This window comes from Microbacterium sp. SS28, assembly GCF_022761035.1.
Classification (GTDB): Bacteria; Actinomycetota; Actinomycetes; order Actinomycetales; family Microbacteriaceae; genus Microbacterium.
The window spans coordinates 172,488-228,377 of the sequence record NZ_JAKWJP010000005.1 but is presented as its reverse complement, the minus strand read 5'-3'; the positions used below and the strand labels follow the sequence as shown (position 1 = coordinate 228,377).

The following is a 55,890-nucleotide window of genomic DNA, read 5'->3' as shown; positions in this document are numbered from 1 at the left end:
ACGGTTGCGCGGCATCCCTCCGCGTGGCACACTGTTGGAAAGCGCTTACCCAACCTCCTCCCGGATGCGACGGAATCAGCGCAGCAAGCCTCACAGAAAGCAGGGTCCCGTGACCGACACGACCATCGCCCCGGCGGAGACCGCGGCCCCCTCGCGCCCGCAGGTGCGCGAGATCGGCATCATCATGAACGGCGTCTCGGGCCGCATGGGATACCGCCAGCACCTCGTGCGCTCGATCCTCGCGATCCGCGACCAGGGCGGCATCGAGCTCTCCGACGGCTCGAAGGTGACCGTCAAGCCGCTGCTCGTCGGCCGCAGCGAGGCCAAGCTCGCCGAGCTCGCCGCGAAGCACGGCATCGAGGACTACACGACCGACCTCGACGCCGCCCTCGCCGACCCGCGCTGGGAGATCTACGCCGACTTCCTCGTGACGAAGGCGCGCGCCTCGGCGCTGCGCAAGGCGATCGCCGCGGGCAAGACGATCTACACCGAGAAGCCCACGGCCGAGACGGTCGAAGAGGCCCTCGAGCTCGCACGGCTCGCGCAGGCCGCCGGCGTCAAGACCGGCGTCGTGCACGACAAGCTCTACCTCCCGGGCCTGCAGAAGCTCAAGCGCCTCATCGACTCGGGCTTCTTCGGACGCATCCTCTCGGTCCGCGGCGAGTTCGGCTACTGGGTGTTCGAGGGAGACTGGCAGCCCGCGCAGCGTCCCTCGTGGAACTACCGCGCCGAGGACGGCGGCGGCATCATCGTCGACATGTTCCCGCACTGGAACTACGTGCTCGAGAACCTCTTCGGCAAGGTCGACACGGTCTACGCGCAGGCCTCGACCCACATCCCGACCCGCTGGGACGAGAACGACGAGCCCTACACCGCGACCGCCGAAGACGCCGCGTACGGCATCTTCGAGCTCGAGGGCGGCATCGTCGCGCAGATCAACTCGTCCTGGACCGTCCGCGTCAACCGCGACGAGCTCGTCGAGTTCCACGTCGACGGCACGCACGGCTCGGCCGTCGTCGGCCTGTTCGGTGCCAAGATCCAGCACCGCAACGCGACGCCCAAGCCCGTCTGGAACCCCGACCTCGCCGACAGCCACGACTACGACGCCGACTGGGCCGAAGTGCCCGTCAACGACGTCTTCCAGAACGGCTTCAAGCAGCAGTGGGAGGAGTTCCTCGAGTCCTACGTGCTCGGCACCGAGTACGAGTTCGACCTCCTCGCGGGTGCCCGCGGCGTGCTGCTGGCCGAGGCCGGTCTGCAGTCGAGCCGCCAAGGCCGCAAGGTCGAGCTGCCCGCTCTGACGCTGGAGTGACCTCGATGCCGACGACGACCGCCACCACCACCTTCACGCTCCTCGGCGCGGACGGCACCCTCACGAGCGCTCCGCTCGCGGAGGCGCCCGCCTACACGAGGCCGACGACGCCGCTGCGCAGCCGCGTCGCGTACGCGGCCGCGCACGTCGTGCCCGTGACCTCCGCCGACAACACGCCGGGGCAGCCCGCGCAGGTCGACTGGGACGCGACGCTCGACTTCCGCCGCCACGTGTACTCGTGGGGACTCGGCGTCGCGGACGCGATGGACACGGCCCAGCGAAACATGGGACTGGATGCCGCGGCCACCCGCGAGCTCATCTCCCGGTCGGCGCAGGTCGCGCGTGAAGAGGGCGGCTCGGTCGTCGTCGGCGTCAACACCGATCACGTCGAGGCGGAGTTGATCTCGCTCGGCGAGATCATCGACGCCTACAAGGAGCAGCTGCACTTCACCGAGGAGCAGGGCGCAGGCCCCGTGCTGATGGCCTCGCGCCACCTCGCGCGCGCCGCCTCGACGCGCGCAGACTACCTGCGCGTGTACGGCGCCGTGCTCCAGTCCGCGACGACACCCGTCGTGCTGCACTGGCTCGGCACGGCGTTCGACCCCGCCCTCGCCGGATACTTCGGCTCCGAAGACCAGACCGAGGCGGCGGACGTGCTCCTCCGCGTCATCGCCGAGAACCCTGGCAAGGTCGCGGGCGTCAAGATGAGCCTCCTGGATGCCGCGGCCGAGGTCTCGGTGCGCGAGCGCCTTCCCGAGGGCGTGCGCATGTTCACGGGCGACGACTTCAACTACGTCGGCCTGATCGGCGGGGCTGACGTGCCGGACGCCGCCCAGCCGGCGCGGGACGCGGCATCCGATCGCCGGCACTCCGACGCCCTGCTCGGCGCGTTCGCCGCGATCACCCCGGTCGCGTCCGCTGCGATCCAGGCTCTCGACGCCGGCGACCCCGCCGCATACCTGTCGATCCTCGGACCCACCGAGGAGCTCAGCCGGCAGGTCTTCGCCGCGCCGACGTTCTACTACAAGACCGGCGTCGCCTTCCTGTCATGGCTCAACGGTCACCAGACGGCGTTCCAGATGGTGGGAGGCCTGCACTCCGCGCGCAGCCTTCCGCACCTGTCGCGCATCGTCGAGCTCGCGAACGCCTCGGGCGCGCTCGAGCGCCCCGAGCTCGCCGCCGACCGCTGGCACGGCCTGCTGCGCCTGAACGGCCTCGACGCATGACCGCCGTCGACCCTCGCCTCTCCATCAACCAGGCGACGCTCAAGCGCGCGAACCTCGCCGAGGCCCTGCGCGCGACCGCCGACGGCGGCGTGCAGGCGATCGGCCTGTGGCGCGAGCCGGTCAACGAGGTGGGCCTCTCGACCGCCGCCAAGATGCTCGAAGGCTCGGGCCTGCGCTTCACGACGCACTGCCGCGGCGGCTTCTTCACGATCCCCGAGGGCCCCGGCCGCCGCGCCGCGATCGACGACAACCGGCGCGCGATCGAAGAGACCGCGACGCTCGCCGCGGCGGGCGCCGACGGGTCGACCGCGATCCTCGTGCTCGTCGCGGGCGGTCTGCCCGAGGGCTCCCGCGACCTGATCGGCGCGCGCTCGCGCGTCCGCGACGCCCTGGAAGAGCTGGCTCCGGATGCCGCTGCCGCCGGTGTGACGCTCGCGATCGAGCCGCTGCATCCCATGTACGCGTCCGACCGGGCCGTCGTCTCGACGCTCGGGCAGGCGCTGGATCTCGCGGCGGACTTCGACCCTTCGGTCGTCGGGGTGACCGTCGACACCTTCCACATCTGGTGGGATCCGCAGGTTCTCGAGCAGATCGCGCGCGCGGGCCGCGATGGTCGCATCGCGACCTACCAGGTGTGCGACTGGAAGACTCCGCTCGCGGCCGACGTGCTGCTCTCGCGCCACTATCCGGGCGACGGCGTCATCGACTTCGCGTCACTCACGAGCGCCGTCGTCGAGGCCGGCTACGCGGGCGACATCGAGGTCGAGATCTTCAACGAGGACATCTGGGCGACCGCGCCCGACGAGGTCGTGCGTCGCACGGCGGAGGGCTTCGGCGCGGCCGTGTCGCCGTCGCTGGGTGCGACCGTAGACTCTGCCTGATGACCGACACCACCGTCGAGCCGACGAGCGCGAGGGTCCGCACCTCCGCGCCGACGCTGCACGACGTCGCGGCAGCGGCGGGAGTCTCGCTCGCGACGGCGTCGCGCGTGCTCAACGGCTCGGCGCGCAAGGTCGCCGAGTCGTACCGCGAGCGCGTCGAGGCGGCGGCCGCCGAGCTCGGCTACAGCGCCAACCTCTCGGCGCAGGCGACCGCGAAGGGCACCTCCGCGATCATCGCGCTGCTCGTCGCCGACATCGCCGACCCCTACTTCGGCCAGCTGGCCTCGGGTGTCGCGCGCGGTGCCGACGAGGCGGGGCTGGTCGTCACGATCGCGATCACCGAGCGGGACGCTGCGCGCGAGACGCGTCTCGTGCGGGCGCTGCGCGGTCAGCGTCCGCGTGGCCTCATCCTCGCGGCATCCCGCAGCACCGAGACGTCCGCCCCCGAGCTGCAGCAGGAGCTCGACGCCCTCACCGCGGCCGGCGGGCGCGTCGTCGCGCTCGGACCGGGCGCGGGCGAGGTCCGCACGGTGCTCATCGACAACCACGGCGGCGCTCGCGAGCTCGGTGCGGCGCTCGCGGCGCGCGGCTACCGGAACGCCGTCATCCTCGGGGCGCAGGAGGGCGTGCGCACCTCGGACGACCGCATCGCGGGCTTCACCGAGGGCTTCGCCGCAGGTGAAGGCACAGTCGACCGCATCCATCGCGGAGCGTTCACGCGCGACGCGGGGGAGCGCATCATGCGCGAGGCGCTCGCCGAGGGCATCGAGCCCGGCACCGTCGTCTTCGCGATCAGCGACGTCGTCGCGATCGGCGCGCTGTCCGCCGTCCGCGAAGCGGGCCGCGAGATCGGCGCCGACATCGCGCTCGCGGGCTTCGACGACATCCCCACGGGACGCGACGTGACCCCCGCGCTCACGACCGTCCGCGTCCCGCTCGAGGACGTCGGCTACGAGACGCTGCGGGCCGCCGTCGACGACGCATGGCAGCAGGAGCCCGGCAGCATCCGCCTCGAGGTGCTCCTGCGCGCCAGCACCCCCGGGCGCTGACACGTGGCAGGCTCTCGCCCGCCCGTGGTGTTCGCCCCCGACAGCTTCAAGGGCTCGATCGGCGCCGCAGCCGCGGCATCCGCCCTCGCCGAAGGCTGGTCGTCGGTGCGCGGCGACGACCGCGTCGTGCTGCGCCCCGTCGCCGATGGCGGTGAAGGCACGCTCGACGCTTTCGAGGCAGCCGTCCCCGGAGCGCGGCGCATGCCGGTCACGGTCACGGGACCCGATGGACAGGCGACGGATGCCGCGTGGCTGCTGCTGCCCGCGACGCCCGACGCCCCCGCGGGGACGGGCGTCGTCGAGCTCGCCTCGACCTCCGGCATCGAGCTGCTCGGCGATCGCCGGCTGCCGTGGGACGCCGACACGACGGGCTTCGGGCAGGCCATCGCGGCTGCGCTCGACCACGGCGTCTCGCGGCTCGTGCTCGGCATCGGATCGAGCGCCTCGACCGACGGCGGAACGGGACTGCTCACGGCGCTCGGCGCGGAGTTCACGGACTGCCTCGCGCAGCCGATCCCGCGCGGTGCGCACGGCCTCGGATCCGTCGTCCACGCGAACCTCGGGGGCCTCCGGCCACTCCCTCCCGGCGGCGTCATCGTCCTGACCGACGTCACGAACCCCCTGCTCGGCCCCACGGGCGCGGCAGCCGTCTTCGGGCCGCAGAAGGGCTTCGGCGCACGCGGCGTCATCGCCGCCGACACGGGCCTCGGTCGTCTCGCGGGCCTCCTGCCGGCCGAATCGCGGACGCCCGGCGCAGGCGCCGCGGGAGGATCCGGGTTCGCTCTGCTCGCGTGGGGAGCGTCGCTCGTACCCGGCGCCGTCGAGGTGTCGTCGCTCGTGGGGCTTCCCGCAGCGCTGGCCGAAGCATCCGTCGTCATCACGGGCGAAGGCGCGTTCGACGGCCAGTCGGCCGCCGGCAAGGCGCCCGCGCACGTCGCGGCGCTCGCCGCGTCGGCGCACGTGCCGGTCGCGCTCGCCGCGGGACGCATCGCTCCGGATGCCGACACCTCGGCCTTCGCCGCGTCCGCATCGCTCACCGAGCTGGCAGGGTCCTCGGCGGCGGCTCTCGCCGACCCCGGCCGGTGGCTGCGCGCCGCCGGCGCGGCGCTCGCCCGCGCTCTCTGATCACACAAGACTGCAGCGTCGGACGGATGCTGCTCCCCGTACTGCCCATCACCTCAATGTCGCAGATAGCCGCATTGTCGGACGGATGCTGCTCCTCGCGTGCGACGGTGTGCAGATCTGCGACGTTGCGGTGCGCCCCGGGCTGGTGTGGCGTGTCGGGCTCGGCGTTCGTCTCATCGCCGCAATGTCGCAGATAACCGCATTGTCGGACGGATGCTGCTGCCCGCGTGTGACGGTGTGCAGATCTGCGACGTTGCGGTGCGCTCGGCCGCGCGTCAGGCCCCGCCGAGCGCCTCCGTCACGACGGCGCGAGCCTCCTCCTGCACCTCGGCGAGGTGCTCGGGGCCGCGCAGCGACTCGGCGTAGAGCTTGTAGACGTCCTCGGTGCCGGAAGGGCGGGCGGCGAACCAGGCGTGCTCGGTCTGCACCTTGAGGCCGCCGATCGCGGCGCCGTTGCCCGGCGCGTGCGAGAGCTTCGCCGTGATCGGCTCGCCCGCGAGCTCGGTCGCCGTGACCGCCTCGGGAGCGAGCTTCGACAGCGCCGCCTTCTGCGCCGGCGACGCCGGGGCGTCGACGCGCTGGTAGGCGGAGGCCCCGAACTCGGCTTCGAGCTCCGCGTAGCGCTGCGACGGCGTCTTGCCCGTCACGGCGAGGATCTCGGACGCGAGCAGGCACAGCAGGATGCCGTCCTTGTCGGTCGTCCAGACGGTGCCGTCCTTGCGGAGGAACGAGGCTCCCGCCGACTCCTCGCCGCCGAAGGCGACCGAGCCGTCGAGCAGACCGGGGACGAACCACTTGAACCCGACGGGCACCTCGAGCAGCTCCCGCCCGAGCGATGCGGCGACGCGATCGATGATCATCGACGAGACGAGCGTCTTGCCGATCGCGGCATCCGCGGGCCAGTTCGGGCGGTGCGCGTAGAGGTAGTCGATTGCGACGGCGAGGAAGTGGTTCGGGTTCATGAGCCCCGCGTCGGGGGTCACGATGCCGTGCCGGTCGGCGTCGGCGTCGTTGCCCGTCAGCAGGTCGTACTCGTGGCGGCGCGCGACGAGCGCGGCCATGGCCGACGGCGACGACGGATCCATGCGGATCTTCTCGTCCCAGTCGAGCGTCATGAACTTCCAGGTCGGGTCGACGTCGGGGTTGACGACCGTGAGGTCGAGCCCGTACACCTCGGCGATGAGCGCCCAGTACTCGACCGATGCGCCGCCCAGCGGGTCGGCGCCGATGCGCACGCCCGCCTTGCGGATCGCGTCGACGTCGATGATGTCGGCGAGGTCGCGCACGTAGGCGTCGCGGAAGTCGTACTGTCCGAGCGTCTCGGCGTCGAGGTCGGCGTAGCGCGTGCGCTGCACCTCGCCCAGGCCCGCCGCGATGATCGCGTTGGCGCGGTCGGCGATCCAGCCGGTCGCGTCGGTGTCGGCGGGTCCGCCGTTCGGCGGGTTGTACTTGAAGCCGCCGTCGCGCGGCGGGTTGTGCGAGGGCGTCACGACGATGCCGTCGGCCCGGCCGGGGTCGGAGGCGGCGCGGCCACGGTTGTACGCGAGGATCGCGTGGCTCAGCGCGGGCGTCGGCACCCACGAGTCGCGGGCGTCGACGCGCACGTCCACGCCGTTCGCGACGAGCACCTCGATCGCGCTGCGCTCGGCGGGCAGCGAGAGCCCGTGCGTGTCGCGGCCCAGGAACAGGGGTCCTGCGATGCCCTGCGCGTTGCGGTAGTCCACGATCGCCTGCGTCGTGGCGAGGATGTGATCCTCGTTGAAGCTCGTGGAGAGCGACGATCCGCGATGGCCGCTCGTGCCGAACGCGACGCGCTGCTCGGGGATGGAGGCATCCGGTCTGCGGTCGTAATAGGCGGCGATCAGTTCGTCGATGTCGATGAGGTCGGATGCTTCGGCGGGCTGTCCTGCTCGGCTCATCGTCCCAGTCTGCCCGCTCCGAGGGTCGATGTCGCGACCGAGTCGAAACGCGGGGCCATGCGCGAGGGCCCGCGGCTAGGCTGAAACGCGTGACTTCCGAGCCCGAGGACGCCCCCCGCCGCACCTACAGCTACCTCGGACCCGCCGGAACATTCACGGAAGCCGCCCTCGCGCAGGTGCCCGAAGCGCGTGGTCAGGTGTGGCATTCCGTCCGCAACGTGGGCGAAGCGCTCGCGGATGTCGTCGCGGGCCGCTCGGATGCCGCGATGATCGCGATCGAGAACTCCGTCGACGGCGGCGTCTCGACGGCGCAGGATGCGCTCGCGACGATGCCGGGCCTGCGGATTGTGGGGGAGTACCTCGTCCCCGTCGACTTCGTGCTCGTGGCCCGCCCCGGGACGCGCCTCGAGGACGTCTCGCTCGTGGCGGGGCATCCCGTCGCCTACGCGCAATGCCTTCAGTGGCTCACGCGTGAGCTGCCGGCGCACGCGCACATCCCGGCGGCGAGCAATGTTGCGAGCGCGATGGGGCTCATCGACGGAACGAGCGATGCGGATGCCGCGATCGCGCCGCCCGGAATCCTCGAGCACCACGACCTCGAGCTGCTTGCCTCGAAGATCGGCGACAATGCGAACGCCGTGACGCGGTTCGTGCTCGTGAGCCGGCCCGTCACGCCGCCGCCCCCGACGGGCGCCGACAAGACGTCGCTCATCGCGGAGCTGCCCGACGACCATCCCGGCGCCCTGCTCGAGATGCTCGAGCAGTTCGCGACGCGCGGCATCAACCTCTCGCTCCTGGCTTCGCGCCCGATCGGCGACGAGCTCGGCCGCTACCGCTTCGTCATCGACGCCGACGGGCACATCGAGGACGAGCGCATGGCCGACGCTCTCCTGGGCCTGCGCCGCTTCAGCCCCAAGGTGATCTTCCTCGGGTCGTACCCGCGCGCCGACCGCGCGATCGTGCACTACCCCGAGCGCTACTCCGACGATGTGTTCATCGAGGCCCGCGACTGGCTGCGCGGGCTCATCAGCGGCGAACCCGGGGCCTGACGCACGGCGAAAGGGCGGAATCGGCATGCCGATTCCGCCCCGCCTTCGGATTCTCGAGCTCCCGGCTCTCGGCGTCCGACGACTGCCATCGCGTCTCCTGTCGAGCGCGGTCCCTGCCCCAAGTCAGGTACCGATCCCTGTATGCAGGGGTTGCCCGCGGGCTTCCACGTCCCGCCCGGACGCTGCAGCCCCGACGCGATGGTGCCGCCGCGCGGTTCCCGATCTTCAGACGGGGCGGGGAAGCGCCCTGCGTGCGAAGACCCGTGCGGCGGGATGTCTCCATGGTAGGGCTGGTCTGACCACAGCGACGGGAGTCCCAGCCAACGGCTCGAGAACGCTCAGCCCGCTCGCAGAAACGGGCGCGTGTGGCAGGGGCGGGAGCCCGCTAGGCGGCCGCGAGCAGCTCGAGGGTCTGCGCCCGGCCCGGCGCGGCATCCATCGGCTCGTGATCGTAGGCCCCCGAGACGGGCGAGACCATGACCTCGTCGACGCCGTAGCGGGCGGCGAAGGCGGCGATCTCGGCCTGGACCGAGGCGCCCGTGCCGACGAACCACTTGGCGCGCGATCCGGCCATGATCTGCTCGCCGAGGGAGTCGAAGTCGGATGCCGCGGCCCGCGCCTGCTCGACGGTCTCGAGCGCGATCAGCGGCCGGTTCTGCCGCAGCCGCGCCATCATGCGCAGCTGCGGGACCGCGCGATCCTCGGCCTCCGCTGCGGTCGGCGCCGCGATGGCGTTCACCGTGAGGAAGGTGCGCGGAGCGCGCAGCGCCTCACTCGGCACGAACTGCCCGCGGTAGAGGTCGAGCGCCCGCTCGAGGCCCTCGCCCGAGAAGTGGTTCGCGAAGACGTAGGGAAGGCCGAGGGATGCCGCGAGCTGCGCCGAGTAGTCGCTCGACCCGAGCAGCCACACCTCGGGCGCGCTCGTCGCGGCGGGCGTCGCATGCACGTCGTAGGTCCCGCCCGACGAGAACTCGACGGTGGCGCCCTCCGCGCCGACGAGCCGCGTGATGTCGCGCACGTGCTGCGGGAAGCGCTCGACGTCGCTCGTCGTGCCCGACATCCGCAGCAACTGCGTGATGACGGGGTCGCTGCCGGGCGCGCGGCCGAGGCCGAGGTCGATGCGGCCGGGGGCGATCGCCTCGAGCGCCGCGAACTGCTCCGCGACGACGAGCGGGGAATGGTTCGGCAGCATGACCCCGCCCGAGCCGACGCGGATGCGCGCCGTGCGCGTCGCGGCCGCGGCGATGAGCACGGGCGGCGTCGTCGACGCGACGGCCGGCATGTTGTGGTGCTCGGCGAACCAGTAGCGGCGATAGCCCAGCTCGTCGGCGCGCTGCGCGAGGGCGAGGGATGCCGCGACAGCCTCCGCGCTCGTCTGCCCCGCCCGCACGGGCACGAGGTCGAGGACGGAGAGGGCAGGGACGGAGGCGGAGGTGGCGGAACTCATCCCTGAGCGCAACCCCGGCCCCGGCCGTCGCATTCCGGGATCGGGCCGCAGGCTCTCAGCGGGACCGCGCCGCCGCCTTGACCTTCTCGTACGCATCGAGTGCCGCCTTGCGCGTCGCGCCGAGATCGACGATCGGCTCGGGCGGCTCGGGCGAGGCGTGCTCGGGCGCCCACTCCTTCACGTAGCGGCCGTCCGGGTCGAACTTCTTCGCCTGGAGCTCCGGGTTGAAGATGCGGAAGTAGGGAGCGGCATCCGCCCCCGATCCCGCGACCCACTGCCAGTTGAACGGATTGCTCGCGCCGTCGGCGTCGACCAGGGTGTCCCAGAACCACTGCTCGCCGAGTCGCCAGTCGACAGCCAGGTTCTTGATGAGGAAGGATGCCGCGACCATCCGCACCCGGTTGTGCATGAAGCCGGTGCGCCAGAGTTCGCGCATGCCGGCGTCGACGAGGGCGATTCCCGTCCTGCCCTGATGCCAGGCCTCGAGGCGGTCCTGATCCAGCGGCGGCCACGGAAAGGCGTCGAACTCGGGGCGCAGATTCCTCGTCGCGAGGTCGGGGAAGTGGAAGAGCGTGTGGGCTGCGAACTCCCGCCAGCCGATCTCCGACAGGAACCGATCGCCGCCCCCCGCCGCGACCCCTTCGTGCCACACGGTGTGCGGACTCAGCTCACCCCACCGGAGCCGCGGCGAGAGCAGCGACGTCGCGCCCGCGGCCGGTTCGTCGCGCGCACGCCCGTAGGCCGCGAGATCGACATCGAGGAACTCGCGCAGCCTCGCCCGTGCGGCGGGCTCGCCCGGCTCCCACGTCTCGCGCAGGCCCCCGGCCCAGTCCGGATGCCGCGGCAGCAGGTCCCAGTCGGCGAGCTCGTCGCTGGAGATCGAGGCTCGGGGGCCCGCGATCTCGCGCGGCTCGGGCAGGGGCGCGCGGGGCGGAAGACCGTTCAGGCACGCGCGCCAGAACGGCGTGAACACCGAGAAGTGCGTGCCCGCCCCGGTCTTGACCGTCCACGGCTCGAAGAGCAGCGAGCCGGCGAACGACCCGACCTCGATGCCGTCCGCGCGCAGCCCCGTCTTCAGCTCGGTGTCGATCTCTCGCTCGGCGCCGCCGTAGCGCCGGTTCCAGAAGACGGCGCGGGCACCGGCATCCGTCGCCGCCTCGCGGACGACGCGACCCGCCGGTCCTCGCCGCAGCACGAGCCGCGCACCCTTCGCCTCGAGCCGATCGGCGAGCGAGGCGAGCGAGTGGTGCAGCCACCAGCGTGCCGCGCCGCCGAGGGGACGGATGCCGGGCGACTCGTCGTCGAGCACATAGAGCACCACGACGGGGCCCCCCGCGTCGACCGCGGCCCTCAGGGCCGGGTTGTCGGCCAGGCGGAGGTCGTCGCGCAGCCAGACGATGCTCGGGCTCACCATCCGGTCATCCTGTCACCCCACCCCGGCATGCCCGCGAGAGGTTGACAACCGCTCCATCAGCAGGACCGCCGCGTGCTGCAGCCCACTCCGCTCCCCGAGCCAGTCGAGGGGTCGAACCCGGGCCTCGCGACAGACCTCCAGGGTCGACCGCTCAGAGTCCGCCGACGTCGTGCCCCTTCGGCACCGCGAGCTCGAGGGCGCCCGGCGCGACGTGCGCGCGCACCCGCACCGCCTCTCCGAACTCGTCGCCGTCGAGCTGCACGGGCTGGGCCTCGTGCGTGCCGACGTCCAGCTGAGCGCCCCTCGCGTAGCGGACGGCGTTGTCCTTCGTGCGCAGCGCGAGCATCCGGCGGCCCGCACGGAACTTGCGCAGAAAGCTGTTGTCCCAGGCGACCCGTCGCCAGACGAGGATCCACCCGAGGGGGCCCTTCGGCTGGAAGATGACGATATCCATCGCACCGTCGACGATGGATGCCTCAGGGATGAGCTCGAGGCCGGCGGGGAGCGAGCCGCAATTGGCGAAGAGCACGCTCTGCACCCGGGCCGAGTGCAGCCGGCGGCCGGTGATCTCGTACATGACGCGGAAGGGCTTGGCGTTCGGGAGCGACCGCGCGGCGCCGTCGACGTAAGCCACCCACCCGACCGTCTTCTTCAGCTGCGGGTTGGTGTTGGCGATCATGGCGGCGTCCAGGCCCATGCCGCCCATCACCACGAAGGCATGCTCCTGGGTCGTGCCGTCTGCGCGGGTGAGCGCGGCGAACCCGACATCCATCGCCAGCCGGTCGCCCTCGAATGTGGCGCGGATCATCGCCTCGGCATTGTCGAGAGGCAGCCGCAGATTGCGGGCGAGCAGGTTGCCGGTGCCGCTCGGCACGATCGTCAGCGGAACCCCGCTGCCGCTCATCGCCTCAGAGACGGCGCGCACGGTGCCGTCGCCGCCCGCGACGAGCACGGCATCCGCTCCCGCCTCGAGAGCCTGCCGGGCGACGTCGTCGCCCAGGTCGTCGACGGTCGTCTCATAGAAGAGGGGCTCGGCCCATCCCGAATCGGCGGCGAGGCGCACGACCGAAGCGCGCAGGGTCTCGGCATCCACCTTGATGGGGTTGTAGACCAGAGCCGCTTTCGGGCTGGGGCGCTCGCTGCCCGACTCCATCGGCACGGTTCGGCCGTCAGGATCCACCTGTCGCGCGCGACCGCTCTCACCTGCAGAGGAGTCGGCCGCGATGTCTTCGGGCTGGCGGATGACGTCACCGGGGCTCGCGGCACCGGCCGGGTCAGGCTCCGCCGCACCGCCGTCGGCGAGGGCTGCCAGCCGTTCCGCCTCGGCGCGCGCCTGCGTCGCGGCGGCCTGCAGCGCCCGCTCGTCGGGGCCGTCGGCATAGATCGCGTCGGAGGGATGCGGCGGCACGTCGTGCGGAACCGGCTCATCGCCGTCCGGTCGGGTGCCCACTGCCATGCGTACCACCATAGGACTCGGCATCCCGCGCGGGCCGTGTCTTCTCCGCGACACGTCGCGGTCATACGGGCCGCGCGATCGGCCGTGCGGCGTTCTGTGGCCGCCTCAACGCGGCTTGGCGGCATCCACCCGCCCCGACTCTAGACTTGACGGATGATCGATCCCGTACTCCTCCGCGAGAATCCCGAGCTGGTCAAGCGCTCGCAGGAGGCGCGCGGGGAGTCGCCCGAGTCCGTCGACGACGCGCTCGAAGCCGATCGCGCGCGCCGCGCCGCCATCACGGCGTTCGAAGAGCTCCGCGCCGCGCAGAACGCGCACGGCAAGAAGGTTGCGCAGGCGCCGAAGGACGAGAAGGCCGCGCTCGTCGCCGAGGCCAAGCAGCTCAGCGAGCAGGTCAAGCAGGCCCAGCACGCCGTGACCGCCGCGGAAGAGGCATCCGTCGCCGCCTTCGCCCGGCTCGAGAACATCATCATCGACGGTGTCCCGGCGGGCGGCGAGGCCGACTTCGTCACGCTCCGCACGCACGGCGAGCCCGTGGCGTTCGACTTCGAGCCGCGCGATCACCTGGAGCTCGGTGAGCTGCTCGGGGCGATCGACATGGAGCGTGGCACGAAGGTGTCGGGCAGCCGGTTCTACTTCCTCACGGGCATCGGCGCGCGCCTCGAGCTCGCCATCATGAACCTCGCGCTCGACCGCGCGCTGCAGCACGGCTTCACGCCGATCATCCCGCCGACGCTCGTGCGTCCCGAGGTCATGCGTGGGACGGGCTTCCTCGGTCAGCACTCCGACGAGGTGTACCACCTCGAAGACGACGACCTCTACCTCGTCGGCACGAGCGAAGTGCCGCTCGCGGGGTATCACATGGACGAGATCCTCGACTTCGCTCGCGGGCCCAAGCGCTACGCGGGATGGTCGACGTGCTACCGCCGCGAAGCGGGGTCGTACGGCAAGGACACCCGCGGGATCATCCGCGTGCACCAGTTCAACAAGCTCGAGATGTTCATCTACACGACACCGGATGTCGCCGAGGCCGAGCACGATCGCCTCGTGGCGTTGCAGGAGAGCATGCTCCAGGACCTCGGGCTCGCGTACCGCGTGATCGACGTCGCGGCGGGCGACCTCGGCTCGAGCGCCGCGCGCAAGTTCGACGTCGAGGCGTGGGTGCCGACGCAGGGCGCGTACCGCGAGCTCACCTCGACGAGCAACTGCACCACCTACCAGGCCCGGCGTCTCGACATCCGCTATCGCACGCCGTCGGCCGACGGAAAGGGCGTCGGCAAGACCGCCAACGTCGCGACGCTCAACGGCACGCTCGCGACGACCCGCTGGATCGTCGCGCTGCTCGAGACCCACCAGCGCGCCGACGGCTCGGTCGCGGTGCCCGAGGTGCTGCGGCCCTACCTCGGCGGCCTCGAGGTGCTGGAGCCCGTGTCGTGACCGAAGCGCATCTCCCGCCGACCGGCAGCGTCAAGGTCGTCAAGCCACAGAAGGCCGCCAAGCTCGTCGAGGAGATCGCGCGCGATACCGAGGATCCGGATGTCGTCACCGAGCGCCTGCTCATCGTGCTCGACATCGACGGCACGATCCTGCTCGAGGACGAGTCGCTCTCGCCGGGGGTCGTCGAGGCCGTCGAGCACGCGCATCGCACGGGTCACGAGGTCATGCTCGCGACCGGCCGCTCATGGGAGGGCACGCGCGGCATCCTGCACGTGCTGCAGATCGCTCCTGAGTTCGTCGTCTGCTCGAACGGCGCCGTCATCCTGCGCCGCGTCGACGGCGTCGAGGCGCACTACGAGCGGTTCCACATCGAGACCTTCGACGCGCACGAGGTGCTGACGCTCCTGCGCGAGCACCTGCCCGACGCCCGCTACATGGTGGAGCTCGCCGACGGCAGCCGGCTCTACACCGAGCAGCTCGACGACTGGAACCTCGTGAATGCCCGGCGCGTCCCCTTCGAGGAGCTCACGGCGCACCCGGTCTGCCGTGTCGTCGTCGTCTCGCCGGGTCAGAGCGAGCAGGACTTCGTCGAGCTCGTCGAGCGCATCGGACTCAACCAGGTCTCGTACGCCGTCGGCTGGACCGCGTGGCTCGACATCGCACCCAAGGGCGTCGACAAGAGCTCGGCGCTCGAGCTCGTGCGCGAGTGGACGGGCTTCGATCCCGCGCACGTCCTCGTCATCGGAGACGGCCGCAACGACGTCGGCATGTTCCAGTGGGCGCGCGAGAACGGCGGACGCGCGGTCGCGATGGCGCAGGGTCCGCAAGAGGTTCGGGATGCCGCAGGCGAGGTCACGGCGTCGGTCGAGGCCGGCGGCGTCGCCGACGTGCTCCGCAACCTCTAGGCGCGTGCCGTCGGATCCGGCCCGAGCACCTTCCGGTGAGTCGCCGGGATCGGCGCCTGCGTGCGACGCCGGCCGCATCGACCCACCGACTACACTCGAACGCGGTCGACGGATGCTGCGGCATCCGCCCGGGAGGGTTGTCCGAGCGGCCGATGGACCTGGTCTTGAAAACCAGTGGGCAGCAATGTCCCGTGGGTTCGAATCCCACACCCTCCGCATGGTGCGCCGGAGGCCCCGGAGGGGTCGCCGGCGCACCATTTTGACGCTGCGGGTTCGAACCTTCAGGCGGGCCCCTGCCGCCGGAGGCTCCGCGGAGCGCGCAGCGATCCGTGGAGTGGCGGTAGGGCCGAATCCCACACCCTCCGCATGGTGCGCCGGAGGCCCCGAAGGGGTCGCCGCCGCACCATTCTGCGCGGGGGTTCGAGCTCCTAGGCCTCCGCGGCGATCCGCTTCAGCAGCGCCTCGAGCGCCTCGACCGCGAGGGCGTGGTCGTCCTCCTCGGGCAGGCCCGAGACGGTGAACGTGCCGATCATGCCGACGTCGGTCACGGTGATGGGCACACAGCCGCCCGCCGCGACGTATTCGCCGAACGGCAGCTGCGTGGCCTCGTTGAAGCCGCCGAGGTGCGTGCCGTAGAGCTGCCCGAGACGGTAGCTCGCCATCGCGAAGCGGCGGACCGTGCGCGCCTTGCGCTCGATCCACGCGTCGTTGTCGGCGTTGGTGCCGTCCATCGCCGCGTGGAAGAGCTGCTGCTCGCCGCGGCGGATGTCGATCACGACCGGCAGCCCGCGCTCGCGGGAGGTCTCGACGGCCCACGAGCCGAGGGCCCACGCGTCGGCGTTGGTGAATCGGGGGAGCGTCAGGCGGGCCTGCTCCTCCTTCGCTGCGGCGATCTCGGCCCCGAGGGCGGCGCGGTCGACCATCAGCGCACCGCCTCGCGGGCCGCCGCGAAGATCTGCTGCTGCGCGCGGTCGAGGGCGTCGACGATCGCGACGACCTCGTCGTGCCTGTGGATGGGCGATTCGACGAGACCCTGCTCGACGAAGCCGGCGAAGGCCTCGGCCTGGCAGGCCAGACCCTCCTGCCCGGGGCCGGCGAAGGCGGCATCCGTCCACTCCGCGACTTCCGGTTCCCAGCCCTGATCGAACCGCGAGAGGCGCACGGTGGTCGGCCCGAGGAATCCGGGGCCGACCTCGAGCCGTCCGGCCGTGCCGGCGACCACGGCCGTGACCGGCAGCCACGCCTTGAGCGATGTCGTCGCGGTCGCGACAGCGCCCGGGTAGGAGAAGCTGACGATCGCCTGGTCGTCGACTCCCGATGCCGCAAGCGATCCGATCGCGCTGAGCTCGCCCGGCGCACCGAGCACGGACGAGATGAACGACACGGGGTAGACGCCCGCGTCGAGCAGCGCGCCGCCCGCCTGCGAGGGGTCGAACAGCCGGTGCTCGGGCAGGTACGGGATCGAGAAGCCGAAGTCGGCGGCGACCGACGTGACCTCGCCCAGCGCGCCGTCGGCGAGCACCTGGCGGACGATGTCGGACTGCGCGAGGTAGCGCGTCCACATCGCCTCCATCGCGAAGACACCCGCGGCGCGTGCGGCATCCAGAATCCGGCGCGCATCGTCGCCCGTCGTCGCGAGCGGCTTCTCGACGAGCACGTGCTTGCCGGCCGAGATCGCGAGCAGGGCGAGCTCGACGTGCGCGCTGTGCGGAGAGGCGACGTATACGGCGTCGACCTCGGGATCCTCGACGAGCGCGCGATAGTCGCCGTACGACCGCGGGATGCCGTGGGCCTGCGCGAACGCTTCGGCGCGGTCGGCCGACCGCGAGCCGACGGCGACCACCCGCTGCGACGTGCGGCGCTGCAGCGCCTGCGCGAAGCGCTCGGCGATGCCGCCGGGCGCGAGGATGCCCCAGCGCAGCGGACGGGCCTCGGGCCAGGGGCGTGGGCTCGGGAGAGTGAGATCGGGCATGGCGTGCGTCGTCCTTCCGAAGGCTGCGGGGATGCCGGGATGCGGCATCCCCTCGAGAATCTAGGGGACTTCGGGTCCCGGGTACTCGACGTACGCGAATCGCGTGCCGTCGGGTGACCAGCTGTTGACGTTGATCGTGCCCTGTCCGCCGTGCAGTCGTGCGACGATGCGCGGCGAGCGCCACGCGCCGTCCTCGACGAGGTGCAGTTCGACGGGCAGGTCGGCGGGATGCCCCGTCGTCCCGGCGGGAAAGCTGAGGTAGACGGCGAGGCCGCCTGTGGGCGCGAGGTGCGGGAACCAGTCGACGCGGTCGCTCACCGTGAGACGCTCGAACTCGCTTCCGTCGGGGCGCATCCGCGCGATCTGCGCGTGCCCCGGGACGCGGGCGAACCGCTCGGTGTTGAGGTGGATCCACTTGCCGTCGGGGGAGTACTCGGGGCCGTCGTCGGGCCCCGGGCCGGCCGTCAGCTGCCGGTCGCCGGTGCCGTCGACGCCGATCGTGTGCACGTGGGCGGCGGCCCACCAGTCGCCGTCCGCGGGCGTCAGCCCGACGTAGGCGAGCGTCGTGCCGTCCGGGCTCACGCCGTGCAGGAAGTGCATCCGCCCGTCGTTAGGCGTGACCTTCCTCGCCTGCCCACCGGCGAGCGGGGCCTCATAGACGTGTCCGTCGTTCGCCGAGAGGAAGATCGTCTCGCCGCCGGGTGCGAGGACGTGGTCGTTGTTCAGCTCGGGGATGCCGTCGATCACGATCGGGACGGGTGCCGAGCCGCCTGAAGCGGGCAGGCGCCACAGCGTCCCGTCGCCGTTGAGGATCAGGTCGCCCGAGGCTGTCCAGTTGGGCGCCTCGAGCAGGATGGCATCCGTCTCGTGCACGACCGTCGCGGTGTTCGTCGCGACGTCGAAGACGATGACGCGGCAGAGCTGGCCGGGTGCGAGCGTGCGCGCGTAGCGGGTCATCGCGCGCCCAGCTGCCGGCGCGCCTCGTCGATCGTCGCGAGGATCGCGATCGTCTCGTCGTGCGTGTGCAGCGGAGATTCGACCCGCCCCTCGCCGACGGAGGTCGCGAGCGCCGTCGCCTCCCACGCGAGCCCGTCCATGAGTCCGACTCCCGTCGGATCGCTCCAGCGCAGCGGCTCCTCGATGAGGTCGGGACTGCGCACGACGAAGGACGTCGGGATGTGGAAGGGTCCCTCGATCTCGACCCGCGCCTCGGTCCCGCTGATCGCGGCGACCGTCGGCGTGCGCGTGAGGAGAGTCGTCGTGAGCGTCGACTGCTCGTCGCCGTGTTTCAGCACGAGCGTCGAGGTCGCGTCGACGCCGCTCGCGGCGAGCGATCCGACCGCCGTGATCGCGTCGGGGGATCCGAGCACCATCGAGTCGAGCTGCACGGGGTAGATGCCGAGGTCGAGGAGCGCGCCGCCGCCCGTCCCCGGCAGGAACAGCCGGTGCGCGGGGTCCATCGCCTGTCCGTGGTCGGCGGCGACCGACCGCGGCTCGCCGATCACCCCCTCCGCGATGAGTGCGCGGATGGCGAGGGCCTGCGGCTGGTACCGGCTCCACATCGCCTCCATGAGGAAGACGCCCGCGGCGCGCGCCGCGTCGACGAGCACGCGCGCGTCGGCGGCGTTCGTCGCGAGGGGCTTCTCGATGAGCACGTGCTTGCCCGCTGCGATGGCGAGCAGCCCGAGAGCTAGGTGCTCACTCTGCGGGGCGGCGATGTAGACGACGTCGATCGCGGGATCCGCGACGAGTTCTTCGGCGCTCGCCGCAGCCCGGTCGATGCCGTGCTCGCGTGCGAACGCCGAGGCTCCTTCGAGGGAGCGGGATGCCACCGACTCGGCGCGCTGGATCGTCCAGCGGTGCAGCGCCCCGACGAAGAACCCCGCGATCCAGCCCGTGCCGATGATGCCCCAGCGCAGGGCGGGCTCACCGCGATCCGGGAGGAAGAACGAGGTCTCGGGCAGGGAGCGTGGAAGCATCAGTGGTCCTCAGGGCGGCGTCGGCGACGGGTCTGCAGGAGCTTATCACTGGTAAAAATACTTCGGAAGACTGAATTTGCACCAGTGATAAAGAGTTATCGCGAAAACCTAGTAATCACTCGGAATTGCTGTTAGCGTCGCGGAGCAGGCGAGCCGGACGGGCGTCGCCACCCCTACGAAAGGGACCGACGATGTTCCGATGGAAGACGGCGGCCGCCGCCCTTGTGGCTGCCACAGCACTCACCCTCGCGGGGTGCGCAGCGGGATCGGGTGAGGACTCGGGCAGCGCGAGCGGCGAGACGCTCACGCTCGGCGCGCTCTTCGGCCCCACCTCGCTAGACCCGGGTCAGGCCGAGTGGGGCAACCGCACGTGGTACTACCAGGCGGCGTACGACACGCTGCTGCTCGCGACGCCCGAGGGTGAGATCGCCCCGTTCCTCGCGACCGAGTGGTCGTACAACGAGGACAGCACGGTGCTCACTCTCACGATCCGCGACGACGTCACCTTCACGGACGGCTCGGCGCTCACGGCCGGCGTCGTCGCCGAGAACCTCGAGCGGTTCAAGACGGGCACGTCCCCGGATGCCGGCTACCTCGCGAGCATGGCCACGGTCGAGGCGCCCGACGACACGACGGTCGTCATAACGCTCTCGGCACCCGACCCCGCGTTCCTCAACTACCTCACGCGCACGGCGGGACTCGTCGCGAGCACCGAGGCCATCGAGGCCGGCACCCTCGCGGACGAGACGGCCGGCTCCGGCCCGTACATCCTCGACACCGACGCGACAGTCACCGGCTCGAGCTACGTGTACACGAAGAACGATGACTACTGGGCCCCCGAGCTGCAGCACTACGACGAGATCAAGATCAACGTGCTCTCGGACCCCACCGCCGCCCTCAACGCCATCAAGGCGGGCGAGATCGACGCGATGCGACTCGCGAGCAACGACGCCGTGCCCGAGGTCGAAGGATCGGGCTGGACGATCAATGCGAGCGAGCAGGAGTTCCAGGGCCTGCTCCTGATGGACCGTGCGGGCACGACAGCGCCCGAGCTGGCCGACCCGAAGGTGCGCCAGGCGATCAACTTCGCGTTCGACCGTCCGGCGATGCTCACGGCTCTGCAGACCGACCTCGGCACCGTCACGACGCAGGTCTTCCCGACGAACTCCGACGCCTACGACGAGGCGCTCGACGAGGTGTACGACTACGACCCCGAGAAGGCGAAGGAGCTCCTCACCGAGGCCGGCTACCCCGACGGCTTCACGCTCTCGATGCCCAGCACGAGCCTCATCAGCGCCGCGACGTTCACGCTGCTGCAGCAGCAGCTCGCCGACGTGGGCATCACGGTCGAGTACACCGACACGGCTCCGTCCAACTTCATCGCGGACCTGCTCGCGCCGAAGTACCCGGCCTCGTTCATGCAGCTCGAGCAGAACTCGGACTGGCAGCTCATCCAGTTCATGATCGCGCCCGGCGCTCTGTTCAACCCGTTCCACGCGGCAGACCCCAAGGTCGACGAGCTGATCTCGACGTACCAGTTCGGCGACGACGCGACGCGCGAGGCGGCGGTCAAGGAGCTCAACGCGTACATCGTGGATCAGGCGTGGTTCGCGCCGTTCTACCGTGTGCAGGCGAGCTTTGCGACAGAGCCCGGCACGACCGCAGAGACCCTCCCGACGAACTCTCTGCCGAACATCTACGACATCCAGCCGGCCTCGTAGTGACCATGACACGACCCGTCCGCCGCCCCTGCACCGGCGGGCGGGTCGTCCTCGGCACCCCGACCTAGACTCGACCCGTGCCGACCAAGGGGACATATGCCAAGGGCAGCGCCCGTCGCGAGGAGATCCTTGCGACGGCGCTGCAGGTTATCGCCGAGAAGGGCTATCACGGCACGACGCTGCGGGGGATCGGGCGCGAGCTGGGCGTCGAGCCGGCGCACATCCTGTATTACTTCGCGAGCCGCGAGGACCTGCTCCGAGAGGTCATCGAGCGGTGGGATGCCGTGAGCCTGACCGAGCCGGAACCCGACGCCGACGCGCTCGAGGCGTTCGCCGCCGCCATCCGCCGCAATCTGTCGATCCGCGGCATCGTCCATCTCTATCTGGCCTTCGCTGCCGAGGCGATCGACGTCGAGCACCCCGCCCACGCGTTCTTCCGGGATCGATTCACGTCGGTCGTCGAGGAGCTCGCCGCGACCATCGCGTTCGGTCAGGAGGCGGGCAGCATCCGGCCGGAGCTCGATCCCGACCGCACCGCGCGGCAGCTCGTCGCCCTCGCGGACGGCCTGCAGCTGCAGGCGCTCATGGACAGCACGGCGGATGCCCCGACCGACCTCGAGGCGACCCTCGACAGCCTCTTCGTCGGAGGGCGCAGGGTTCGCCTCGCCCGCCCATATCAGCTGCGGCCCACGCCGACCGATCCGACGACTCCGACCTCGACCTCGACCGAAGGGCCGTCATGACCATCCAGCACACCGTCGTCTTCCGCCTCGTCCACGCGGCGGGGTCCGCGCAGGAGGCGGAGTTCCTGCGCGCCGCGGTCGACGCCCTCACGACGATTCCGCAGGTCGACGACTTCGCCATCCGCCGGCAGGTGAGCGCGAAGAGCGATGCCGACTGGCAGTTCTCGATGAGCTTTGCCGACGAGGCCGACTATCGCGCGTACGACGAGCACCCGCAGCACCGCGAGTTCGTCGCAACGCGGTGGCAGACCGAGGTCGCCGACTTCCAGGAGTACGACTTCACGACCTACGATGTCGGCGCCCTGTCCTGACGGCGGGTCTGCCGTTCACCAGCTCGCGCGGGCCTGCGCGCGTCCACTCAGCGTCGGCACAGACGCGCATGAGAATATGGACGGATTCCCCTGCTCGGCAGACCCTCCGAAGGCCTGCCTGACGATCGCCGAGAACCGGGTGCCGGCCAGATCCTCCGGTATCCGACCGCCGAGAGGACCCGAGTGAGCCAGACGACCAAGCCTGCCGAGCGCGGCCGTCGCACGATCGCGCGGCACGGAGAGCTGCGGTCGCCGCATCCGTTCGCCCAGGTCGCGAAGATCATCGCGATCATGCTGTCGGTCGTCCTGGTCTCGGGCGTCGGCGTCGCGGCCTACGCCGCGATCGATCTCACGCAGGGCTTCGTCACGGACGCCGTCGAACTCGAGGGCCAGGATTCGGTTCCGCCCGACATCGGCGCGATCGAGGGCGGCGTGAACCTGTTCCTGGCGGGGACGGATGCCTGTGAAGAGCAGTACGCCGCCTACTTCGGCGAGCGCTGCACGGGTGCCGACGCCGAGGGCGAGCTCAACGACGTCAACATGCTCGTCCACATCTCGGACAGCCCGCGCCGCGTGACGGTCATCTCGTTCCCCCGCGACCTCATGGTGCCGATCCCGGCCTGCACCCGCGAGGACGGCTCCGAGGGATCCGCGATGAGCAAGCAGATGCTCAACTCGGCATACATGTACGGCGGCCTGCCGTGCGTCGTCAAGACGGTGTCGCAGCTCACAGGGCTCGACATCCAGTACGCCGCGAAGATCACGTGGGGCGGCGTCATCGAGATCACGAACGCCGTCGGCGGCGTCGACGTGTGTCTCGCGAGCGGCATCAAAGACAAGTACACCGGCATCGACTGGCCCGCCGGCATGCGGAACATCCAGGGCATCGAGGCGCTGCAGTTCCTGCGCACGCGCCACGGCGTCGGCAACGGCGGCGACCTCGGCCGCATCTCGAACCAGCAGCAGTACATGTCGCGGCTCGCCCGCACGCTCGTGAGCGAAGAGGTGCTCTCGAACCCCGCGACGCTCTACAAGCTCGCGACCACGGCTGTCGACAACATCACCCCGTCGCAGACGCTCACGAACCCGCTCACGCTCGTGCAGATCGCGCTCGCGGTCAAGAACGTGCCGTTCGACGAGATCGTCTTCATCCAGTACCCCGTCAACGGCGATCCCGAAGACCCCAACCGCGTCGTCCCGAACAAGAACGCCGCGCAGGCGCTGTGGGACGCTCTCGCGACGAACCAGCCGCTGCAGCTGACGGGTGAGGTGAGCCAGGGCGACGGCGTCGTGGTCGTCGAGCCCGAGACGCCCGCCGAGACGGCCGCGCCGGATCCGTCAGCGACGGCCGCCGCGCCCGCCGTCGAGCTGCCCTCGTCGATCGCGGGACAGACGGCCGCGCAGAACACCTGCTCCAACGGCAACGTCAAGGGCTGACGCTTGGCAGCCCCCGGCACCCGGCCCTCGCAGCCCGGGCGCGAGACACTCGCCCGCCACGGGCGGCTGCGGACGCCGCATCCGCTCCTCTTCATCCTCTCGATCGTCGGCGTGACGGTCCTCGTCGTGATGGCGAGCGTGACCGGCGTCGCCGCGTTCTCGGTCTGGAACGCGGCATCCGCCATCGCCGACAACGCCGTCGTGCTGGACGCCGACGAGGCCATCCCGCCGTCGCTCGGGGCGATCGAAGGCGGCGTCAACCTCCTGCTCGTCGGTACGGACTCGTGCGAGGGACAGGATGTCGCGCTCTTCCCGCGCTGCGCCCTGAAGGATTCCCCGGGCGAGCGGAACGACGTCACGATGCTCGTGCACATCAGCGACAACCCGCGGCGCGTGACGGTCGTCTCGATCCCGCGCGACATGCTCGTCGACATCCCGGGCTGCGCACAGCCGGACGGCGGGGAGTCGCGCGCGATGCGCTCGACGATGATCAACGCGTCCTACTTCTACGGAGGACTCGGCTGCTCCGTGCGCACCGTCGAGCAGCTCACGGGGGAGACGATCCAATTCGCGGCCGCGATCCGCTGGACCGGCGTCATCCACATGTCCGATGCGATCGGCGGCGTGGACGTGTGCGTCGCGGGTGAGATCAGCGATGCGCACACGGGCCTGCACCTCACCGAGGGCCCGCACACGCTTCAGGGCGTCGAGGCGCTGCAGTTCCTGCGCATCCGCCACGGCATCGGCGACGGGTCCGACCTCGGTCGCATCTCGAACCAGCAGCAGTTCATGTCGTCGATGGTGCGCAAGCTGCAATCTGGTGCAGTGCTCGCGAACCCGCAGGTGCTCTTCACACTCGCGACGACCGCGCTGTCGCAGGTCACGCAGGGGCAGCTCGTACTGAGCTCGGGGCTCACGAACCCGCAGCTCATGGTGCAGATCGCGATGGCCGTGAAGGACGTCGACTACGCCGACATCGTCTTCGTGCAGTACCCCACCTACTACCGGCCCCGCGTGGGAGTCGACGGGAGCGACCTGCTGCCGGTGACCTCCGCCGCGGGCGTGCTCTTCGAGGCTCTGCGCGCGAACCAGCCGCTCACCCTCACGGGCGACGCGAGCCAGGGCTACGGCGTCGAGGTGACCGGAGAGGTCGCCGCGCCGGCACCCACGGCGACACCGAGCGCCTCGGCAACCCCTTCGGCGACGGATGCCGCTCCCGTCGTTCCCGAGCAGCGCGTCGACCTCCCGTCGACCATCGCGGGTCAGACGGCGGCCCAGGTGACCTGCACCCAGCCGCAGTACTGATCGCGGGTCCCGGGCCTGGGGAGCCGCGGCTCAGGGTGACCCGACGGGTGCCGTGCGGCATCCGTCAATCGGCGAAGCCCTCGCGGTCCACGCGGCGGTGGTATCGCATGCCGGCCATGCCGCCGAGCAGCGCCCCGGCCAGTGTCACGACGGCGGCGCCGACGGCAGTCAGGATGCCGGTGGTCGTCGCCGATTCGGGGGTGACGGGGATGCGGGGGAACGCGTCGAGCGTCGACAGCAGGTCCCACTGGGTGCCGGCGATCGCCGTGATGACGGCGACGAGGACCGCGATGACAACAGCCCAGAGCCAGACGGCGAGGCCCTGCTTGAGACCGCTGAATCGTGCCATGCGTCCCGCGACGTAGCCTCCCGCGAAATACGCGATGAACAGCACGAGGGCGACGGCGATCGCCCCGATGATCGTCGCGACGCCCATGTTCTCGGCGGCGGCATTCGCGGCGTCCTCCGCGCTCCCGGGAGCCGTGAGCCCGACCGCAGCGCCGATCGCCGCGATGAGCGCGGTCAGGAGCACCGCGAGTCCCATCGCCGTGAGCCAGCCGAAGAACGCCGAACCGAACTTCATCCCGCCGAAGCGCTCCTCTTCGCGAGCGAGCACCTCGTCGCGGATGTTCCGGCTCGCCGTGGTCGCCGAAACCGGTCGCGTCCCGTCGCTGGCAGTGGTCGCCGAGGCCTCGTACGGACGACGGGTGTCGAAAGGGCGTCCGGCGTCGTCCCGACGGATGGGGTCGAACGGGCGTGCGGACCTGTCTGCATCCATACAGCGAGCTTCGCCTCTCGCCCTCGCGCGAGCACGGGCCTTGCGGGTCGGGATCCGACGACGTACCCTGCCCGACGTGTCGCGCCTGTTTGCGGGCATGTCGACCACTTCGTGCGGGGCGCCCGCCCCACCATGCTCGGCCCGGTTCGTGGTGCCGCTCATGAGCAGTTATGCTTGCTAGGCGCATGCGTCGGCCGTGGCCGTTCGGATGCCTGGAGACGTCGCATAGTTCGGCCTAGTGCACCACCCTGCTAAGGTGGAGTCCCCTTACGGGGACCGAGGGTTCAAATCCCTCCGTCTCCGCAAGAAAATAACCTGGTCAGAGCTGGTTTTCATCGGCTGCATCGACCATCAATGCAGCTCGAAGGTTCGCATCCGGGAGGTCGCGCGCGAACTCAGCGCGAACCGCTGACTTGTCGAGGTGCTTGAGGGCCGCAATCTCCTGGTGTTCGCCTAGTACGTGCGCGTAGATGCGCAGTAGCGTCGCGGGGTTCTTGTGGCCCAGCCATCCGGCGACCTGGTGCACGGGGATTCCGGCACGCAGCCAGTTGGAGGCGGCGTAGTGGCGCAGGTCGTGAATCGTGTGGCCCAGTGATGTCTTCGGCCATTTCACCGCCTTGCGAAAGCCATTGCCGCGCAGCTGTTTGCCTGTCGGTGTCACGAACAGATAGTCGTGGCCGCGTCTCGTGCCCGCATGTTTGCGGGCGATCTCGTTCGCCCTCCCGGTGAGGGGGACGACACGCGACTTCTTCGTCTTGGGTCCCTTCTCGGCGTATCCATCTGACTGGGCGCGTGACACACGCAGCCCCGGGTACGGGACATCTTGGAGTCGCCCGATGCGGCTGGCTCGCAGTTCCGACCACCGGAGGCCGGTGAGGCTGATGAACTCGCTGATCTCGGCCATGGTTGGATTGACCTCACGCTGGCGTTCGAGCATCTCAGCGAGTTCTTGGTCTGTGGGCGGGTCGACCATGTCGTGGGTCACGGCTGTCTGCTCGCCAGCAGGCATCGGCACAGCGCGCACCGGGTTCTTGGTGCGCATCTTCTCCCGGATGGTGAACTGGAACAGCGCGCTCAGAGAGGTTCGCGCGCGAGCGACCGTCGAGTGCGCCTTGCCCTGCAGCTGCTCGGTGAGATGTTCGAGGATGTCGCTCTCTGTTATGGCGCTGATCGGAAGGCGCGCCCAACTCACCGGCGTGTTGGCGAGGTTGTCGCGGTCGGTGCGCCATGTGTGGGGTGCGACTTGGCCGACGCGTGACTCCAGGAATTCGTCGACCACTTCCGCGAATGTCTTCTTGCTCTGACTCGGGGGGATGAACTCGCCGAACTGAAGGGCTCGATACTGCTCGCGCTCCCAGGCCTCGGCGTCTGACTTGCGCACGAAGGTCTCCATCGCCACGATGCGACCGTGGTGCTTGATGCGGACCTGGTAGCGCAATGCACCCGCGCTGGTCTTGCGTCGTTCAATACTCATGCTTCGACATGCCCGAGCCGGCGGATGTCCGCGAGAGGGTAGAGGCGTCGATGCGCGATCGTGAGCGGCTCCACGGGCGCATTGCCTGCGAGAGCGAGCGCGCGAAGGGTCGTCCGATGGATGCCGATCAGCCGAGCCGCTCGCGCTTCGGAGCAGAATAGGCACTCCGGATCCTCGCGCGGTGGCTGGTCCACCGGGATGCGTGCACTCGGTAGCGGGCGTTGTGTGTTTCTAACCACCTGCAGGTCGGCCGGCGTGAAAGTTCATTCCGTCGAGCCGCCCTGCCTTGCGTGCGTCGATGATCCATTGCGACGCCGTGCGGTGAGGGATGCCGAGTTCCTTCTGCAGTAGCTGTGCCGGCGGTAGCCCGGCGAGAGCTGCGCTGCCGTAGAGCAGTTCGACCGCCTCCATGCGAGCCTCACTGCCGCCTCGCTTGACGACCTCGGCTGCGAGAGATGGCGGGAGGATGCGACCTTCGGCCGTAGTCAGCTCGTCCAGGCTCACCCAGGTGGCGAGCGGATCCCGCTCATCATCAAGTGTGAGGAAGATGCAGCGAGGCGCGGCCGTCTGCACGATCGCCTGCATGCCGACCTTCGCGACAGTGAGGTAATTCAGCTCGACATCGTCGCGCGTCGCGGAGTTCGTCACGCTCCTGATGACGTACCGACCATCGCGTCGTAGATAGTGCGCCGTGATGGCCGTCTCGATTCCGAGCGCAGCATCCGTCGTTGTGGCCCTGAATGCGGGCGCAATGCGCAGTGCGGACCCGACCGGCTGAGTGGCATGAGCGACCGTCACGTCTTCGCCATCGAGTGTCTTCACGTCGACCTTCACCTCCCTAGTTTGTCTAACCGCACGGCGCTTCTGCAGTGGATCTTGTGGAAGCGTATCACTTAGTGCTTCTCTAAGGTAGAAGCACTTTTCGGATAGACAAGGCGGCTTTCGATGATCACCGTGTATACGACCGGCTCCGGGTGCCTGCAGTGCAGGATGACTAAGCAGGTCATGACCTCGGCGGGGCTTGAGTTCGCCGACGTCGATCTGACAGACGCGGCGAACGCTGTCGCCCGCGACTACGTCACGGATGACTTGGGCTACTCGCAAGCACCGGTCGTCGTCGTGGACGAGAACGACCACTGGTCGGGCTTCCGCCCCGATCTCATCGACCGGCTCGCGCAACGCCTCGGGCGGCGTCATGGCTGACGACGAGTCGAGCGACGAGCGCCGCAGGCGACGCGCGGAGGAGGTCCGCGCCTATAAGGCGGCGTACCGCCGTACCCACGCCGCCGAGATCGCCGAGTACCGCGCGAAGTACCGTGCATTGCATCGCGAGCAGATCGCGGCCCAGCAACACGACTACAACGCGCGGTTACAGACGGAACGGAAGGCCATGCGGGCCCAACGTGAGGCCGAAGAGAAGCGGGAGGCTACCCGACTCGAACGCGCGGAGGCGCGACGGCAGAAGTCGCGGGCTGAGTACGCGAAGGATCCGCAGCGCGTGCTCGATCGGCAGCGCAAGTACCGAGCCAAGCGGCGAGAAACCGATCCCGAGCACTACCGCGCCGTCAAGCGTGAAGCGCTGAAGCGCTGGCGAGACAACCATCGGGAAGAGCAAAACGCGAAGGATCGCGAGCGCTACCGCGCCAATGCCGTCGAGCGAACCGCTCGGATGCGTGCCTACTATGCCGAGAACTCCGCGACAGTTCTCAAGCGCAAGCATGAGAAGTGGGCGAAAGATCCCGAAGCCAGCCGTGAGCAGCAACGGCGCTATCGAGCCCGCGAGGCGCAGCGCCGCCGTGACGGATTACCCGCCTGGCGGCTGCATCGAACGACCGCAGATGAGGCGCTCGCCAACAAGCAGGCCGCAGACGAGTTCTTCCATCGCGAGTTCTCTGCCGCGCAGATCGCGCGGATGAGCGCTGGACCACCTACGCCAGCCGAGATGCTCGACGCGTGGGAGCGGGACTGCGCTCGTGCTCGGGCGCGCTCGTATTACACGATTCCTCCACAGGATCGGGCGAATCGCCTATCAGACCGGCTCGGGGCGGATCGGATTCGTGATCGGCTGCGCCGACGACTGGACGCTGAGCGCGACGGCGTGGAGAACGAGCGACTGGATGAGATTGGTCGGCAGATCAACGATCGGCTGCGCCAGTTCCCGCGGCGGAGCGTCACACTCCGAGATCCTGCCGCACCGCTCCACATCGACGGACAAGGGGCAAGCACGGGGCTGTCGCGATGACCGATTCACAAATCCTCCCCAGCTACGAGTTCGACGACCAATTCCACCGGCCGCCAGATCGACGGCGCGTGTCACCCGCGCGCACCAGAATCACAAACGAACGGAGACCCTCATGACCGACCGAGCTCATAACGAAGAGGCGCTCTACCGCACCGCTGTCGCCGCAGTCACGTACTACGCGGGGAGGCCGGACGCCGAGCCGGGGTACACCATCGACGAGGATCTCGACTGGTGCATGCAACCCCTCGCCGGAGTGACAGAGCCTGAGCGATCGGTCCTGCGGGGCCTCATCCGGGCGACGATCGTTGATCCGACTCGCGCGCGCCAGGCACTCGTGCGCCGACTCGCAGTGGCTGCGGATGACTGAGGAGAGCGAAATGGGAATGGACAGCATCAACACGGTGGGACTCCTTGTCACCGCTGTCGGCAGTGTCGTCCTTATCCTTGCGCTCCCCGTTCTCGGCGCGGCGGCAATACGCGGCAGCGCGCGCGCCGTGGTTCGGATCATCACTGTCATGGCCGTGGTCGCGGTGGTCGTCTTCCTTGCCGCGCTCGCAGTCGGATCTTCTCTCGGCGTGAGCACCGGAGTCTGAAGCCGCGGGCATTCCCTGAAGGTCGCGAACTCCTAGCGCGAGATCCCGCGATCCGGACCCGACGGAGCGACAACCGGTGCAGCGACATCGACTGCGGGCCGCTCGACAGGAACCGTCCTGCGAAGCTCGACGAGCTGACGTGTCAGGGTCGCCTCCGCGGCTGTTCGTGCTTGCGAGTCGGTGGGGAGCGGCATTCGGGGGAGTACTTCCGCCAGGGCGACAGTGTGAAGCTCGATGAGCAGCTCGCCAACCGGGCTGGATGGCCGGCCCATCGAGAGTGCGAAGTCGGTCACGGCCCGGAGTTCCGAAAGCCAACGCATTGACCGAGGAGCCGACATCGATCGAGCTTGACCTCGCCTCAGAGCTTGCGTCGCACCCGCAAAGCTCGAGGCATCCGTCCTCTCCGCCTCGAACAAGACCGCATCGTAGTTCCCCAAGATCGTCAGGCGATCCACGCTCGGCGACGTTTCAAGGGTGGCGGTGAGCGCGCCCGTGGCATCGAAGCCGAAGTCGTGAGACTCGACGTTCGTGAACCGACCTCCGCGACCCGCTCGCACATCGAGCATGTATCTGGATGCCGCGGCCAGAAGGCTCTCGGCCCGCGGCGTAGCCACAACGACCACCCGTGTCGCGAACCCGCTCTGCGCGAAGACATCGCAAGCGGCCAGTACGGCGCTCGGCGTTTGGAATGTGCCTTCCAGAAGCATGGAACGACCCGTAGTCCGTGCATGACGGAGGGAGCTCGTCATCCAACCCGCGGTCGGTTCAGCAAGCAGCCGCGTCGCTTCGGGGGAACGCGATCTTGAGAGCTCGAGGAAGTGAGGGTGGAAGGCGGTGAGGCCTTCATTGCTGACGATCGCGATGCCCTCGGGGTACTCAGTCGCTAGTCGGGATGCTGCTGCAGGCGCGCCACTACCGACCTGTCCGTCGAGCACGACCAGCGTGGGGCTGTCAGCCGGCGCGTGAGGGAAGACAGCGGGCGCGATCCGTTCTTCGAAGATCCGCACCTGCTCTGGTTCCGACGGTGTCCAGTCGGTCATGACGACCTGCCCCTGAGCTCAGATGTCCGCTGCTCGAGACTCTCCCGCTCTGCGTCGACCGCGTCCCGGTCGTACCCGTCGACGTCCAAGACTTCGCGTCGGATCTCAGTCGCCTCGCGCACGGCCTGAGTGAGTTCGAGGATGCCCTCGTCTGCGAGTTGAAACAGCGTCGCGATCGCCGCGCTCGCCGCATCGCTTAGAGCGTCGTATGCGACGGCGTCGTTCGCGCGCCACGCCGACCGATCGGCAATCATCGAGCCTCCGACCAGGAGTCTACTTAGGTCGCCAAGGCCGCCTGCCGCGCCCGGTTCGGGCTTGAGCGCGATGTTCTTTCCGAGGTCTCCGACCAGCGCACCCGCATCGCCATCCGCGCGACTCGCAACTAGTCACCAGTGAGTGTTCGAGACCAAGCGAGGTCGCCGGTGTCCGTCTGCCTGGCCGGCCGATCGTAGTTCGCTCCCGGCTGCTCCGCGCCGGTCCTGCGGCATATCCTCCCTCGCTTCGCTCAGTCCGGTAATCCTCGGACCGGCGCTGCGCCGCCTTCGCTCACTCTCGATCCTCCTGCCAGAAAGGCGAACAAGAACAGTTGAACGGAGAAAGATCCGATGTCCACCCCCACCGCCCTCCGGGGCACCATCGAGCACCTCGACCCGAACAGCCTGGTGGTCGAAGAGAACGTGCGGCCGAGCGCGCCGTTGACCAAGGAGTTCGTGCAGAGCATCCGTGAGAACGGTGTCCTCACTCCTGTCCTCGCCCGGCGTGACGGCGAGCAGGTGATCGTCCGGGCGGGGCAGCGCCGCACGCTCGCCGCGATCGAAGCCGGCATCGAGGCGATCCCCGTGTACGTGGTCGACGCCGACGACGTCACTACGGAGCGGATCATCCAGCAGATGGTGGAGAATGACCACCGCGAGTCGCTCACCGCCGCCGACCGCGCCGCCGCGTTCCAGCAACTCGTGTTCGAAGGGCTGGGCGTGGCCACCATCGCCAAGCGCACCGGCACCAAGCAGGTCGAGGTGAGGACAGGCCTCGCCGTCGCGGACAACCCGGTCGCCGCGTCCGCCGCTCAGCAGCACGCGCTCACCCTCGACCAGGCCGCTGTGCTCATCGAGTTCGACGACGACCCGGACGCGCGGGAGAAGCTGATCGAGGTGGCGACCACCGACCCCGCGCAGTTCGCGCACGCGGCGCAGCGTGCCCGGGACGAGAAGGCACGGGCGAAGGCGAAGGCCGACGCCGAAGCGGACCTCACCGCGCGCGGGTTCACGATCCTCGAGAAGGACTACTTCTACGACGGCGAGTACACCCGCATCAGCGAACTGACCACCGCCGAGGGGGAGCGGGTCACCGCCGACGACATCGCAGACGCCGACGGGCGCGCCGCGTCAGTGTGGGCCGGCTGGGACGGGGGAGTGCAAGCCACCTACCTGATCGCCGACCCGAAAGCAGCCGGCTTCAAGAAGGCGTCAGGCTCCGGTTCCGGGAACGGGCCGATGACCGACGAGCAGAAGGAAGAACGCCGCACCCTGATCGCCAACAACAAGGCATGGGCATCCGCTGAAACTGTGCGTCGCGAGTGGCTGGCCACCTTCCTGTCCCGGAAGACGCTTCCGAAGGATGCCGCCGCCTGGGTCGCGCACGCGCTCACGTTCCACCGGCACACCATCGGCGCGGCGATCAGCGCAGGCAACGTCCTCGCGCACGACCTGCTGTGCCTCGACCCTGCTGAGCTGTACTCCGGCCGGGACAACATCGCCGAGCTCCTCGCGCAGCACCCGACCCGGGCGCAGCACGTTACCCTCGCGATCGTCCTGGGCGGGATCGAATCAGCCACGAGCCGGGAAACGTGGCATCACCCCACCAGCCGCGATGCGGACTACTTCACCCGGCTTGCGGAGTGGGGATACGCGCTCAGCGACGTCGAGCAGTTCGTCCCCGATCACTCCCTGCACGCTGAAACGAACGTCAAAGCCAGCGACCGGGCACAGGCCCACGGGTCGTTGCCAGTCGACGACCCGGTCGACGAATAGGGCTGTCGGGCCCTTCACCGGCGTCCCGCCGGCGAGCGCGCGCCTCAAGAACCACCGCGCGGTGGCTCTACCAACTGGAGGCGGGCGGCTGCGGCACCGATCATGACGCCCTGAACGGCACGCTGCCTCCCACTCGCTTACGAGCATGCCGCCGTCCACTGGCCGGGCCCGCCGCAAGCGGCGACTTATCGGACCGTGATCTGCAATGCAGGGGTCGGGCAGTCGGTCGACCGCTGCGCGTCCCGCTCGACCCGGTACGGACCTGAGTGCATACACTCGTCCTATGCCAGCAGCTTCCCTTGGTCCGACCCGTTTCCGAACGGAGGCGGACATGCTGGAGCCGCTCGAAAAGTACGCGGTCGGCTTGACCCGCGGTGCAACGGTGTTCTTCGAGGTCCCTTCGACTGCTGGCGTGCCGGACGTTGTAGCGTTGGCGCTCGATCTCGATGCCATCGCGGATCGCGGATCGACAACGCCGCTCCTCGAGCCAGTGCAGATGCGCATCATGCTCGGAATGACCCGGCCCCGAAATCCCCTCAGCCGCGTGTGGAGCGTCGACGGCCTGTCGGAGATCGCCGGAGTCGGCGCGACACATCTCCGCCGATCAGTTCTTCCTCAACTTGTCGATGGCAATCATCTCGTCCGGGACAATGAAGGGTGGCGGATCGCCTACAGATATCGCTCACTTGCGCGTCGAACGATCACGATCGAGGCAAAGTTGCGAGATTGGCGTGGCGCAGTAAGTCAGGCTTCGCGGCACGCTGGCGTAGCGGATGCGGCGTGGGTGGCTCTCGATGAGGTCTCGTCGCGCACGGCTCGACGCCACGAGAGCTGGTTCTTGACCTACGGGGTCGGGCTCCTGTCGGTATCCCCAGATGGCGAGGTCATGAAATTGATCCCCCCGGGAGAGCGCCGATCGCGCAAGCCCGGGAGAGAACTTCTGGTCGAGCGCGCGGTCGCTCTCTACCGTGAGGGCCGCCGGTCGGGTGATGTCCCGATCGTGTTCGGCGAACGCTTACTGGCGACTACAGGAGCTGATCCCAGATTGTTAGGTGCCGCGGCAAGCTGATGCCGGCAAGAGGCTGCGCCGCGGCGGCGTCGACCGCTGCTCGCACGGCCCCGCGAATCGCGGCCTCTTGAGACTTCCCCTGTTCAAATGCTCGACCGGCGAGTCGGCCCTGCCAATGCATGAGATGCAAACGCGCAAGAGTGTGATCCCAATCGGACTTCGCGTGAAGCGCAGGGCAGTAGGGGCAGTCGCACGTCACGTAACCGTCTGCGCGACGCATGGCATCATGGACTGCGCGCTCGACTGGGTGCAACAGAGTCGGCTCAAAGTATCGCTCCACTTCCGGCTGACCGCCGCTGCCTCCCTGCGAGTGCTCCTTAAAAGCCTGGCCGGAACCGAACAAGCCCGAGCCGAAGCCGTGTCCTCCAAACGCGAGCTGCAACCAACCGGTCAGGCCCGTCTGCGGAAGCAGGAGCGCGTGACCCTCGTCGGCAGCGAGTTGCGATAGTCGCTTGTATCCGGTCAGAAGCTCTAGCGAAAGTGGCTGGTGGAGCGAGCGAACGGTGGACGGCCACTGGACACGGATGTGCCAGACGTCGAACTGCTCCTGGTCGAGCAGTTGCGCAAAGAGCTTCGCCCGCAGCGACTCGCTCGACAGCCAGGTCGCCGGCAGAGTTAGATTGAGCGCCAACCGCTCTCCGGTCCCCAGGTTCGCAAGCGCATCGTCACCTTGGGCGAACGCAGCATCGAGTGCAGTCTGAGCGTTCGTGGGGTCAAGCGCTCGACCCGGGGTGAGTAGCAGGTTCGCCCCGACCGTCCGTTGAAGCTCGAGCAAAGATGGGATGTCGTCCCCCGCCTCGGCCAAGTACGGCCGCCAGCGACGTGCGCGGTCTGACACCGCGGGCACCCGTACGATCGTGGGATCCTTCAGGTAACCGAGTGGGTCAGCCATCGTCACGGACGCGACCACACAACTCGAGAGCCACGTCGATAGCGACTCGTTCGTTGCCTGCGGCAAGGCTACCGAGGCGGCTGCAGCGACGCGGCCCCGGGTCACCGACGCCACGCTTGCCAGCAACCGAGGCATAAGAATGCCGTTTTGGTGAGGTCGGTGGACCATGAAAACGGGGCTCGAGCGCGACAAAGCCGAGTCGCGACTCAGGAGCGCAACCGCATCTTGCTCCCTCGGCACCTCATGTGGGACGATCGCTGATCCTGCCCCCGCACCACTCAGGACGACAGTTGTCGCTCCATCGGGAAGGACGCCACGTGGGGCGAACGTCTGAGCAGTCGGTGCGAGATCAAGGTCATCCTCGAGACTGTCGGACGCGACGCCGTCGGTCTCCTCGTCCCAGTCGAAATCCTCTTCGTCGCCGGCCTTATCGCTGGTGTCACTCATTTGGCTCCAACCGCTGAAGATTGCTCGTGGCGCTGCCGCGCTCGAACTCCTGGTAGCTGACCAGGCGATCAAGTACCGTGCGGACCCGGGGACCAACGCTTGATGGAAGCGCGGAAGGGCCGGCCTCGATGGCCTGAAGCGCTTCGTCCCACGTGTACGCCCGAGTTTCGTCGTAGAAGGGGTGACTCCCGGACGCGGCCAATCGCACGGTCACACCGACAGCAAACAGATCGGCAGCTTTGCGCGCTCGTTCCCCACGGATCTGCTCTGGCGCCATGTAAGGTGCTGTCCCGATCCGTCCCGGGTATATCGTCACCGTCGTTTCGGAGATCGAACGTGCGAGGCCCAGGTCGAGGAGCACCGGGTCTGACCAGGAACCGTTCCTGAGGGCGACATTGCCGGGCTTGATGTCCCGGTGCACAGTGCCGTCGGCCGAGTGCATGTCTCTCAGACCCATGAGTAGTCCGACAAGCAGATCTTCCACTTCTCGCCCGGTCGGACGTTCCCTTACTCCGAGTGCCGACTCCAAGTCGCCGCCGTCGATGTACTCGAAGGTGAGGGCTGGGCGCATCGTGCCGCCCAACTTGACCGCCCCGACGTTGAGCAGCCTGACCACGTGCGGACTATCGACTCGAAGCAGACCGCTTACCTCGCGGGCAACCCGCTCCGGCGGGTAGCCGTCTTCACAGATGATCTTGACGGCGGTGTCGTCCACGCGCCAGGTGTCGCCGAACGCGCCCCGGCCAAGAAACGACACGCGAGCGGCACCGAGCGCAGCAGAGACTTCTGCCGCCGGGTACCGAGGTTGTGTCACTCGGAGTACGCAATCGTCGAAATCGTGCTGACCATCGTTAACCCCCCGCGGATGGATCCGGACACGAGCCGACATTACCGAAGCGGCCCCTCGACAATGGCACTCCATGCCGAACTTGCGTCCCGAGAAGTCCGAGGGAGAGAACCCGACAGACAGGCGGCCCGACCGACACGTCAGCGTCTCGAGGAAGCTATCCAAGAATCGATGGAAGCAGTTCAGGAAGCAATGCACGCAGGCACTTTCTGTGTAAGCACTCGATACTTAGACAGAATCGGCGTACCGTGGACACGTGCGCGGCGGCCTCGAGCGGTGGAAGCGGGGTGTCGAATCACAAGGGGTTCGGCAAGCGATGGCCTACGCCTTCAAGGGAAGCTGCGACTCCCACCTTCGGAGTGTGACTGGCGTTGAAGCCCTCGCCGGGTACAGCGAAGCCGACGACGCGCACGTGACTCGCTTCACGGTTGCGGCCGGCGAGATCACCGTCGATGCCCTCGACGCCCAGCAGCTCCGTCGCTGGGTGGATGGTCACGACCCGCTCACCGACGAGCAGCGTGGCCGCGAGCTGAAGTCGCCCACCGCCGACCTCATCCTTGACGGCACGATCAACGCGCCGAAGTCGTACAGCATCGCGGCGATGATCAGCCCCGAGCTCGCGACGGAGTTCGAGGCCCTTCAGGACCGGCTGCGGGACCGGATCATCACGACCTGGCAGCGCGAGTTGAACGCCCGGCGCGGCGCCGGCGGCAGCATCCGTGAAGCACTTCACAAGATAGAGGTGGTCGAACTTCGGCACCGACGGTCACGGGCGCTCGACCCGCACATTCACCGGCACCTGTGGCTCAACGTCAAGGTCCAAGGCGAAGACGGCAAGTGGTCGAACGTCGATTCGCGAGTCGCCATGAAGCTCCACACGCTCATCAACGCAGAGGGAGAACTCGCCGCGCGAACCGATCCGCGATGGCTGCGCGCGCTCGCCGAGCAGGGCTTCACGCTGAACGAGGACGGCGAGATTGCTCAACTTGCGGATGCCGTGCGTCCGCTGTCTCGCAGGTCGAACCAGATCGAGGCGAACCGGGCAAAGCTGCTTCTCGAGTGGCGAGCGGAGCACCCGGGTCAGGAGCCCGACCACGACGTTCTGCAACAGGTCGATCGGCTCGCGTGGTCGAAAAGTCGGCCCAACAAGCCCGACGTCGTCGACGAGTATGAGTGGGAACAACTCGTTCGAGCAGAGCTCATCGCAATCGATCACGGAATGCTTTGGACGCGCGCGGCCCTGGCGCCCCGGAGACGCGTGATCGGCGGCCTCGATCGCGATCTACTCGCAGCGGTGGCGATCGTCGACGCGGACGCCCGCTCGACAGGTTGCGGTGGCCGCTTCAGCCTGTACGACGTCCGCGCTGGTGCGACTCGGGCGGTCGCGACATCCGGAATCGTCGAAGAACGGTCAGTTGTTCAGGAGCTCATCGATGACGTCGTCGCCCGTGCACACCTGCTCAGCGTTGATCTGCTCGGGGATGAGGCGGATCGTCCTGCGCACATCAAAGGCTTCATGGCCGCTTCGACCGCCGCGCTGAAGGTCGAGCTCGCTGCTCACTTCGACGCGCTCACCCGGGCCGGAAGGTCGGTCGAGCAGAGCGAGATCATCGACCTCGCTGCTGAAGTCCTCGACGGCGAGACCACGCTCGACGACGGACAGCTTGCCGCAGCTTCGGCGATCGCCGGCACGGATCGCCTCGTCTCGGTGACAGGGCCGGCTGGCGCGGGAAAGACGACGATGCTGCGCGTGGCGCGGCTGGCCCTGGCGCAACAGGGACGGCACCTCGTCGTCGTCGCGCCCACCAAGAAGGCTGCTTCGGTCGCCGGCCGCGAGATCGGCGCGACGGCTTCCAGCCTGCACGCGTTGCTCGCTGACCACGGCTGGCGATGGGCCAGAGACGAAGCGGGCGCCGAAGCGTGGACCCGCCTCCGCCCGGGATACGCGGATGCCGCCACCGGACGCCTCTACGACGGTCCCCGCCGCTTCGTGCTGGGCGACGGCGACCGCGTGGTCGTCGACGAAGCAGGAATGGTCGATCTGCACACGGCGCGTGCGCTGGCCACGATCGCCGAAGAGACCGGCGCCGGAATCGCCATGGTTGGCGACCACCTCCAGGCGATGCCGGTGGGCCATGCGGGGGCGATGGCTTGCCTGACGCGGCGTGCGAGCGCGGTCGTGGAGTTGACGGCGGTCCACCGCTTCCGCGACCCGGACTATGCATCGCTGACGCTCCGCATGCGCGAACCGGCATCCAAGGACGAAGCGCTCGCTGTTGCCCAGGCGCTCGACGAGAAGGGGCTCATCCATCGGGTGACGGATGCTGCGCACGCGCGCGACGTGATGGTCGAGGGGTACTTCCGGTGGGCGAATGAGCGCAAGCGCATCGCGCTCGTGACGGGCACCAACGAGGAAGCGGACGCGATCAACGAGGCGATCCAGCAGCGTCGTTTGGAACTCGGCCAGCTCGAGCAGGTCCGGCTCGCGGTCGGTCAGGGCGAGCAGCGTCTGCTCGAGGGTGACATCGTTCAGACGCGACTGAACGACCGGAACGCGGATGTCGAGAACCGCGCGCTGTGGACGATCCGCCGTATCCTCCGCGACGCGCTAGAGCTCGCAAGCATCAGCGATAGCGGCGATCTACGCCAAGTGAGCCTGGAGTATGCCGCGGCGCACGTGCACCTGGCATACGCCTCGACTGTCCACGGCATCCAGGGAGAGACCACCGACGCCTCCATCGTCGGTCCTGGAGTGGATGCCTCGGGGCTCTATGTCGGCATGACCCGCGGGCGTGCGCACAACGAGGCGATCGCGATCGCCCGCACCGCTGCGGCGGCGCGGGACAAAGTGGCCGACAGCATGATGCGCGGCACGCTCGAGGTGAGCATTGATGACTCGAAGCGGGCAGCGCGGAACGAACTCGGACGCGCGGCGCGCGCGCCGATCGGAGAGCCGGACCTGCCCGCTTGGAATGATCGCACCCGTAGGCCATACGGCGGTGTGTCTGCCATCGACCAATTGGTCACCGCAAGCCGGGAGCGCGATCGGGATGCGCTCGAGCGCCTGGGCGATTTGAGGGGCTGGCTGATCGACGGCGCGCGCGCTCTCGCTCGCGTTGACGCAAGGATCGCCGCCCTCGACGCCAATGGTCACGGTCGCAGAGTTGAATCAGGACCCGAGGAGGCGCCTACTGGCTCCCGCGATCGGCTTGCCGAACTACTTTCGCTGAGGCGGTCGGAGTACGAAGCCCTCGACAGCACCTACTCCTCGCAGACTCGCGCCACTGACCTCGCGGAGGCCGAGCGCGGAGCGCGACGAAGGATGGATCCCCTGCGCCGTCAGACAGAGGAGCGAGCGAGGTCGCTCGTGCAATCGTCGGTTCCGTCCATGGGCCCGACCGGCGTCGGTGGCCCGAGCCGCTCGCTATAGGCCCGCTGCCATCACGACTCGTCCGGTGCTCTCGTCTGCCGAACCGGAGTGACGGCATCGGCCCATACCGAGCACCGAGCTGGGCGATCCCCTATCGAGAACTGGATGCCGCACGCGACGTCAGCCCATGCGACGACGACCGCATCGACTTGCATCGCGTGGGGGCCGAATCTCACCCATGCCTTGCAGGGCTTGGGCTGGGGGTCGCGGGTGATCGGGAGGACGCCGCGTTGCAGCTCCTTGTCAGTGAGTGTCTGCAATGGGCTCTCGGATGCGATCCGCCGAAGAATCCGCTCATCCATGAGTCGGTCGTAATGGTCGGCGTATCTCTTTGAGCTCGACATCGCCCGGACATCCCCTCACCCGGTCATGCACGGCTCTAGATTAGCTCGAAGATATGTTCTACACTTCCAGAACATGAGCGCCGTTGAAGTAGAACACGAAGTGACCCTATGGTTGGTCGACGACATCCCGGCGCGCATGTTCTACGCCGGCCGGCGGTGGCGTGTCACCGACATGCCGACACGGCTTCGCGACTCGATCTGGAGCGCAGAGTCGTCCGGTGGCCGAGGTCTCTACGGCTGGCGGTTCCAGGGCACCGATGAGGAGGGCGAGTCATTTGTCTTCGACGTTTACCGCGGCGAGGACGACTGGCATGTCCATCACGCCTACGCCTGACGCAGGCCGATCAGCGGCATCCCGCGCAGACATGACAAGGCGGGCAGGAGTACTGTGATTCTGAAGTGCTCCCCGAAAGTTGGACTGAGGTATTCAGTTTTGACTTTCGAGGAGCACTTTCATGCATCCACGGAGTTCTCTGTCTGAGGCTCAGCGTGTTGCCGCAGTAGCGTTGTTCGAGGCCGGTTTGGCGAAGGACGCGGCGGCTGCGCGGTTAGGTGTGAACGCTTCGGCGGTCGGCCGGTTATATAGCCGTTGGCGGCTGCGCGGGGCGGGAGCGCTGGTGACCAAGCGGACAAGGCGGGCGTTCTCGTACGAGACGAAGCTCGAGATCGCGCGACGCTATGTCGCGGGTGAGACGGCGTTGGGGTTGGCGGCGGAGTTCGACCTGTCGTCCCCGCAGCTGGTCACGGCGTGGGCGCGATCGCTGCGGGACGGCGGCGCGGAAGCACTGCGCCCTCGGCCCAAAGGTCGTGCGCCGGCCGTCCCGGATGATCCGGACGCGGAGGTGAGCGAGTTGACCCGGCTGCGGCGGGAGAACGAGCGGCTTCGCGCGGAGGTCGCGTACCTGGGAAAACTGCGGGCCTTGAGGGAGCACGAACGACGGTGAAGGTCCAGGCCGTCATCTCCCTCAAGGCAGATCACTCGCTGAGCGTGCTGCTCAGCGTCGCGGGCCTTGCCCGGTCGACGTTCTTCTACCATCAGGCCCGACTCGCCCACCCGGACCCGGACGCGGACCTGAAGACCGCGATCACCCAGGTGTTCACGGCGGCGAAGGGCCGCTACGGGCATCGTCGCGTGCACACGATGCTGATGCGGGACGGTTGGCGGGTGGCGCGCAAGACGGTGCTGAAGCTGATGCGTCAGCTCGGACTGGTCTGCCACGTGCGCCGGCGGCGCCGGTTCAACTCCTTCCAGGGCGAGATCGGCAAGGTCGCCCCGAACCTGCTGGAACGGGACTTCACCGCGACCACCCCGAATCAGAAGTGGGTCACCGACGTCACCGAGTTCCGCATCGGCGAACTCAAGGTCTACCTGTCCCCGATCATGGACCTGTTCGACCGATCCGTGATCGCCTACACGTGCGGAACGTCACCGACCGTGGAGATGACCAACGCGTCGCTGCGCGCCGCCGTCGGCTCTCTCCCGCAGGGCCAGCACCCGATGGTGCACTCGGATCAAGGCCTGCACTACCAGCACGCCTCGTGGCGTCAGATCCTGACCGACGCCGGTGCGATTCAGTCGATGTCCCGCCGGGCGACCTGCCTAGACAACGCCGTCATCGAGAGCTTCTTCGGGCACCTCAAGGAAGAGCTCTTCCACCACGCGACCTTCGCCAGCGTGGACGCATTCACCGCCGCGCTGCACGACTACATCGCCTGGTACAACACCGACCGGGTCTCCACAAAGCTCAAGGGCCTGAGCCCGGTGCAATACCGAGCACAGGCCCTTGCGGCTTAAGCTCTCAAACGGCCAGTCCAACAATCGGGGGCCAGTTCATTCCTGCCCGCCCCTGTTGCGATGGGTCAGGGAGCGATCCCGGCGCCGGTGTAAGAGACCGGCGCTACCACCGGCCCCGAGGCGTCAGCTCCGGGGCTCGTGGCTTTTGGGGCGCGTTCGACGGCGACGCTCGCGAACTTGAGCGAGGCCCCGACGTTGTCCGCGACGACATCACGGGTCTCGCGGGTCTGACCGGTCTCCTTGTCGACGTACGTGCCGAACCGGAGATCGCCGGCGACGATCACGCTGTCGCCCTTGCGCAGCGAGTCAGCGACGTGTCGTGACTGCTGGCTGAATACCACGACGCGGTGGAAGACCGTGCCGGCGTCCTCCCATCGGTTCGTCGTCTCGTTGAGACGCCGGTCGTTGACGGCGACGGTGAATCGAGCGTAGTCGTTGCCGCCCTCACTCGTGCCGTGCTCGGGATCACCAGTGAGGTTGCCCTCGATGGTGACCGGGATTCTTGTGGTCATCTTTCTTCCTTCCAGTCGAGAGACGCTGTGCGGCGCCTCACTGAGCGTGGGCCTGGCCGGTCCACGCGTCCCATTCCGCGTCGTCAGTCGCGGCTGTCCAAGAGCGAGGTCTCGTGTCGCTGTGCTCGCTTGCGCATCCGGCGCCGGATCGGCTGAGACGCGGGAGGGCCTGGGCGAGGCGTTCGTGCCAGCTGATCGGCCCGAGCCCGTTATCGCTCGGGTCGAAGGCCGCGAGGTGCGCCGTGTGAAGGGCGGAGAGCTCTTCGACGAGGGGTCCGTGCTTCCACCAGCAGTTCGGCACGACGCTGGCAGGAACGCGGTAGCGCACGGTGAACCACTCGACCCATTCCCTCAGGGCGGTCCAGTCCCGGCTGGCGTCTGCATCCGGGAGCTGACGCCAGTTCACGACGTGCACGCCGAGCGGCGTCGAGGGGCCGGCTCGGTTCCCGTACCTGGCGAGGTCGGCTGCGACGATGGCGTCGACCTCGGCATCGGTGGGCTCGTTCACCGCGACTCCTCCCGGTCGGTCAGTTTGGCGCGGAGCCGGTCGAGGGCGAGCATCGATGCCACTCGTCGTGAGCGGTGCCGCGACAGCACCACGTCTCGATCAATGAGGCGATGGAGAAGTTCGTGACAGCACGGATGCAGCGGCACGAGGTCTTCGTGGCGTTCGAAGGCCCGCCATGAGCCGTCGACGAAGTGCACGCCGTCGTAGTCCAGGTGGTGCAGCTCCAGATGCTCGGCGCGCGAGAGCCGGCCGCAGGCGACGCACGCAAGGGGGCGGCCCAGCCGCTGCTCCTTGCGGAACCAGCGGTCGCGCCGCGCGAACCAAGCCGGCGACCGCAGGAACCCTGACCGGTAGCGGTTGCCCGGACCGGACTTTCGGCTGTTGCTCATTCCTCAGTCACCGCCTCGGCATCGGCCACGGGCTCACGCGAGGTGCGCTCATCCGCGGCATCGAAGACGAGTCGCTGCTCGGTCTCGGTGTCGCGCTTGCCCGACTTGATGTCGCGTGCGTCCCTGCGCTCATCCCAGCCGGACAGATCGAGAAGAACCCCGCGACGGTTGCGGTAGGCGAGCAGGCCGATGTTCTGCGGCATCCGGCGGATCTCGTCGACAGACATCAGCGGCAACCGCTCATGGTGCTCGCTGGTCGAGTGGCCGGCCTCGCGCGAGGACCACGATCGCTGGGTGCTGCGGGTACGGCGGTTTCCGAGCAGCGCCTCGACGTCGCGAAGGTGGTCGACGTGCGACGCGCCGGCGAGGAGGACCTTTGCGGTGGCCGCGGCCCAGATCGTGTCTGCTTCGGCCCGCGACCACGATGTCTCGGCCTGCGACAGCGCCTGCAGCACGACGAACGTGCAGATTCCGCGGCCGCCGCCGTCGGCCATGATCCGCGGAAGGTTGCCCCATCGGAACATGTTGACGATCTCGTCCAGAATGAGTCCGAGCGGGTGGGTCAGGCGTGATCCGGGGCTGGCGAGCGCGCGGATGCGGGCCACCTCGACGATGTCATCGAGCATGGCGCCGAGGAATCCGCCCATCGCTGACGCGCCCGATGCCGAGCCGATGAGGTAGAGCGTGTTGGCCGCATCCAGGAATTCGCGCGGATCGAAGACACGGTCACCCGGGCGGGGCATGAGCGTCTCGCGGATCTGCGGGACCGCGAGCGGTGCGACGGCGTTGCTCACGCCGAACCAGATCGACGACACGAGCTTGTCGTCTCCCGCGAGAGTCGCTTCGAGATTGTCGCCCCAGCCCGGAGCGCCGTCGGCTCGCAGCACGTCGACCGCCGCCTGACGAGCGACGACGGGGCTCGTGCCCCAGTTGTAGAGGTCGGCGACCGACCGATTTCCGACCGCCGCGGCGTGGAGCAGCCGACCCAGCACAACGCCCGAGGCCTGTGCCCATTCGGCATTGGTTGTGGATGCGCCGAGGGCTGTGCCCGTGATGATCGCCGCGCCGCGCTGCATCGCGACGAGGGGATCTTCACAGCCGGCGATCGGCGAGACCCGGAGCGGATGCCGCACGCCGGAGAGCCCCTGCGGATCGAAGACATGCACGTCGCCACGACGCTCGCGCATGCGCAGTGTCGCGGTCAGGTTGTCGTTGGTCGTCGAGGTCGTGATGAGCGGACCAGACCAGTCCAGGATCGCCGAGATCAGCACGCGGTAGCCCTTGCCGGATCGAGGCGGCCCCTCAAGCGCGACCGAGTCCTCGATCGACACGAATACGTCCATGCCCCTCGAGCGGCCGACGCGCCAGCCGACATCCGTCGCGCGCGGACGCGTGACGTCGGGGCGAAGCTGACGCGCGCGGCGAAGCACCGCCTTCGCAGAGATGTGCTTGCGGATCTCGGATGCCTCGGCGAAGCCCGGGCGCGAGCGTAGGTCAGAGACGAACGCGGCGTCCGACTGGCGATAGCGGCCGTACGCCATGGCCCCCGCCACGGCCGCTGCGGCGACCACCAGGATCACGACGAGCTCCAGGATCCGGATCGGGATGACGGGAAGGTCGCATGCCTCGGGGGCGATGTACGACGCGGGGTCGCCGCTGATCGCGAGCCACAGTCCCGAGAAGAGAGTGCGTGCTTGGGGGCGGGCTTCGCAGGCGAACTGCGTCACGGCTTCGGTGATGAACGAGAACACGACGCTGAGCACCACCGCGATCGCGATCACCACCGCGATGGCCTTGCCGAGCATCCCTTCGTTCATGACTGCCCCTGAATTCCTTGCGCGACTGCTGCCGCCACGCGCACCCAGGCGTCTCGCGTTATCGGCCGCAGACCGTCCAGCCGAAGGGCTCCCGATTTGAGCGCCGGATCGAACGGAACCAACTCGACCGCAGGCACTTGGTCGGTGAATCCGCGGACGATGCCAGAAGTACGACTGACGGATGCCGGTTCCTGTTGGGTCACGACGACCACGGCGTTGTCGGCGAGGTAGCGCGAGCGCTCGTCGCGCTTGCGCAGCGCATCGAGCAACAGCGCCGCCGACTCAGCGGACTCCGGCGCCGTGATCGTCGGTATGACGAGCTGGTACGCGGAGTCGATCATCCGCAGCCAGCGATCGGCGGATTCATCGTTGCCGGAGTCGAAGACGACGATCCGGTAGTAGCGAGCGGCGACCCGCATGAGGAGGTCGAACTCGGCCTGAGCGATGCGCTGATCGGTCGCCAAGAGCTCCGGGTTCGACCGCAGGACGTCGTAGCGATCGACGCTCTGGTGGTGAACGAAGCGAGTGATGTCGGACACGGATGCTGTCGGGGCAAGAAGCTCGCCGGCTGCGGGGAGAAGGTCGCGGATGGTCGTGTCGTACAAACCCTGTTCGGTGCGCCAGCCGAGCGTGCCGCGTGTGTCGTTGTTGTCCCACGCCAGCACGTTCCCGCCGCCGTATCGGGCGAAGATCGCCGCGATCATGGCGGTCGTCATCGTCTTGCCGACGCCACCCTTGCCGTTGACGACGGCGATCGTGCGGCATCCCGCCCACTGCTGGGAGACGAGGCGCGCGTTCTCTGCCCGGGCCGTCTGTTCGCGGGAAGGCGTCATCGGGATGCCGACGCGTGCCAGCAATCCGCGCCACCCGGTCTGGGGGTGTGCCTCCTTTCGTGGCGCGGCGATGAAGGAGGTACGAGAGCGAGGCTCCGGAGCAGGGCTGGACTGCGAGGAAGTCTGCTCCGGAGCCTGTTCGCTCACCTCCTTTCCCTCTTGCGATGGGTCGGTGAGGTCGGCAGGCCACGGAGCGGCGGAGACGAGGCCGGTTGCCTCGATCAGCAGGCGGTGTTCGCCGCGGTCTCCGGAGGTGACGAGTTCGACCGGGATGCCGCAGCGCTGCGCCTCCGTGATGGCACGCTGAACGATCAGATCGCGGATGTCTTCGTCGGCGCCGGCTGCGATCGGTTCGGTGCGGCCGTCGGGCGATGTGAAGGTGGCGATCGGGCCGCTCACCGAGGCGTGAGCGCGGGGCCGCGTGTCGAGTGTCATCCCTGGCCCTCCTTTCGAGTCGAGGTGAGCCAGCCGTCGAGGCTGTTGTCTGCGGAGTCGGGCCAGAGGCGGTCGAGCTCCGCCGAATCGACGAACCGGATGTCCGTCCCGTCGCGTTCGTCGGTCTCCATGGCGTCATCCGTCTTGAACAGCTCGTACTCCCAGTCAGTCGACGTCGCGAAGCAGTCCACGACGTAGGAGTGCTGACCCACGTAAGCGAGGAAGACGCCCATCCGCAGCCGACGCGCATCGTCCACGTGCGTCGCCGGGATGTTGAGGCGCTGGCGGAGACTCGAGGACTCCTGATGGTTCACGCGGAAGATGAACTTGTTCTCGATGTCTCCGACGATCGAGTAGGCGAGGTTGCGCTCCTTCGAGTCGGCGTCGCCGACGGCATCCAGGTCACCCATCTTGTGGAGGATGACGATGTTGCTGATGCCGTAATGGCGCGAGAGCTTGAGCCACTGCTGGAACATCTGGAGTGACGCGAGGGAGGTCATGTCGCGCCATCCTTCTTCTCTGATCAGGTATCGGGTGCGACGAGCCGACCGATCTGAAACCACGGCCTGGATCCACGCGGTGGTGCAGACCTGCGTGAGCTGCGCCACGAGCTCGCTGCGGGCGAAGAGCTCGGACGTGTCGACGACGACGATCGGAGCCTCCGCGTCGAAGGCCACGGTGGAGTCGTCCTCGAAGAGCCCGGACAGGTCACCCTCGACGAATCGTCGGAGCACGAACCGCGGCTGGACGGCGCCGTCGGACAGACGGAAGTCGGTCCCCGCATCGGCGACGATGCTTCCCAGCTCTTCGTAGACCCCGCGGAGAGTTGGCCGATCTGCCGTAGCAGCGATGCACCGTGCGAGGGCCTCGTGGATCGCGGCGTGCTCGACTGCTGTGAGACGCGTGCCGCCGAGCGCCATCTCGACGAGCGAGACAAGAGTCGTGATGCGCCGTTGTCGCACGATCTTCTCGTCCTGCTCGTCGTCGGCGTCGATGCGACGGGGCCCCCGGTCCAGCGGATTGAGCCGCGCGGCGCTGCCGCCGCCGATGCGGATGACGACACCGCCGGGGATCGCCTCGGCGACGGCCACCCATTCGCCCTTGGGATCGGACGGCACCACTGTTTGGTGTCCGAACGCGATTGAGCGCGTCACGAGAGTCTTGACGGTGCCGCTCTTGCCGGCCCGATACGCGCCGAGCACGAGCAGATTCGTCGAGAAGGTGCCGCGACTCGTTGCATCGGCGTACGCCTCCCAGGGCGAGAAGTGCCAGAGCGCATCCGCGTTGAGGTCGACCCCGAGAATCGGACCCCTGTGACCGAGACCCGCGTCTGCGATGAAGGGATAGATGCCTGCGATCTGTCGGGAGGTCGCTTGGTGGGCTGCAAGAGAGGGGCGCGCGAGGTTCCAGTAGCCGCCCTCGGCAAGTCCGGGGCCGAAGGGACCGGGGACGACCGCTCCCGGCAGCGCGTTCTCTCGACGTGTCGTCCGCGGGGAGCGTGGCTCCCGGGTCGACGTCGCGACAGTCCGTCGGAGCTCGCGTCGTTCGCGCTTGGAGAGGTCCTCGGGTTCGAAGACTGCGGCGTGGCGGGTCATCACTTCATCCCCAGTCCGATGGGCAGCGCGTTCACCATGAGCGCCTCCGCCTGCTGGCAGTAGAGGATCTGGGGTTCCATCCCTGCACGCGCGAGCGCGTTGCGCATGCCCGCGATGGCTTCGTCGAGCTTCGCCTCGTCGGGGGCGGTCACGGTGAGATACGCCCCGTACCGGAACTCGCCGTGTCCCGCGACGATCTCCTCCTCCTGCCGCTCAAGCGCCTCCCAGTCCGCGGCGTCTGCCGCAGACCCGTCCGCGCCGCGCTTCGCCCGGAGCTTCTCGTTCCCTCGCCAGACCTTCTTGTCGTCCTCGATGCGCTTCATCGCCTTCTTCACCGACACGGGTGTGAGGACGATCGAGAAGATGTGGGTGATTGCTTCGCCGGTGGACGGCATCCTGGCGAAGACGATCGGCTCGACGAAGCCCACCGCCGCGTCCGATCGGGGCCACTCGTGAATCCACATCGTGGTGTGCACACCGGAGTCGCTGTAGACGATGCCGTTTTTGCCTCGAGGCTCTTCGAGGTACGTCGGGCCGATCGCGGCGGGATCAACCCCTGACTGTTCGTCCGGTCGGTTCTGTACGTTGGCAGCGAACTCGGGGTCGAAGGCGATCCTCGTAAGCGCCGCGATGTGGCGCGGTGACAGCCACCGACGCACAGTGATCCGCGATGCGCGGAGGGCGTCTGCGAGATTGCGCGCCTCGAGCGCAGCTAGCGACTTCACGGCACGTTCCCCGCCACCGAGCGCCTTCAGCTGAGGACCGAGCGCGATCAGATCCAGCGTGAATGTCAGGTAGTTGCGGTGCGACACCGCGAACCGCTCCGACCGATCCATCACGTGCTCGTAGTTCCGATTCACGGGGGATGCGGCATCCGCGCTGCGGCGCAGCACCACGCCCTCGTAGTGATCGCGCGCCGCACGGATCGTCGTCGGGATCGTGCGTTCCTGCAGGACCGCGCGCTTGATGCCGGGCCGCTGCGTGAACGACGCCAGCACTGGCGACCACTGCTGCGCAAGATCGAAGCGTTCCGGGATGTCCTTCATGAGGAAGCCCTCGACCTCGACTTCCGCGGTTACCGAGACTGAGCGGTCGTGCGGGTTGTAGACGCATGCGACGCCTTCGACGTCCCACAGCTGCACAGATGCGCGGATGCCAGGGATGTTGAGGGTGCCCGCGATGTGGGATCGCTCGGGGCGGAACTGATGCCGGGTGGCGCCGGTGGCGTGGCGGAGCTGCTTCATGAGCCACAGCCCGACCTGGCGAGGCGCGGAGTCGCCGTGCACCGTCACGAAGGCGAAAGCGCCGACCGGAAGGTAGAGGGGCGCCGCGTAGAGGAGCCCGGGAGGGCCGAACCTGTTGACCGCGATGAGCACGACGATTGCGGCGAAGGCGACGCAGGTCAGCTGCCACGGGTCCATTCCCATCACGACGCCCTGACGCGATCGACGGGGGAGTCGGACGGGGCGCGCGACATCCGGAGTGGTCATCATGCAGTCCTCTCAGTGCGCCGCGTCGGGCGCGAGCCCGCGGGTGTTTGGCCAGCGGTCGGTGGAGCGGCAGGAGTCGGTGACGGACTCGAAGGGCGCGATGGTCCTGGGGTCGAGGGACCGGTGGGGCCGGCCGGGCCACGAGTGGGACCTCCGCTCGAGGATCCGCCCGCACTTGCCGGGCCGCCGGTCGACCCGGCTTTCGGCGAACCCAACGGAACGCCGGCGGGAGTGGCGCCGATTCTGCTGGGGATGCGGGATGCCGATCGGGCAGCGCCGGACGCGGCTTGACGTGCGCCAGAGCCGACCCGCGATCCGACCGAGTCGGCGGCCACTGCGCCGACGAAGCTGAAGAGACCGAACACGGCGAACGGCGCGAAGGCGACGAGCACAAGGCCTATAAGGAGCGGCCACGACTGCGGGTCCCAGATCGTCCGCACGGCGGCGAGGCCGTTGACGATGAGGGTGACGAATCCGATCGTCAACGGACCGGTCAGCAGGAGAACGACGACCGCCGACACGTAGCGCACCACCCACTGCGGCCCTACGGCGCGAACGGGGTACAGCATCCACGCGATCGGTCCGACAGCGATGAGGGCGGCGAGCACGATGTTGCGGAATGCGAAGACGAGCATCAGGAGCAGCATCCCGATCATGAGCAGCCCGTGGAGGAGGAAGGCGAAGAAGTAGTTCGCGTGCCCGCCGGCCCACATGACGGACTGCAACGTCGCGAAGAGGGCGTCGGGGCCCTCACGATTCATGACGTACCAGGTCAGGTCGTCGATCGCGTTCAGCAGATGCCCGGTCGCCCACAGCGTGATCGCTGTCGCGGGAAACGCGATGAAGCTGCGGACTATCGCCCCGACGAGTTCGGAGCGATCACCCGAGACGATCGCGGCGGCGATCGCCCAGACCATCGCTCCGAAGAGAACGGCGAGGATCGCCCACTCCCAGAAGGACCATTCACTCGTCGCGGTGGTCCACAGGGTCGACGAGGTGTCGAATCTCATGTTCTGCGCGACCGCGAACATGATCGAGGTCGCCGAGAGCGCCATGCCTCGACCGGCGTTCTCGAACGTCACGCACACGACATCGCCGAGCGAGCACCCGTATTCGACGAGGAGCGGCTTGCCCCCGCTGGTCTTGATGGCAGCGACGTGATCTTCATAGGTCGTGCAGACCGTCGCCTTGGCGCCGTCGACGAAGACGTTGATGAAGCATTGCTGAGGTTCGACATCGGCGGTGTTCTGTGGAGTGCAGGTGACCTGGGAGCCTGCGCGAAGGCAGTCGACCGGGTAGGCAGGCGAGGACCACGGCTCTCCCGTCACCGCGGCGGCACCGTCTGCTCGCGGAGCCGCCGCGCTCGCAGCCTGGGCCGGCGAGAGCGCGCCCAGTGCCAGTCCGACGCCCACGAGGCATCCGACGAGCAAGACACGTGGAGTGGGCATCAGAAGCCGAAGTCGAAGTTGACGAACCAGCTGAAAAGACCACTGGCGGCGCCGAGGACGGCCGCCGCGATGAAGATCCACAGGATGTTCTCGCCTGCCCATGTGCGCACGCGATCGGACGCCAGCCCACGGAAGGCCAGTGCTGCGCCGGCGATGATCAGCATGATCAGGACGACGATCATCGCTCCCGCCAGGATGTAGGACGCGACGACTTGGAAGCCCTGGAAGAACGGTGCCGTGAAGTCCGGGTGGATATCCGGGACGTCGACGTCAGTCGGTCTCGTCTGTGTGGATCGCATGATGTGCTCCCTTGTTGCGTCTCACTTGAGCGGAAGGCCGCGTGCGGCCATGAACGGTTGCGGATCGATCGGCGTGCCGCCTTGGCGAACCTCGTAGTGCAGATGGCATCCGAACGATTTGCCCGTATTGCCCTCAGCGCCGAGCGGCACTCCGGCGCCAACCTGATCGCCGACGCCGACGAGCAGCGAGTTCCACTGCATGTGGCCGTACAGGGTGACAAGACCGTCGCCGTGGTCGATCCGGACTGCGTTGCCGTATCCCTGGTAAGTCCCCGCAGTGATCACGCGACCAGGCCCGGCGGCATGGACTGCGGCTGCGCACCCCTGCGCCATGTCGTAGCCCTGGTGGTCCGTCGAGCAGTAGCTGCATCCGAGCACGGGGTTGTAGCCGAAGCCCCGGCCCTTGAAGTAGTCGCCGGCCAGCGGGTAGCCCCAATCCCCGTTGGCCACTGGTGCCGGCGGCCTGCCTCCGTCTGCTGTGATCGATTGACCCGCGACTGCGAACGGGATCGCAAACAGCGGCGTGAGAATGAGCGCGCCGGCGAGCGCGATGATGAGGAGCATCCCGATCGCGATCTTGCGGCCGATCCTCGTATTCGCGAGGGCTGCAACGGCCGCGACCGGGACACCCATGTCAGGGCTCCAGTGACCCCGAGAAGTAGCGGACCACCTTGCAGTCGCCGGGCTGCTGAGCACTGTCGGGCGTCGGGATCGATCCCTCGCCGCAGAGCACCTGGACGCTCACGCGCACGGTCTCGTCATATGAGCTTTCCTTACCGCTGGCATCGGCCCGCGTGTAGGTGAGGATGACGTCGGCGGTCCCGATCGTCATGTCGCCCGACGTGTCGTCGGGAACATCGCTGTAAGTGACGTCGCCTGGCACCGCGGCGACGACCCGCCCGTCTTCGTTGGCGAGCGAGGTCCACTCGTCCTCCGGCAGCACGACGCCTTGGCGCAGCTCGAGCTGGGACGCGCGCATGTCATCCTCGCGATCCTGTTCGGACGTGTAGCGCGTGTCGGGGGTGAACCACGTGTCAAGGTAGCTCAGCCACTCGTTGCGTGTGCTCTTCTGAGTGTCGAACGTGGATGCTGCGGCCAGCGCATCACGGATGTATGGGTCGGGATCCGTGGTGATCGGTTCCGGGATCCACCCGTTCTCCGTCGCGCTCTCGTCGACGACTGCCTGGCGCGGGGAACTGGTCGAGGTTGTCGTCGAACTCGGGTCGGGTGCGGGCTCGCTCGTCCCGCTCGGGCTGGGCGACTGGCCGAAGAGCCCACTGACCACGATCGCGATAATCGCGATCGCGAGCACTCCAGCTCCGAGAAGTGCCCAGATCACGCCTCGTCGGTTGCGCTTGCCGGTAGCCATCATTGGGTGCCTCCTTGAATCGTCAGGAGGGAGTCAACACCCCGCGAGAAGCACGCGCACGGCAATTGACGCCGGGCTGAGGAGTCCGACCCCCGCACTGCCGCAACCGCTGAACTTGACACAAGCGAAGCATATAACGCTACGCTAAAGAATGTGAAGCATTTTCTGCTTCTGATTTCTGGACGAGTGAATCGGGCTTGAGACAGACTTGGCTTGTGCCCCGCTACACCCGCCCCGCGAACAGTGAGTACGCGGAGGATCCCATCAACGCTCTCGGGAACATCATGCAGGCGACCATCATCGGCCACCTGCGGAAGCATCCCGCCCAGACCAGGCTTGAGATTGCCGAAGCTCTTGAGATCCCGAAGATGACTGTGGCGAACGGGCTCGAGAAGCTGCTCGATGCGGGCTTGATCATCGCGGATCCTCCGCGTGATGTCGCGATTCGCGGGCAGCGGATTCGGTACACGGTCGACGACGCCCAGGTCACCGAGATGGTCATGCGGCTGAATCAGGTGCTGGGGGAGTTCTGAGGTAAGTGCGTGCAGTCGAGCGCGGACTGCGTATTTCGGCAGTCCAGCTCGCTGCGATGCGTACATAGAGTGATCGTACATCTGACTGTGTGCAGATAAGCAAGTACCCGGTCGACTGTGCGGCGCTACGCTGATTGCGTGGGTAGACGTGCTCTCGGCGAAGCCGGCGCTTGGTCCATGGCTCTCGTGCGCGCCGTTTCGACGTTGCGCGATGCGGCGGGAATGACCAACCAGGAGCTCATCGAGCGCTCCGGCATGTCGTCCAGCTATTACTACGCGCGGCTCCGAGGCGCTGCCCCTTGGGACGCGAACGACATCGAGAACATCGCGCTTGCACTCGGAACCCATCCGCACGAGATATCGCGCGTTGCGGCTTCGGCGGGCTCTGCAGATGAGATCGAGCCCAAAGTGCGCACGCGCCCGGCAGAGCTTGGCCGACGGCTGTCTTCGATCGCAGGAGCCCCTCGCGCCGATGGTTCAGTGTTCGACGTCGATGCACTGACTTCGCAACTAACCGAGCGGGGAGTCGCGCTCGAGGCCGACGAGTGGACTGCACTTGTCGGCGGAGCGGGGGGTGCAGACGTTCGGGTGCGGTTGCTGGAGGGTGTCAGTGAGTATGCCGGCATCCCGCCCGCGTATCTCCTGGATCTGGACGATCAGGACGCGCTCGAGGCAGCTGAAGCCAACCTCGAGTTTCGTGAGGCTCTGAAGATCTCGGGCGCTGACTCGATCTCTGCGCGTGCCGTCGGCGAAGTCTCTCCCGCGGCGCTGCGTGCAATTGCGCAGTCCTTGCGCTCGATCTCTGCGCAGTAAGGAAGTCCGCGGACCTCGACTGCGCATACGCGTACAGTGGAGGGGTCGGGCGATCGCTTCGCAGACGAGGCGGTCGAAGGACGGACTGCCATGACCTACGCCGCTTCTCAGAACGAGCACGAGCTCCGCAGCCGCGCCGAAGCGCAGCTGCAACGACTGGAGCTCCCGGCTGAGGTGGATCTCGCGGACATCGTTGAGCACGTCGCCATCGTGGTGGGAAAGCGGATCGAGATCGAACCGGTCGGAGACCGCGATTGGGAGAACATCACAGGACTTGTGCTTCTGACGCGCAGCTCGGCGAAGATCCTCGTCCGAAAGTCGGATCCTCGGTGGTATCAGTTCCACACCGTCCTGCATGAGCTTTCGCATGTGGTCTTCGGGCACGCGGGATGCACGACCCTTCCGCTCAAGCATCCGGGTCGTCATCACGTTCGTGCCGGGCAGACGGTGCTCGCACGAGGCATCGTTACGCCGGACTTCGAGGCCGACTTGGACTTCAGCGATCCGGAGCTCGTGAAGGAGGCGGAGGCCGAGAAGCTCTCGCAGCTCTTGTCGCGCCTCGTGCTGCGGCCGCGCCACGGTCGTGATGAGGCGGTGTTCGGCTGATGGATGTGCGCATCGAGACGGTCGCGTTTCTCGCATTGCTGATCCTCACGCTGCTTCGGCTGCCATCGGCAATACGAGAGCCGTCGAGCCGTCTGACCTGGATCGCCACGATCACGGGCCTGGGCGCGATCTTCATGGTGGGTGTCGTCGTGCCCCTCCCCGTGATCGACGGCTGGATGGGTGGGGCAAACGTCGTCAACCTCATCCAGAACCTGTTGGCGACGACTGCCTTCTGGTTCGTGATGCAGGCGGCGCGGACTCTCGACGGGACGCGGTTCAACCCGCGGAGCCTGTGGGAGTTGCCCGCGATGTACCTCTCGTTCGCGGTCCCGTTCTTCTTGATCGCCGACCGCGGCGGGACCTCCGATGACTTCATCAAAGACAACGCTGAGCAGTTCGGTCTGTGGGCCTACGCGTCGATCTACATGATCTGGGTCATCGTCATCATGACTCGCATGCTCATCGGAATCCGTGGCCGACAGCCCCGCCCCTATGTGCTCATCCGCATAGGCGCATGGGCGATCCTGCTGGCCAGCCTCATCGAAATTGCCTATCTCACGCTACGGCTAGCTGGGCAGGGACGGCCGGCGCCGGTCGAGTTCGTCGGCAACCTGTTCATCATCCCGTTCTACGGGGGCGTGGTGCTGGTCTGCGCGGGCATCTTGGGGATCGCGATCGTCAGAGCGAGTCGTAGGCCTATGAACGCTGCTCTCAGCCGGCTCCTGAAGCGTGCCAACGTCGATCGCGGCATGACGTTGACCGCGATCCCCGATGAGGACCCCGTGCATGAGGCGTATCGACTCGCCGTGCGTCTCACCGATATCGCCAACAGCGAGCAACTGAGTCGACGAGAGAGGGTGCTCCTACGCGCGGCGGCGCAACTGCTCGACCGGCAGATGCGGGCTCCGACAGTGGTCAGGATGAGGAGTATGGATCCGAAGGTGCTTGCCACGTGAACCCGGTCATCATCGTGCTTGCTGCGCTCGCGACCGTTGTCCTGCCGTTCGCCTGGTTCATCCAGACTCTCGCGCTGCGGGTGGTCGGGACCGTGCCGCGCCGCAAGGTGATCCTCGTGCGCCGGGTGGGCGAGGCGGTTGAGTTGCCCGAGAGCCCGCTGACCACGGTGCCCGGGAACTATGGTCTGTGGTTTGGCGAGAACTTCGAGCATCACGCGCTCGTCGGGCCAATCGAACGCTCCGACGGCCACCGAGTCGTGCGTCGAGTTCTCCATGCGACTGCCCCTATCCCATCGGAGCCCTTCGAGGCGCAATGGACCGGGCACCTGATGAGCGGCCCGGCCGAGATCGCCAGCAATTGGGAAGACGTCTCGGTGCCGCTGCAGGATGGTACTGATGCGCCGGCATGGCTGTTCCGCACCGCCGACCCAGGTCGGCCGTGGGTGATCCATGTCCAGGGCATTCGCACCACTAGATTGGTGGCTCTTCGCTCGGTCGAGGCGGCCCAAGATGCGCAGCTCACCTCGCTCGTGATCACCTACCGTGGCGCGGGTGATGGGCCCGCCGCGGCGGTATCGCAACTTGGTCAGCGAGAGTGGAGCGACCTCGCGGATGCCA

54 protein-coding genes, 2 tRNA genes and 1 pseudogene (1 of these 57 cut by a window edge) are annotated in these 55,890 nt (G+C 68.2%); 31 read left to right on the top strand and 26 right to left on the bottom strand.

Annotation, left to right across the window (positions count from 1 at the left end):
- The first annotated feature begins 109 nt into the window (after positions 1-109).
- Genes MJ607_RS15180 through MJ607_RS15160 form a run of 5 tightly spaced genes read left to right on the top strand, consistent with a single transcriptional unit; the run spans position 110 to position 5,593 of the window.
- On the top strand, positions 110-1,312 hold the full coding sequence (locus MJ607_RS15180) for a Gfo/Idh/MocA family protein (protein ID WP_243076446.1): 1,203 nt from the start codon (positions 110-112) through the stop codon (positions 1,310-1,312).
- A 5-nt stretch (positions 1,313-1,317) separates the two neighbouring features.
- Entirely contained in the window at positions 1,318-2,538 is a 1,221-nt protein-coding gene (locus MJ607_RS15175; RefSeq protein WP_243076445.1) for a dihydrodipicolinate synthase family protein, read from the top strand.
- Positions 2,535-3,419, top strand: coding sequence for a sugar phosphate isomerase/epimerase (locus MJ607_RS15170; protein ID WP_243076444.1), 885 nt, complete (start codon positions 2,535-2,537; stop codon positions 3,417-3,419). Before MJ607_RS15175 ends, MJ607_RS15170 begins: the two co-directional genes overlap by 4 nt.
- Positions 3,419-4,468 carry a LacI family DNA-binding transcriptional regulator gene (locus MJ607_RS15165; protein WP_243076443.1) on the top strand — a complete coding sequence of 350 codons (1,050 nt, stop codon included), beginning with the start codon at positions 3,419-3,421 and terminating at the stop codon, positions 4,466-4,468. The genes MJ607_RS15170 and MJ607_RS15165 overlap by 1 nt, the downstream gene beginning before the upstream one ends.
- Before the next feature lie 24 nt (positions 4,469-4,492).
- Positions 4,493-5,593 (top strand): glycerate kinase, encoded by a 1,101-nt coding sequence (locus MJ607_RS15160; protein WP_243076442.1) that lies wholly within the window; start codon positions 4,493-4,495, stop codon positions 5,591-5,593.
- Between the two features lie 275 nt (positions 5,594-5,868).
- On the opposite strand, the gene pgm is transcribed toward MJ607_RS15160, so the two are convergent.
- Complete coding sequence (pgm, locus tag MJ607_RS15155; RefSeq protein WP_243076441.1) at positions 5,869-7,512, bottom strand: phosphoglucomutase (alpha-D-glucose-1,6-bisphosphate-dependent); 1,644 nt, start codon at positions 7,510-7,512, stop codon at positions 5,869-5,871.
- Positions 7,513-7,601: 89 nt separating this feature from the next.
- On the opposite strand from pgm, the gene pheA reads away from it, so the two are divergent.
- On the top strand, positions 7,602-8,561 hold the full coding sequence (gene pheA, locus MJ607_RS15150; RefSeq protein WP_243076440.1) for a prephenate dehydratase: 960 nt from the start codon (positions 7,602-7,604) through the stop codon (positions 8,559-8,561).
- A 385-nt stretch (positions 8,562-8,946) separates the two neighbouring features.
- Here the strand turns inward: pheA and MJ607_RS15145 are convergent, their stop codons facing one another.
- The 3 genes from MJ607_RS15145 to MJ607_RS15135 all read right to left on the bottom strand — a co-directional run bounded on the left by MJ607_RS15145 (position 8,947) and on the right by MJ607_RS15135 (position 12,878).
- Positions 8,947-10,008: an LLM class flavin-dependent oxidoreductase gene (locus MJ607_RS15145; protein ID WP_243076439.1), complete on the bottom strand. Its 1,062-nt coding sequence runs from the start codon at positions 10,006-10,008 to the stop codon at positions 8,947-8,949.
- A gap of 55 nt (positions 10,009-10,063) precedes the next feature.
- On the bottom strand, positions 10,064-11,422 hold the full coding sequence (locus tag MJ607_RS15140) for a deoxyribodipyrimidine photo-lyase (RefSeq protein ID WP_243076438.1): 1,359 nt from the start codon (positions 11,420-11,422) through the stop codon (positions 10,064-10,066).
- 151 nt (positions 11,423-11,573) lie between these two features.
- The gene (locus MJ607_RS15135; protein ID WP_243076437.1) at positions 11,574-12,878 is read right to left on the bottom strand and encodes a diacylglycerol kinase family protein; all 1,305 of its coding nucleotides are present in this window, start codon (positions 12,876-12,878) and stop codon (positions 11,574-11,576) included.
- Positions 12,879-13,031: 153 nt separating this feature from the next.
- On the opposite strand from MJ607_RS15135, the gene serS reads away from it, so the two are divergent.
- From serS to MJ607_RS15120, 3 genes are all read left to right on the top strand, one after another.
- On the top strand, positions 13,032-14,315 hold the full coding sequence (gene serS / locus MJ607_RS15130) for a serine--tRNA ligase (RefSeq protein ID WP_243076436.1): 1,284 nt from the start codon (positions 13,032-13,034) through the stop codon (positions 14,313-14,315).
- Positions 14,312-15,220 (top strand): HAD-IIB family hydrolase, encoded by a 909-nt coding sequence (locus tag MJ607_RS15125; RefSeq protein WP_243076435.1) that lies wholly within the window; start codon positions 14,312-14,314, stop codon positions 15,218-15,220. Before serS ends, MJ607_RS15125 begins: the two co-directional genes overlap by 4 nt.
- Positions 15,221-15,351: 131 nt before the next feature.
- Positions 15,352-15,436: transfer RNA gene (locus MJ607_RS15120), tRNA-Ser, on the top strand.
- 212 nt (positions 15,437-15,648) lie between these two features.
- Here the strand turns inward: MJ607_RS15120 and MJ607_RS15115 are convergent.
- From MJ607_RS15115 to MJ607_RS15100, 4 genes are read right to left on the bottom strand one after another with little or no spacing between them, the layout of a single operon-like run.
- The gene (locus MJ607_RS15115) at positions 15,649-16,143 is read right to left on the bottom strand and encodes a heme-degrading domain-containing protein (RefSeq protein ID WP_243076434.1); all 495 of its coding nucleotides are present in this window, start codon (positions 16,141-16,143) and stop codon (positions 15,649-15,651) included.
- Positions 16,143-17,192: a Gfo/Idh/MocA family protein gene (locus MJ607_RS15110; RefSeq protein ID WP_243076433.1), complete on the bottom strand. Its 1,050-nt coding sequence runs from the start codon at positions 17,190-17,192 to the stop codon at positions 16,143-16,145. Before MJ607_RS15110 ends, MJ607_RS15115 begins: the two co-directional genes overlap by 1 nt.
- A 60-nt stretch (positions 17,193-17,252) precedes the next feature.
- Positions 17,253-18,149, bottom strand: coding sequence for a biopolymer transporter Tol (locus MJ607_RS15105; protein ID WP_243076432.1), 897 nt, complete (start codon positions 18,147-18,149; stop codon positions 17,253-17,255).
- Positions 18,146-19,171 (bottom strand): Gfo/Idh/MocA family protein, encoded by a 1,026-nt coding sequence (locus tag MJ607_RS15100; protein WP_243076431.1) that lies wholly within the window; start codon positions 19,169-19,171, stop codon positions 18,146-18,148. The genes MJ607_RS15105 and MJ607_RS15100 overlap by 4 nt, the downstream gene beginning before the upstream one ends.
- 191 nt (positions 19,172-19,362) lie before the next feature.
- On the opposite strand from MJ607_RS15100, the gene MJ607_RS15095 reads away from it, so the two are divergent.
- From MJ607_RS15095 to MJ607_RS15075, 5 genes are all read left to right on the top strand, one after another.
- Positions 19,363-20,892: an ABC transporter substrate-binding protein gene (locus MJ607_RS15095; protein WP_243076430.1), complete on the top strand. Its 1,530-nt coding sequence runs from the start codon at positions 19,363-19,365 to the stop codon at positions 20,890-20,892.
- A 77-nt stretch (positions 20,893-20,969) separates the two neighbouring features.
- Complete coding sequence (locus tag MJ607_RS15090; RefSeq protein ID WP_243076429.1) at positions 20,970-21,635, top strand: TetR/AcrR family transcriptional regulator; 666 nt, start codon at positions 20,970-20,972, stop codon at positions 21,633-21,635.
- Positions 21,632-21,946 (top strand): Dabb family protein, encoded by a 315-nt coding sequence (locus MJ607_RS15085; protein WP_243076428.1) that lies wholly within the window; start codon positions 21,632-21,634, stop codon positions 21,944-21,946. The genes MJ607_RS15090 and MJ607_RS15085 overlap by 4 nt, the downstream gene beginning before the upstream one ends.
- A gap of 183 nt (positions 21,947-22,129) precedes the next feature.
- The gene (locus MJ607_RS15080; protein WP_243076427.1) at positions 22,130-23,383 is read left to right on the top strand and encodes an LCP family protein; all 1,254 of its coding nucleotides are present in this window, start codon (positions 22,130-22,132) and stop codon (positions 23,381-23,383) included.
- A gap of 3 nt (positions 23,384-23,386) precedes the next feature.
- Positions 23,387-24,688, top strand: a complete 1,302-nt coding sequence (locus MJ607_RS15075) for an LCP family protein (RefSeq protein ID WP_243076426.1) — start codon at positions 23,387-23,389, stop codon at positions 24,686-24,688.
- A 64-nt stretch (positions 24,689-24,752) separates the two neighbouring features.
- On the opposite strand, the gene MJ607_RS15070 is transcribed toward MJ607_RS15075, so the two are convergent.
- Positions 24,753-25,466, bottom strand: a complete 714-nt coding sequence (locus MJ607_RS15070) for a hypothetical protein (protein WP_243076425.1) — start codon at positions 25,464-25,466, stop codon at positions 24,753-24,755.
- Between the two features lie 214 nt (positions 25,467-25,680).
- Here MJ607_RS15070 and MJ607_RS15065 point away from each other — a divergent pair.
- Positions 25,681-25,769 (top strand) — tRNA-Ser (locus MJ607_RS15065).
- A gap of 16 nt (positions 25,770-25,785) precedes the next feature.
- Here MJ607_RS15065 and MJ607_RS15060 read toward each other — a convergent pair.
- Entirely contained in the window at positions 25,786-26,940 is a 1,155-nt protein-coding gene (locus MJ607_RS15060; protein ID WP_243076424.1) for a tyrosine-type recombinase/integrase, read from the bottom strand.
- A gap of 231 nt (positions 26,941-27,171) precedes the next feature.
- On the bottom strand, positions 27,172-27,774 hold the full coding sequence (locus tag MJ607_RS15055; protein WP_243076423.1) for a hypothetical protein: 603 nt from the start codon (positions 27,772-27,774) through the stop codon (positions 27,172-27,174).
- 111 nt (positions 27,775-27,885) lie between these two features.
- Here MJ607_RS15055 and MJ607_RS15050 point away from each other — a divergent pair, with 111 nt between their 5' ends.
- The 4 genes from MJ607_RS15050 to MJ607_RS15035 all read left to right on the top strand — a co-directional run bounded on the left by MJ607_RS15050 (position 27,886) and on the right by MJ607_RS15035 (position 29,775).
- Entirely contained in the window at positions 27,886-28,143 is a 258-nt protein-coding gene (locus MJ607_RS15050) for a glutaredoxin family protein (RefSeq protein ID WP_243076422.1), read from the top strand.
- On the top strand, positions 28,136-29,182 hold the full coding sequence (locus MJ607_RS15045) for a hypothetical protein (protein WP_243076421.1): 1,047 nt from the start codon (positions 28,136-28,138) through the stop codon (positions 29,180-29,182). The genes MJ607_RS15050 and MJ607_RS15045 overlap by 8 nt, the downstream gene beginning before the upstream one ends.
- 112 nt (positions 29,183-29,294) lie before the next feature.
- The gene (locus MJ607_RS15040) at positions 29,295-29,549 is read left to right on the top strand and encodes a hypothetical protein (protein WP_243076420.1); all 255 of its coding nucleotides are present in this window, start codon (positions 29,295-29,297) and stop codon (positions 29,547-29,549) included.
- Between the two features lie 16 nt (positions 29,550-29,565).
- Positions 29,566-29,775, top strand: coding sequence for a hypothetical protein (locus tag MJ607_RS15035; protein WP_243076419.1), 210 nt, complete (start codon positions 29,566-29,568; stop codon positions 29,773-29,775).
- A 32-nt stretch (positions 29,776-29,807) separates the two neighbouring features.
- Here the strand turns inward: MJ607_RS15035 and MJ607_RS15030 are convergent, their stop codons facing one another.
- Together MJ607_RS15030 and MJ607_RS15025 are read right to left on the bottom strand one after the other, a co-directional pair.
- Complete coding sequence (locus MJ607_RS15030) at positions 29,808-30,815, bottom strand: zeta toxin family protein (protein ID WP_243076418.1); 1,008 nt, start codon at positions 30,813-30,815, stop codon at positions 29,808-29,810.
- Positions 30,812-31,069: a hypothetical protein gene (locus MJ607_RS15025; RefSeq protein WP_243076417.1), complete on the bottom strand. Its 258-nt coding sequence runs from the start codon at positions 31,067-31,069 to the stop codon at positions 30,812-30,814. The genes MJ607_RS15030 and MJ607_RS15025 overlap by 4 nt, the downstream gene beginning before the upstream one ends.
- A gap of 351 nt (positions 31,070-31,420) precedes the next feature.
- Here MJ607_RS15025 and MJ607_RS15020 point away from each other — a divergent pair, with 351 nt between their 5' ends.
- Positions 31,421-32,845 carry a ParB/RepB/Spo0J family partition protein gene (locus MJ607_RS15020; protein WP_243076416.1) on the top strand — a complete coding sequence of 475 codons (1,425 nt, stop codon included), beginning with the start codon at positions 31,421-31,423 and terminating at the stop codon, positions 32,843-32,845.
- A gap of 331 nt (positions 32,846-33,176) precedes the next feature.
- The gene (locus MJ607_RS15015) at positions 33,177-33,914 is read left to right on the top strand and encodes a hypothetical protein (RefSeq protein WP_243076415.1); all 738 of its coding nucleotides are present in this window, start codon (positions 33,177-33,179) and stop codon (positions 33,912-33,914) included.
- On the opposite strand, the gene MJ607_RS15010 is transcribed toward MJ607_RS15015, so the two are convergent.
- Positions 33,871-35,253 carry a hypothetical protein gene (locus MJ607_RS15010; protein WP_243076414.1) on the bottom strand — a complete coding sequence of 461 codons (1,383 nt, stop codon included), beginning with the start codon at positions 35,251-35,253 and terminating at the stop codon, positions 33,871-33,873. The genes MJ607_RS15015 and MJ607_RS15010 overlap by 44 nt on opposite strands.
- Positions 35,246-36,142, bottom strand: coding sequence for a serine/threonine-protein kinase (locus MJ607_RS15005; protein ID WP_279234769.1), 897 nt, complete (start codon positions 36,140-36,142; stop codon positions 35,246-35,248). Before MJ607_RS15005 ends, MJ607_RS15010 begins: the two co-directional genes overlap by 8 nt.
- A 274-nt stretch (positions 36,143-36,416) precedes the next feature.
- Here MJ607_RS15005 and MJ607_RS15000 point away from each other — a divergent pair, with 274 nt between their 5' ends.
- The 5 genes and pseudogenes from MJ607_RS15000 to MJ607_RS14985 all read left to right on the top strand — a co-directional run bounded on the left by MJ607_RS15000 (position 36,417) and on the right by MJ607_RS14985 (position 41,669).
- Positions 36,417-39,530 carry an AAA family ATPase gene (locus tag MJ607_RS15000; protein ID WP_243076412.1) on the top strand — a complete coding sequence of 1,038 codons (3,114 nt, stop codon included), beginning with the start codon at positions 36,417-36,419 and terminating at the stop codon, positions 39,528-39,530.
- Positions 39,531-39,947: 417 nt separating this feature from the next.
- A complete protein-coding gene (locus MJ607_RS14995) occupies positions 39,948-40,208 on the top strand; it encodes a hypothetical protein (RefSeq protein ID WP_243076411.1) in 261 nt (86 codons plus the stop codon).
- Between the two features lie 121 nt (positions 40,209-40,329).
- Positions 40,330-40,431, top strand: a pseudogene (locus MJ607_RS20340) (hypothetical protein); the annotation flags it as partial.
- Positions 40,432-40,491: 60 nt separating this feature from the next.
- Positions 40,492-40,818, top strand: a complete 327-nt coding sequence (locus MJ607_RS14990; protein ID WP_243076410.1) for a helix-turn-helix domain-containing protein — start codon at positions 40,492-40,494, stop codon at positions 40,816-40,818.
- Complete coding sequence (locus MJ607_RS14985) at positions 40,815-41,669, top strand: IS3 family transposase (protein WP_243076409.1); 855 nt, start codon at positions 40,815-40,817, stop codon at positions 41,667-41,669. Before MJ607_RS14990 ends, MJ607_RS14985 begins: the two co-directional genes overlap by 4 nt.
- Positions 41,670-41,734: 65 nt before the next feature.
- On the opposite strand, the gene MJ607_RS14980 is transcribed toward MJ607_RS14985, so the two are convergent.
- The 11 genes from MJ607_RS14980 to MJ607_RS14930 are packed head-to-tail and all read right to left on the bottom strand — an operon-like array spanning position 41,735 to position 52,367.
- A complete protein-coding gene (locus MJ607_RS14980; protein WP_243076408.1) occupies positions 41,735-42,181 on the bottom strand; it encodes a single-stranded DNA-binding protein in 447 nt (148 codons plus the stop codon).
- Positions 42,182-42,218: 37 nt separating this feature from the next.
- On the bottom strand, positions 42,219-42,689 hold the full coding sequence (locus MJ607_RS14975; RefSeq protein ID WP_243076407.1) for a hypothetical protein: 471 nt from the start codon (positions 42,687-42,689) through the stop codon (positions 42,219-42,221).
- Positions 42,686-43,078, bottom strand: a complete 393-nt coding sequence (locus MJ607_RS14970) for a hypothetical protein (RefSeq protein WP_243076406.1) — start codon at positions 43,076-43,078, stop codon at positions 42,686-42,688. Before MJ607_RS14970 ends, MJ607_RS14975 begins: the two co-directional genes overlap by 4 nt.
- Positions 43,075-44,895, bottom strand: coding sequence for a type IV secretory system conjugative DNA transfer family protein (locus MJ607_RS14965; protein WP_243076405.1), 1,821 nt, complete (start codon positions 44,893-44,895; stop codon positions 43,075-43,077). Before MJ607_RS14965 ends, MJ607_RS14970 begins: the two co-directional genes overlap by 4 nt.
- Positions 44,892-46,127 carry a ParA family protein gene (locus MJ607_RS14960; protein WP_243076404.1) on the bottom strand — a complete coding sequence of 412 codons (1,236 nt, stop codon included), beginning with the start codon at positions 46,125-46,127 and terminating at the stop codon, positions 44,892-44,894. The genes MJ607_RS14965 and MJ607_RS14960 overlap by 4 nt, the downstream gene beginning before the upstream one ends.
- Positions 46,128-46,159: 32 nt before the next feature.
- Positions 46,160-47,758 (bottom strand): type IV secretory system conjugative DNA transfer family protein, encoded by a 1,599-nt coding sequence (locus MJ607_RS14955; RefSeq protein WP_243076403.1) that lies wholly within the window; start codon positions 47,756-47,758, stop codon positions 46,160-46,162.
- Positions 47,758-49,248 carry an SCO6880 family protein gene (locus MJ607_RS14950; RefSeq protein ID WP_243076402.1) on the bottom strand — a complete coding sequence of 497 codons (1,491 nt, stop codon included), beginning with the start codon at positions 49,246-49,248 and terminating at the stop codon, positions 47,758-47,760. Before MJ607_RS14950 ends, MJ607_RS14955 begins: the two co-directional genes overlap by 1 nt.
- Positions 49,248-50,696 (bottom strand): hypothetical protein, encoded by a 1,449-nt coding sequence (locus tag MJ607_RS14945; RefSeq protein ID WP_243076401.1) that lies wholly within the window; start codon positions 50,694-50,696, stop codon positions 49,248-49,250. Before MJ607_RS14945 ends, MJ607_RS14950 begins: the two co-directional genes overlap by 1 nt.
- Positions 50,696-50,995: a hypothetical protein gene (locus MJ607_RS14940; protein WP_243076400.1), complete on the bottom strand. Its 300-nt coding sequence runs from the start codon at positions 50,993-50,995 to the stop codon at positions 50,696-50,698. The genes MJ607_RS14945 and MJ607_RS14940 overlap by 1 nt, the downstream gene beginning before the upstream one ends.
- A gap of 21 nt (positions 50,996-51,016) precedes the next feature.
- Complete coding sequence (locus MJ607_RS14935) at positions 51,017-51,628, bottom strand: M23 family metallopeptidase (RefSeq protein WP_243076399.1); 612 nt, start codon at positions 51,626-51,628, stop codon at positions 51,017-51,019.
- Position 51,629: 1 nt separating this feature from the next.
- Complete coding sequence (locus MJ607_RS14930; protein WP_243076398.1) at positions 51,630-52,367, bottom strand: hypothetical protein; 738 nt, start codon at positions 52,365-52,367, stop codon at positions 51,630-51,632.
- Positions 52,368-52,579: 212 nt separating this feature from the next.
- Here MJ607_RS14930 and MJ607_RS14925 point away from each other — a divergent pair, with 212 nt between their 5' ends.
- The 5 genes from MJ607_RS14925 to MJ607_RS14905 all read left to right on the top strand — a co-directional run.
- Entirely contained in the window at positions 52,580-52,897 is a 318-nt protein-coding gene (locus MJ607_RS14925; protein ID WP_243076397.1) for a helix-turn-helix domain-containing protein, read from the top strand.
- A gap of 177 nt (positions 52,898-53,074) precedes the next feature.
- Positions 53,075-53,710, top strand: a complete 636-nt coding sequence (locus tag MJ607_RS14920; protein ID WP_279234729.1) for a helix-turn-helix transcriptional regulator — start codon at positions 53,075-53,077, stop codon at positions 53,708-53,710.
- Between the two features lie 90 nt (positions 53,711-53,800).
- The gene (locus MJ607_RS14915) at positions 53,801-54,316 is read left to right on the top strand and encodes a hypothetical protein (RefSeq protein WP_243076395.1); all 516 of its coding nucleotides are present in this window, start codon (positions 53,801-53,803) and stop codon (positions 54,314-54,316) included.
- Positions 54,316-55,272, top strand: a complete 957-nt coding sequence (locus MJ607_RS14910; RefSeq protein ID WP_243076394.1) for a hypothetical protein — start codon at positions 54,316-54,318, stop codon at positions 55,270-55,272. Before MJ607_RS14915 ends, MJ607_RS14910 begins: the two co-directional genes overlap by 1 nt.
- Positions 55,269-55,890: the 5' portion of a S9 family peptidase gene (locus MJ607_RS14905; protein ID WP_243076393.1), read on the top strand. Its footprint extends 506 nt past the window's final position; only the first 622 of its 1,128 coding nucleotides appear in the window; it begins with the start codon at positions 55,269-55,271; its stop codon lies beyond the right edge, outside the window. Before MJ607_RS14910 ends, MJ607_RS14905 begins: the two co-directional genes overlap by 4 nt.

What these genes read in the sequence shown, in the direction of transcription:
- MJ607_RS15050 (WP_243076422.1), top strand. Translation starts at nt 27,886, where the DNA reads ATGATCACCGTGTATACGACCGGCTCCGGGTGCCTGCAGTGCAGGATG.
- MJ607_RS15045 (WP_243076421.1), top strand. Translation starts at nt 28,136, where the DNA reads ATGGCTGACGACGAGTCGAGCGACGAGCGCCGCAGGCGACGCGCGGAG.
- MJ607_RS14965 (WP_243076405.1), bottom strand. Translation starts at nt 44,895, where the DNA reads ATGAACGAAGGGATGCTCGGCAAGGCCATCGCGGTGGTGATCGCGATC.
- MJ607_RS15000 (WP_243076412.1), top strand. Translation starts at nt 36,417, where the DNA reads ATGGCCTACGCCTTCAAGGGAAGCTGCGACTCCCACCTTCGGAGTGTG.
- MJ607_RS14980 (WP_243076408.1), bottom strand. Translation starts at nt 42,181, where the DNA reads ATGACCACAAGAATCCCGGTCACCATCGAGGGCAACCTCACTGGTGAT.
- MJ607_RS15145 (WP_243076439.1), bottom strand. Translation starts at nt 10,008, where the DNA reads ATGAGTTCCGCCACCTCCGCCTCCGTCCCTGCCCTCTCCGTCCTCGAC.
- MJ607_RS15115 (WP_243076434.1), bottom strand. Translation starts at nt 16,143, where the DNA reads ATGGTCGACCGCGCCGCCCTCGGGGCCGAGATCGCCGCAGCGAAGGAG.
- MJ607_RS14930 (WP_243076398.1), bottom strand. Translation starts at nt 52,367, where the DNA reads ATGATGGCTACCGGCAAGCGCAACCGACGAGGCGTGATCTGGGCACTT.
- MJ607_RS15035 (WP_243076419.1), top strand. Translation starts at nt 29,566, where the DNA reads ATGGACAGCATCAACACGGTGGGACTCCTTGTCACCGCTGTCGGCAGT.
- MJ607_RS15025 (WP_243076417.1), bottom strand. Translation starts at nt 31,069, where the DNA reads ATGATTGCCGATCGGTCGGCGTGGCGCGCGAACGACGCCGTCGCATAC.
- MJ607_RS15030 (WP_243076418.1), bottom strand. Translation starts at nt 30,815, where the DNA reads ATGACCGACTGGACACCGTCGGAACCAGAGCAGGTGCGGATCTTCGAA.
- MJ607_RS14955 (WP_243076403.1), bottom strand. Translation starts at nt 47,758, where the DNA reads ATGACCCGCCACGCCGCAGTCTTCGAACCCGAGGACCTCTCCAAGCGC.
- serS (WP_243076436.1), top strand. Translation starts at nt 13,032, where the DNA reads ATGATCGATCCCGTACTCCTCCGCGAGAATCCCGAGCTGGTCAAGCGC.
- MJ607_RS15085 (WP_243076428.1), top strand. Translation starts at nt 21,632, where the DNA reads ATGACCATCCAGCACACCGTCGTCTTCCGCCTCGTCCACGCGGCGGGG.
- MJ607_RS14940 (WP_243076400.1), bottom strand. Translation starts at nt 50,995, where the DNA reads ATGCGATCCACACAGACGAGACCGACTGACGTCGACGTCCCGGATATC.
- MJ607_RS14915 (WP_243076395.1), top strand. Translation starts at nt 53,801, where the DNA reads ATGACCTACGCCGCTTCTCAGAACGAGCACGAGCTCCGCAGCCGCGCC.
- MJ607_RS14950 (WP_243076402.1), bottom strand. Translation starts at nt 49,248, where the DNA reads ATGACCACTCCGGATGTCGCGCGCCCCGTCCGACTCCCCCGTCGATCG.
- MJ607_RS14935 (WP_243076399.1), bottom strand. Translation starts at nt 51,628, where the DNA reads ATGGGTGTCCCGGTCGCGGCCGTTGCAGCCCTCGCGAATACGAGGATC.
- MJ607_RS14970 (WP_243076406.1), bottom strand. Translation starts at nt 43,078, where the DNA reads ATGAGCAACAGCCGAAAGTCCGGTCCGGGCAACCGCTACCGGTCAGGG.
- MJ607_RS15105 (WP_243076432.1), bottom strand. Translation starts at nt 18,149, where the DNA reads ATGACCCGCTACGCGCGCACGCTCGCACCCGGCCAGCTCTGCCGCGTC.
- MJ607_RS15140 (WP_243076438.1), bottom strand. Translation starts at nt 11,422, where the DNA reads ATGGTGAGCCCGAGCATCGTCTGGCTGCGCGACGACCTCCGCCTGGCC.
- MJ607_RS14910 (WP_243076394.1), top strand. Translation starts at nt 54,316, where the DNA reads ATGGATGTGCGCATCGAGACGGTCGCGTTTCTCGCATTGCTGATCCTC.
- MJ607_RS15040 (WP_243076420.1), top strand. Translation starts at nt 29,295, where the DNA reads ATGACCGACCGAGCTCATAACGAAGAGGCGCTCTACCGCACCGCTGTC.
- MJ607_RS15005 (WP_279234769.1), bottom strand. Translation starts at nt 36,142, where the DNA reads ATGTCGGCTCGTGTCCGGATCCATCCGCGGGGGGTTAACGATGGTCAG.
- MJ607_RS14920 (WP_279234729.1), top strand. Translation starts at nt 53,075, where the DNA reads ATGGCTCTCGTGCGCGCCGTTTCGACGTTGCGCGATGCGGCGGGAATG.
- MJ607_RS15010 (WP_243076414.1), bottom strand. Translation starts at nt 35,253, where the DNA reads ATGAGTGACACCAGCGATAAGGCCGGCGACGAAGAGGATTTCGACTGG.
- MJ607_RS15100 (WP_243076431.1), bottom strand. Translation starts at nt 19,171, where the DNA reads ATGCTTCCACGCTCCCTGCCCGAGACCTCGTTCTTCCTCCCGGATCGC.
- MJ607_RS14945 (WP_243076401.1), bottom strand. Translation starts at nt 50,696, where the DNA reads ATGCCCACTCCACGTGTCTTGCTCGTCGGATGCCTCGTGGGCGTCGGA.
- MJ607_RS15110 (WP_243076433.1), bottom strand. Translation starts at nt 17,192, where the DNA reads ATGCCCGATCTCACTCTCCCGAGCCCACGCCCCTGGCCCGAGGCCCGT.
- pgm (WP_243076441.1), bottom strand. Translation starts at nt 7,512, where the DNA reads ATGAGCCGAGCAGGACAGCCCGCCGAAGCATCCGACCTCATCGACATC.
- MJ607_RS15060 (WP_243076424.1), bottom strand. Translation starts at nt 26,940, where the DNA reads ATGAGTATTGAACGACGCAAGACCAGCGCGGGTGCATTGCGCTACCAG.
- MJ607_RS15135 (WP_243076437.1), bottom strand. Translation starts at nt 12,878, where the DNA reads ATGGCAGTGGGCACCCGACCGGACGGCGATGAGCCGGTTCCGCACGAC.
- MJ607_RS15175 (WP_243076445.1), top strand. Translation starts at nt 1,318, where the DNA reads ATGCCGACGACGACCGCCACCACCACCTTCACGCTCCTCGGCGCGGAC.
- MJ607_RS15070 (WP_243076425.1), bottom strand. Translation starts at nt 25,466, where the DNA reads ATGGATGCAGACAGGTCCGCACGCCCGTTCGACCCCATCCGTCGGGAC.
- MJ607_RS14995 (WP_243076411.1), top strand. Translation starts at nt 39,948, where the DNA reads ATGAGCGCCGTTGAAGTAGAACACGAAGTGACCCTATGGTTGGTCGAC.
- MJ607_RS15015 (WP_243076415.1), top strand. Translation starts at nt 33,177, where the DNA reads ATGCTGGAGCCGCTCGAAAAGTACGCGGTCGGCTTGACCCGCGGTGCA.
- MJ607_RS15170 (WP_243076444.1), top strand. Translation starts at nt 2,535, where the DNA reads ATGACCGCCGTCGACCCTCGCCTCTCCATCAACCAGGCGACGCTCAAG.
- MJ607_RS15095 (WP_243076430.1), top strand. Translation starts at nt 19,363, where the DNA reads ATGTTCCGATGGAAGACGGCGGCCGCCGCCCTTGTGGCTGCCACAGCA.
- MJ607_RS15165 (WP_243076443.1), top strand. Translation starts at nt 3,419, where the DNA reads ATGACCGACACCACCGTCGAGCCGACGAGCGCGAGGGTCCGCACCTCC.
- MJ607_RS15020 (WP_243076416.1), top strand. Translation starts at nt 31,421, where the DNA reads ATGTCCACCCCCACCGCCCTCCGGGGCACCATCGAGCACCTCGACCCG.